The organism is Oikeobacillus pervagus (genome assembly GCF_030813365.1).
In the GTDB taxonomy this organism is placed as follows: Bacteria; Bacillota; Bacilli; order Bacillales; family DSM-23947; genus Oikeobacillus; species Oikeobacillus pervagus.
Genome location: NZ_JAUSUC010000005.1, coordinates 57,672 through 115,342, shown reverse-complemented (window position 1 = coordinate 115,342; position 57,671 = coordinate 57,672). Strand labels below are relative to the sequence as shown.

The following is a 57,671-nucleotide window of genomic DNA, read 5'->3' as shown; positions in this document are numbered from 1 at the left end:
CAAATGTTACATAGAAAAAAAACAGAAGTATATTGCAGAATACTTGTAGGAGATACTTTATTGAATATTACAATTCGATATGCCCTAAATTGCCTAACGATATTAGGAGTTATTTATCTTCTATCCATAGTAATAGATGTTTATTTTAGTTTCAACTTAATCAGCAATCTTTACTTAGTTTGTATTTTTATCATATATATATTAATTAGTGCAAGTTGGGTGCGGAAATATGAAAATTTTTAAGTTCTTTATTGCAAGAATATTTTTAAAAAGATGGATACTTAGTATAGGTATGATTCTATTACTTTTTGCGGCGAATTATCTAACTTTTACTGTCGTTCGTTCGATTTCGTCAACTTTTCAAGGGTATCAAGAAATGAAAAATATGGATCAAGAAGGTATTTACATTGCTAACTTAGATCCAGATAGTGAGACTAACTTTGATGAAATTACAGAGAGAGAGACACTAAAAGTATATGACTATTTAAATAGTAATTTTAATTATGCTTTATATACAGATGGATTTATTATATCTTTACCTAACGATGATGATATGGAAATATCATTGAATTATATTAATGAGGAGTTTTATAACTTAAATCAATTTGAACTTTCACAAGGGACAAAATTAGATTTTGATTCCCAATTCAATAAGGACGAAATACCTGTTTTGATAGGAAAAGGTTTAAGTAAAACATATCCTGTGGGATCAACAATAAAAATTACTGATCCTGTAGTTGAACAACCAATAACTCTAAAAGTTCAAGGTGTTTTAAAACAAAATGCCCATCATTCTAATTTTTATGCGCTCAATTCAAAGACCTACTATAATTTTTCGATTTTTTTGCCAGTGAATGAGACGTTTATTAAACATGCAAATATTGACCTTCATGTAAATGGTCTAATGGACATCATAATTCTTCAATCTACAAAAGAAAGAACAGCGGATTTAAGCGAGTATATAGAAAAGAATCTGGGTTTAAAATTTAATTTTTATAGTCAAAAAGAAAATAATGATTTTTTCAAAGATTATTATCTGAATTCATTAAAAATCATATCTATAATAACGTTGATTTTGCTTGTAATTATAACTTGTATTTCTATTTGGAATACATTGATTAGTATTCGTTTAATGTTGAAAGACTTCACAATTAATTTATTAGTTGGATTAAGCTATTCAAAGTTAAGAAAAATATTATATAGTTACTTTGGGATATTATCCTTTATTAACCTAATAGTGATTTTTTTCATCACTGCATATAATAGATACGGATTTTGGTTAAAAAAAGACACTTTCTTTGCTACTTATGGATTATTTGGTTTAATAGGAATAGATTGGTTTGCTTTATTGGTAGTCATCCTTTTTGATATTATTATTGAAATGATTATTGTCGAAAACATGGTAAGAAAAATCAAAAAAATCCCAATTTCCTTGGGGGTATTACAATGAAGAATATTATCAATCTAAATATTGAAGAAAAAGTGTTTAAAAAGTCACAGCTTTCAATCTTAAATAATTTTAAACTTGAGGTTAACGCTGGTGAAAAAATTGCTATTGTAGGAGAATCTGGAGTAGGAAAAAGTTCTTTACTCAATATTATTGGATTGCTAGATATACATTATAAGGGAAAGTATACTCTTTTTGGTTCGCTAATTGATAATTTATCTGAAAGAAAGTTAGCACAATGGCGAAATCAAAAGATTGGTTTTGTCCTCCAAGAGTCAGCATTAATCAATTCTTTGACAGTTGAAGATAATATCAAATTGCCTTTACTTTATGCAGGCTCGGAAAATAAAGAATCCATACTAGAGGACTTCGAAAGTGTGATTAATGCAATCGGGATTGAACATATTTTAAAAAAGAAGCCACTGGATTGTTCTGGTGGAGAAAGATCTAGAGCTGTTTTTGCTAGAGGAATAATTATGAAACCTCAAATTATTTTAGCTGATGAACCCACAGCAGCTTTGGATGGGGAGAACAAAGAAAGAATTGTAAATTTACTTTTTAAAATGAATAAAGAATTTAACACTACTATTATTACTGTAACTCATGATTTAGAAGTGGCTAAACGTCATGATAGAATAATTTATCTTGAAAGGGGGAAATAAAGTGGGATTTTTATTAATGATTCTTTCAATTTTACTAGGTATATTTTTTATTGTCTTTGGAATTTCTCATAGAGACAGTAACCGTTGGCATAAAATCTCTATTGTACTCGGAGTAGTATTAGTTCTTTTTGCTATTTATTTAGGATTTCCCAAATAAAGAAATAGGGTTTGTCCGATAGTTATATTTGAATCAACTTTTATCACAATATTTTCAAATTGCGTGATTGTCCTTGTTGAATAATATGAAGTAGAGGATGATAAAGAAGAAGGCAGAGGGTGTCCCAAAAGTCATGATGAAGAGATAGAGTATGAAATAGCTATGATAAAAAAACCTTACAATCATAGTAGAATGGGAAGAAGAAAGGCAAAAACAATTCCTGTTACAGAAATCATATTGATTGCAAGAAAATTATAAGTCTTTCATGAGAAGGGAAAATGGAAACTCCGGCCTGTATTTTAAAGTCCTAAACATGGCTTCAGAATAAGGGGTATCATTACTTACTCTCGGTCTTGAATAAGAATTTTTGATCCCCAACTTTTCAAGTAATACCTGAAAAGTTGCGGCTTTCATAGGACTCCCATTATCGGAATGCAATACAAGTGGCTTCCCTTGGATTTTTTCGCTAATGACCGTCTTCTTCATTAATTCCTCTGCATATTTTGCTTCTTCAGTTTCCCAAATCTCTCATCCGACTATTTTTCTACAAAAAATATTGATAATTAGATAAAGTCGGTAAAACATCCCCTTCACTGGCCCTCTTAGCCAGGTGATATCCCATGTCCAAACCTGGTTAGGAGCTGTGGCCAAATGGCTTTCTGGTAGTTTTCGTTCGGGCTTTTTACTTTTTCCACGGTGATTTTGCATTTTATGCTCACGAAGCACCCTATAAAAAGTGGATTCAGAAGTGATATGAACACTTTGATCTGCTAACTTCGAAACAATTTGGGACCATGTCGCTCGACCTCCCATGTTTACTAAAATATAACATTAAAGTTCTATGCGACATCTATCCTAACAGAGGGGGATATTAAGATTGTAGACATATCATAAGCAGTCTTGTTTATACAGATAAATCCAAAAATTATGTTTTAAAAAAGGAATGGAGCAACTCTTCAATTTAGGCAACTCGTTGAAAAGAATATCGCTGTACGGGCGATGGTTGAGCTTTTCAATACATCAGGGGTCCGAATCAGTGAATTCGCGGCTATTCAGCAAGCTGATATTGATTGGACGGAGCAGACGATTCATATTCCAAAAAATAAATGTAACGACTTTCCTGATTGAAGTGTGTTCCTTTCTTTTTTTCAGGCATAGTTCATGTTAATCGTGCATTTTTTGTGGTCTTTTTAATGTGAAGCTGAATCAAAAAGACGGAGATTCTGTCGATATATATATTTGAGAAATAGTATTAGCAGTTTTATTTCGTGCTATCAGTGGTATATTAAGGAAATTTTCCCTTTGCAATCTACTATTTACTAATTAGTAGTGTTATTTTTTTTATTATGGTAATTTTGACGACTATTGTTTAATAAATAACAGTTAAAAAATTTGATTTACTATTAGACTGATTCCAATATTGCAAAAGAACATATGCAAGCGTTAAAGAGTTTGGCCCTTGTGAAATACATAGAACATCTTTTTCTCCTATTAAGGAAATGGTGAACACATTTCATTTCTAACAAAAGGAATGGAGGATTGAGTATGCAGATTCAAAGCAAAGATCAGATCCAATTGCTTTTTGCAAAGGGAAAAACACAATATTTTCGTGAAGGTCAAATATTTTCAGGGAAAGTAGCTAAATTCCTTTCAAAGGGGATGGCTGAAATTTCAGTAGGGGGACAAAAAATGGTGGCGAAACTTGAAGCCCCGTTAACTACTAGGGGGACATATGTGTTTACGGTAACCTCCACTGTAGATGGTGTGCATTTGAGAGTGTTGACTTCTTCCATTCAAAACCAACAACCCGTGACTGAGCAAGCTGATGAATTATTGCAACAACTTTCCCTAGAAAATACAAAAGAAAGTAAAATTCTTACAATGAAATTATTGCAAGAAGGCTGGCCATCAACCAAAAGCATGTTGAATAGTGCGAGTGAATGGTTGACAAATGGAGACTTAAAAGAAGGGATCAAGGTGATCAAGTATATGGTCGAACAGTCTCTTCCTTTTACAAAAGAGATTTTTCTATCCTTACAATCGTTAGGGTCGACGAAAACATTTACAAATCTTTTTGAAAGTCTTGCTTCTTGTATACGCGATTTACCTAACAAAAGTGAAAGTATGAATTCGATTTTAAACATATATGACCAATGGAAACATTCGATTGAAAATCAACTTGCTAAATCTGTACTATTACAGCTAATGGAAATCCTGACAGACGAGAATTATACGGATAGAAGGAAAGAAGTAGTTGTACAATTATTAAAAGAATGGGGGACCCTCTCAAAAGGAATAACCGCCCAACAGGCACCTGCAATGATGCTTCAAAATTGGTTGGCAAAACCACTCCCACATGATGATCAATTTCATTCATTTCATCAAGTATTGAAACAATGGGGATTTGAACGATCTGAGTCTGAATATATAAAAAGGCTGGAAAATGAGCTTAGAGCGCTATTTAATGGGGGGCAAATCGGTGATAAGGAATCTATAGCGAAGATGTCCCAACAAGCTGTATATCGCCTCATAAATGCAAATCCAGTGGATATCAATAGGACATCTGCTGAAATTTTACAATTAATTCTTTCTGTAGAGGAAAATGTGAGGACAGGATCTCCTTCATTAGAACTTTTGGCGAGTATATTTAAGCAAAATGAAACAGATATTCATAGGCTGTTCTCAAATGAAATCAAAAAAATCGCGAATACACCTTTGAACCTTCAAACAGCTAGGCAAAAACTAATCCAACAATTATGGTTCAATGCTGAAAATAAGCTTCAAAATGAATGGAATGGTAGAAACGCACTGGCCTTAATGAAGACAAGTTTTCAACTAATGGGGATTGATTTGGAAGGACAATTATCGAATAAGGAATATTTCCAAGATTCCTTGAAATCTAATTTAATCAAACTTTTAATAGAACCCATTCCTGCTCAAGTAAGGGAGATCGCGGATACACTTGTCCACCGGATGAATGCACAACATATTTTATCAGGTGAAAACGGCCCACTTCAACATTTGATTATGCAAATCCCGATTTCATTATTTCAATGGAGCACAGATCTCACCATTCAATGGTCGGGTAAACAAATGGAAAATGGAGAGTTAGACCCAGATTATTGCCGAATCCTATTTTATTTAGATCTTCAGTTTTTGAAGGAGACGGTCATCGATATGCATGTGCAAAACAGAATGATCACCATCCAAATCTTTAATGAACAGGAAAAAATAAAACAGGTTGCACAACCATTTCTACCCAGCTTAAAAGAACGGCTACAAAAAATGGGATACCAACTATCAGATGTTACTTTTCATCAAAAAGAACGGCTCGATACACCAACTTTAATACAGTTAACGGAGGAAAAAAGCTACGTGGGGGTAGATATAAGAATATGAAATATCAGAATAAAAGAAAGCAAGCCGCAGCATTAAGTTATCATCCCGAATCCCCAAATCCCCCTGTTCTTGTGGCGAAAGGGAAAGGGAAGATTGCTGAGAACATTATTAATCAGGCAAAGGAACACCATATTCCTATCCAAGAAGACCCTAGTTTAGTTGAATTGCTAGGCCAATTAGAGATGAATAAAATGATCCCTGAAGAACTATACAATGCGGTGGCCGAGGTCTTTACATTTGTTTATCGTATTGACCAAAAATCAGGAGAATAGTTAAATTATCGTATTTTTCTGAATGTGGATAAAAAAGAAATTATGTGACATAAATCACAAAAAATGAACATAAGTAACGAAATATCGTTCAAAAACTAGACATATTTTAATACATCTAATACAATTAAATCGCAGTCTATTTTTCAAAAGATTGATAGGAGGATGAAAGATGAATATCCATGAATATCAAGGTAAAGAAATCCTCAGAAAATACGGGGTTTCCGTTCCTAATGGTAAGGTTGCTTTCACGGTTGATGAAGCGGTAGAAGCAGCGAAAGATCTTGGTACAAATGTTTGTGTTGTAAAGGCACAAATTCACGCAGGTGGCCGTGGGAAAGCAGGCGGTGTTAAAGTTGCTAAAAATATAGATGAAGTTCGTACATATGCGGAAGAAATCTTAGGAAAAACATTAGTAACACATCAGACTGGTCCTTCTGGTAAGGAAGTAAAGCGCTTACTCATCGAAGAGGGATGCGATATAAAAAAAGAGTACTATATTGGTTTAGTTTTAGATCGTGCAAGTTCTCGTATTGTATTAATGGCATCTGAAGAAGGCGGAACGGAAATTGAAGAAGTAGCGGAAAAAACACCTGAAAAAATCTTTAAAGAAGAGATCGATCCTCTTACTGGTTTAACTGCATTCCAAGCACGCAGAATTGCGTTTAATATTAATATTCCAAATGAGCTTGTTAATCAAGCTGTTAAATTTATGATAGGTCTTTACACAGTATTTGTGGAAAAAGACTGCTCCATTGCCGAGATCAATCCACTTGTTGTAACAGGTGATGGAAAGGTGATGGCATTAGATGCGAAATTGAATTTTGATTCTAACGCTCTTTATCGCCATAAGGATATTCTTGAATATCGTGATCTCGATGAAGAAGATCCAAAGGAAATTGAAGCTTCAAAGTATGACTTAAGTTATATATCTTTAGATGGAAATATCGGTTGTATGGTAAATGGTGCTGGGCTTGCGATGGCTACGATGGATATTATTAAACACTACGGTGGAGACCCAGCTAACTTCCTTGATGTTGGTGGCGGTGCAACGGCTGAAAAGGTAACAGAGGCATTTAAAATTATTCTTTCCGACCAAAATGTAAAAGGAATTTTTGTCAATATTTTTGGTGGAATTATGAAATGTGACATTATTGCTGAAGGAGTAGTAGAAGCAACGAAGCAAGTAGGACTTTCCATTCCTCTAGTTGTTCGTTTAGAAGGAACGAATGTGGAACTTGGGAAGAAGATTTTAAATGAATCCGGATTAAACATTATTGCGGCAGAATCCATGGCAGATGGAGCACAAAAAATCGTAGAACTAGTAGGCTAAGAAAGGTGGGGGACAATCATGAGCGTATTTGTTAATAAAGATACGAAAGTAATCGTACAAGGTATTACAGGTAAAACAGCTCTATTCCATACGAAACAAATGTTAGAGTACGGGACACAAATTGTCGGAGGAACATCACCTGGTAAAGGTGGAACCGAAGTTGAAGGTGTACCTGTCTTCAATTCAGTGCAAGAAGCAGTGAAAGCTACAGGAGCAAATGTTTCTGTCATTTATGTTCCGGCACCATTCGCAGCAGACGCTATTATGGAAGCGGTGGATGCTGAATTAGAATTAACGATTTGTATTACGGAACATATTCCAGTTCTTGATATGGTGAAAGTAAAACGCTATATGGAAGGAAAGAAAACTCGCTTGGTTGGACCGAATTGCCCAGGCGTTATTACATCTGATGAATGCAAAATCGGCATCATGCCGGGCTATATTCATACGAAAGGCCATGTAGGGGTCGTTTCCCGTTCAGGCACATTAACATATGAAGCCGTTCATCAACTGTCACAAGCTGGAATTGGTCAAACAACGGCAGTAGGAATCGGGGGAGACCCGGTTAATGGAACTAATTTCATCGATGTATTAAAGGCATTTAATGAAGATCCTGACACATATGCGGTCATCATGATTGGTGAAATCGGAGGGACGGCTGAGGAAGAAGCTGCTATATGGGTGAAGGAAAATATGACTAAGCCTGTTGTCGGATTTATTGGTGGACGTACAGCACCACCAGGAAAACGTATGGGTCATGCAGGTGCTATCATTTCTGGCGGGAAAGGTACGGCTGATGAAAAAATTCGCATCATGAATGAATGCGGAATCAAAGTCGCTGATACACCGTCTGTTATTGGTGAGACTTTAATCTCTGTTATTAAAGAAAAAGGCCTTTATGAGAAATGTAAAACCCATTAATTAAGTTGAAATAGTCCCTCCATATTTTTTGGGGGACTATTTCCTGTTTACGTTAAAAAATAGATTTAATAATTAGAATAGTAGAAAAATGAAGGAGTCTTTAAAAGGCGCTATCATGGCCTTATTAAATAAGAAGAAAGAGGGATGGGCATGGATTTAATTACAAAGAAAATCATTCATTTACAACATATAAAAGGGATGACGTGGAAGAGAATATATCTTTTACTAAAGCAAGATCCTTCCCTACAATCCTTATATCAATTACCTCCATCTAAACTTCAACATCTTCTAAAGATTTCCCCCACACTAGCTTCCAATCTATATCATCAGTTGCAATCGACGAATATCGACTTATTTCTAGAAGAATATTCAAAAAAACAAATTGATTTTATCCCCATATATGATGAGAATTATCCTGCATTATTAAAAACCATCCATCAACCTCCATGGGGGTTATACTGCATGGGAGACAAGAAATTATTGAAAAATAATAAGAATTTGGCTATTGTTGGTTCAAGAAGAGGAAATGAATATGGGAAAAAAGCGATCCACTTTATTGTGCAAAGATTAGTTCATCATCATTTCCAAATTGTAAGTGGACTAGCTAAAGGAATCGACACATTTGCCCATAATGCCACAATAATGAATAAAGGGAAAACGATCGCTGTCATTGGGGGAGGTTTTTACCATCTTTATCCGACGGAAAATCGCCAACTTGCAAAAAAAATTACAGAAGAACATGTATTAATATCGGAATACGCTCCCATTATGAAGCCTGAAAAATGGCATTTTCCAGCAAGAAATCGAATTATTAGTGGGCTTTCCGTTGGGACAATCCTCGTTCAGGCAGGAGAAAAAAGCGGCTCCCTTATTACGGCGAACCACGCTTTAGAACAAGGAAGAGATGTATTTGTTCTACCTGGATCTATATTTGATCCCCTTTCAAAAGGAGGTCACCAGCTAATCAATGAGGGGGCGACATTAGTGCCTTCCATTGATGATTTATTAGAGCAACTTTATTAAACGAAAGAGATTAGTTTGGTCATAAATCAAATAAAATGATGGAAAAATCAAAATTTCCTTCAAAATAGTTGCATTTCTATGCAATCTGTTATAAATTTTGCAACAGAATCTTTATTTTTCAAACCGAGTTTTACATTATTATATGGGTATAAAAAGAATTCCCACCATCCCAAAATCGGTGGAATTGTTATAGTACAGTAGAGACTTTATAAAAAATTTTTGGTGATGATTGACTAAAATGAAGGAATTGTGGAAATAGAAGATTGTAACCAAAGCATTGAACTTAGTTGACAAATAGAAAAAAGTCTAATAATGTTTGTACCATCTATTTATTTTCACCTCTAGGGGAGGTTTAGGCATGTCGGATTATCTTGTTATTGTGGAATCCCCGGCAAAAGCAAAAACAATTGAACGCTATTTGGGGAAAAAATATAAAGTAAAAGCATCAATGGGGCATATTCGTGATTTACCAAAAAGTCAAATGGGTGTGAACGTTGAAGAGAACTATGAACCTAAATATATTACGATCCGTGGAAAAGGCCCCGTTTTAAAAGAGCTGAAAACAGCCGCAAAAAAAGCAAAAAAAATATATTTAGCAGCTGACCCCGATCGCGAAGGGGAAGCGATTGCTTGGCATTTAGCTCATAGTTTAGGCCTTGATATACATTCAAATGTACGTGTTGTGTTCAATGAAATCACAAAGGATGCTATTAAAGAATCATTTAAACATCCGCGGGCAATCAACATGAATCTAGTGGATGCCCAACAGGCCCGAAGAATTCTAGACAGGTTAGTAGGATATAATATTAGCCCGTTATTATGGAAAAAAGTAAAAAAAGGCTTGAGTGCTGGAAGAGTTCAATCTGTAGCCCTCCGTTTAATTATCGATCGGGAAAAAGAAATCCAAAGTTTTCAACCGGAAGAATATTGGACTATAGAATCAACTTTTACGAAGAATGCCGAAACATTTCAAGCAAATTTTTATGGATCAAAGGGAAAAAAACAAGAATTAAAAACGGAAGAAGAGGTCAAAAAAGTATTATCACAGCTTCAAGGTCAAGAATTTGAAGTATCTTCTGTTACCAAAAGGGAAAGAAAGCGAAATCCAGCCCCTCCTTTTACAACTTCATCTTTACAGCAAGAAGCTGCGAGAAAATTGAATTTCCGCGCAAAAAAAACAATGATGCTTGCCCAACAGCTATACGAGGGGATAGAGCTTGGAAAAGAAGGGACCGTCGGTTTAATTACTTATATGAGAACCGATTCAACAAGAATTTCGGATGTGGCACTAAAGGAAGCAAGTGAATATGTTTCGACCACGTATGGCAAGGAATATATACGGGTGGAACAAATGAAAGAAAAGAAACAAACAAATGCGCAGGATGCACATGAAGCGATCCGTCCTACAAGTTCTTTAAGATCTCCTAATATGATGAAAGAGTTTTTATCAAAAGACCAACTTCGTCTATATAAACTAATTTGGGAGAGATTTATCGCGAGTCAAATGGCACCGGCGATCATGGATACGATGAGTGTCGATCTTCTCAACAATGAAATCGTTTTCCGTGCCAGTGGATCAACGATTAAATTTCCAGGATTTATGAAAGTGTATGTAGAAGGATCGGATGATGGAAAAGAAGAAAAGGAAAATATGTTGCCTGATTTACAAAAAGGTGATAAAGTTAGTTCGGAAAAAATTAATCCAAAGCAACATTTCACCCAGCCACCTCCAAGATATACGGAGGCTCGACTTGTAAAAACTTTAGAGGAACTTGGAATTGGGCGACCTTCTACATATGCTCCAACACTTGATACGATCCAAAAGAGGGGATATGTCAGCCTTGATAATAAACGATTTATTCCAACAGAACTCGGTGGGATTGTTCATGAACTGATGATGGAATTTTTCTCGAGTGTGATCAATGTGGAGTTTACAGCAAAAATGGAGAAAGATCTGGATGAGATCGAAGAAGGTAAAATCGAATGGATCCAAGTAATTGATGAATTTTATAAAGGGTTTGAGAAGCATTTAACGAAAGCTGAAAAAGAAATGCAAGAAGTAGAAATCAAGGATGAATACGCTGGTGTCGATTGCGAACATTGTGGACATCCAATGGTTTTCAAAATGGGACGCTATGGAAAGTTTATGGCATGCAGTAACTTTCCTGACTGTCGAAACACAAAACCAATCGTGAAGGAAATTGGTGTGAAATGTCCAAAATGTAACGAAGGAAATATCATCGAAAGAAAAAGCAAAAAACGAAGAATTTTTTATGGCTGCGATCGCTATCCTGAATGTGATTTTCTTTCTTGGGATAAGCCGATTGAAAGAAAATGTCCAAAATGTGAAAGTTTGCTAGTTGAGAAAAAGCTGAAAAAAGGTGTGCAAGTTCAATGTACCGAATGTGATTACAAAGAAGAAGCACAGAAGTAAGCGAAGGGTGGGCAAATCGGCTCACTCTTTCTATTTGTGTCTTTTTTTTCGTAAAGCGTTAAACTTTTTTTGTGTTACTGAGTGTTGTACAATGCAAAATGGATAGGATGAGGAATAAGAATTTTTTCACTTTTGTGTGAGTTTTATCACAAAGTCAGAATCTTTTTGCTACTATTATGGAGAGTAATGGTGTTTTACCATCAGAATCCCCAATTGAAAAGCTAACATCCTAACAAAAGGATTCGTGAGGAAACCGAAGGAATCTCTTTAACAGGATCAAAAATACTGATTGAAGTTTCACTTTATTAATGGAGGTTACGATATGTCCAAAGTGATTAATGTTGTGGGAGCAGGTCTTGCTGGAAGTGAGGCAGCCTTCCAAATTGCCGAAAGAGGATTGCAAGTCCACTTATATGAAATGCGCCCAATCAAGCAAACTCCTGCTCATCATACAGATAAATTCGCTGAACTAGTTTGCAGCAATTCTTTAAGAGCAAATAGTTTAACAAATGCAGTCGGTGTTTTAAAAGAAGAGATGAGACAATTGAATTCGGTTATTATCCGTTCAGCTGATGATTGTGCCGTACCTGCTGGAGGAGCTTTAGCAGTAGATCGTCATGAATTTGCTGCTCATGTGACGGATCGGGTAAAAAACCATCCCAACGTCACAGTATTTCATGAGGAAATCACGGAAATTCCTGAGGGGATTACGGTGATTGCTACTGGACCCCTAACAAGTGAAGCCTTATCAAAACAATTACAAGAGCTTACAGGGGAAGATTATTTATACTTCTATGATGCTGCGGCTCCTATTATTGAAAAAGACAGCATAAATATGGATATAGTCTATTTAAAATCCCGATATGATAAAGGGGAAGCGGCCTATTTGAATTGTCCAATGACAGAGGAAGAGTTTGAACGATTTTATGAAGCGTTAATATCAGCGGAGGTTGTGCCACTTAAAGAATTTGAAAAAGAAATCTTCTTTGAAGGGTGTATGCCTATTGAGGTCATGGCCAATCGCGGGAAAAAGACGATGTTATTCGGGCCAATGAAACCGGTAGGACTTGAGGATCCGCGGACAGGGAAAAGGCCATTTGCTGTAGTGCAGTTGAGGCAAGATGATGCAGCAGGTACATTGTACAATATCGTTGGGTTCCAAACTCATTTAAAATGGGGCGCACAAAAGGAAGTGATCCAACTCATTCCAGGATTAGAAAATGCGGAAATTGTTCGCTATGGTGTAATGCATAGAAACACATTTATCAATTCACCTAAAGTATTAAAAGCAACGTATCAATTTAAAGAACGGCCAACTTTATTTTTCGCTGGGCAGATGACAGGTGTAGAGGGTTACGTGGAATCTGCCGCAAGTGGATTAATAGCTGGAATCAATGCAACAAGAATTGCTCAAGGAAAAAATCCGGTGGAATTTCCTCGTGAAACGGCAATGGGAAGTATGGCGCAATACATTACGACAACCAATGCGAAAAATTTCCAACCAATGAATGCCAACTTCGGATTATTTCCGGATTTACCTGTGAGAATTAAAGCAAAAAAAGAGAGATATGAACAACACGCGAATCGAGCGTTACAAACAATTCGCAACTTTGTGAAAAGTTTGTAAAATCAATTGCAAGGGCTACCTGCTTTATGATACTATTTAGTAGCCCTTGTGAGGTGTTTTTTTATGTCTGAAAAAATAAACGATTTGCTACAAATATTTATTCGCTATTTACAAATCGAACGAAATTATTCTGAATTGACGATTCAAGAGTATCAATTCGATATTATGCAATTTGAAAAGTTCATGATTGAACAAAGTATCCAATCAATTGAAGACGTTGAGTATTTAGACGTTCGGTTATTTTTAACAACCTTGTATGAACAACAGTTGGCTCGCTCAACCATCTCTCGTAAAATATCTAGTTTACGTAGCTTTTTTCACTTTTTAGTACGTGAACAGCATGTTACCAGTAATCCATTTTCTTTCGCACACTTGCCGAAAGCCGAAAAAAGATTGCCTAGTTTCTTTTATGAAGAAGAAATGGAACAATTATTTGCTACTTGTGAAGGAAATGACCCATTATCGAAGAGAAATCGTGCACTCTTAGAATTACTGTATGCAACGGGAATTCGTGTAAGTGAATGTGCTACTATCGAAATAACAAATATTGATTTCGAGCTTTCAACTATATTAGTGAAGGGGAAAGGAAGAAAAGAAAGATATGTTCCCTTTGGAAGCTTTGCTCATGATGCGATCAAAAGGTATATAGATGAAGCAAGAAGTGTTTTAATGAAGTCATCTATGAAGCATTCTTATTTATTTGTGAATTACCGAGGAGGAGCTCTTACCCCGAGAGGTATTCGTCATATTTTAACAAAATTGATTGAGAAGGCCTCGCTAACTGGAAAGATTCATCCTCATATGTTGAGACATACATTTGCGACTCATCTTTTAAATAACGGGGCAGATTTACGTTCTGTCCAGGAGCTACTAGGTCATGAACATTTATCTTCAACTCAAATTTATACGCACGTGACGAAGGAGCATTTGAAGAAAACTTATCTTACACACCATCCGCGTGCTTAATATAGAAGGAGTGAGTAAGGATGCAACAATTTCATGCAACAACAATCTTTGCTGTACAACATAATGGAAAATGTGCTATGAGTGGGGATGGTCAAGTTACCTTTGGCAATGCAGTCGTGATGAAACACACAGCTAGAAAAGTTCGAAAGCTTTTTAACGGAAAAGTATTAGCAGGATTTGCAGGATCTGTGGCGGATGCCTTCACGCTTTTTGAAAATTTTGAGAGTAAGCTGCAAGAATATAACGGAAATCTTCAGCGGGCAGCGGTAGAGTTAGCGAAATTATGGCGCAGTGATAAGGTGTTAAGAAAATTGGAAGCGATGTTGATTGTAATGGACCAAAAAGATTTATTGTTAATATCCGGAACAGGTGAAGTCATTGAACCGGACGATGGTATTTTAGCAATTGGTTCTGGTGGCCATTACGCGCTTGCAGCAGGAAGAGCATTAAAAAATTATGCAGAAGGTCTTAGTGCAAAAGAAATTGCAAAAGCTGCTCTCGAAATAGCGGGGGAAATTTGTGTTTATACAAATGATCGTATTATTGTGGAAGAGCTTTAATAAAAGGAGTGAGCCGCATGAAAAACAATACAATTCAGTTAACACCGAGACAAATTGTTGAGCGATTGGATCAATATATAATAGGACAAAAAGACGCAAAAAAAGCTGTTGCCGTTGCTTTACGAAATCGCTTCCGTCGAAGTTTATTATCAGATAAGCTCCGTGATGAGGTGAATCCGAAAAATATTTTAATGATTGGTCCAACAGGTGTAGGGAAAACAGAGATTGCTCGTCGTATTGCGAAGCTTGTTGGTGCTCCATTTGTGAAAGTAGAAGCAACGAAGTTTACAGAAGTCGGTTATGTTGGGCGAGATGTTGAATCAATGGTTCGCGATCTGATGGAGACATCTGTAAGAATTGTAAAGGAAGAAAAGATGCACTCTGTACAAGAAAAAGCAGAGGAAGCGGCTACACGTCGCTTAGTTGACTTGCTTGTCCCATCTAAGAAGAAAAATAGTCATTACAAGAATCCATTTGAAATGTTGTTTGGAGGAAATGCTGAGACCATTTCAGAAAAAGAAAGTGATTCTTCTGAAGAGACGAATGTAAAAGAAAGAAAACAAATGATCGCGGAGAAACTGGCGCACGGAGAATTGGAAAATGAAATTGTCACAGTAGAAGTTGAGGAACAACCAGTCTCAATGTTTGATATGCTACAAGGATCGGGTATGGAACAGATGGGGATGAATATGCAAGACGCTTTAAGCAGCTTTATGCCAAAGAAAAAGAAAAAAAGAAAGCTTCCAGTAAAAGAAGCTAGAAAATTATTGACAAATGAAGAGGCACAAAAGCTCATTGATATGGATGAAGTAACTCAAGAAGCCGTTCAACGTGCCGAACAAACTGGAATTATTTTTATCGATGAAATTGATAAAATTGCAAGTAAAGGTAATTCCTCCTCTGCTGACGTATCAAGAGAGGGCGTCCAACGTGATATTCTTCCTGTTGTAGAAGGGTCCACCGTTGTGACGAAATACGGCCCTGTAAAAACAGATCATGTACTATTTATTGCTGCAGGTGCCTTTCATATGGCAAAGCCTTCTGATTTAATCCCAGAGTTGCAAGGGAGATTCCCGATTCGTGTAGAATTACAGAAGCTATCTGTCGATGATTTTGTTCGCATTTTAGTGGAACCAGACAATGCGTTACTTAAGCAATATAAGGCATTATTGGAAACAGAAGGTATAGAAATTGAATTTTCTGACGATGCTATACGTAAAATAGCTGAAATTGCTTATAATGTCAATCAAGATACAGACAATATCGGAGCACGCAGACTCCATACAATTTTGGAGAAATTATTAGAGGACTTATCATTTGAAGCTCCAGATATTAATTTGGAAACCGTTCAGATCACTCCTCAATATGTTGAGGAGAAATTAGGAGCGATTTCTCAAGATAAAGACTTAAGTCAATTTATTTTATAAAAATTGAATTGTGATTTTAGGAGGAAGAAAGATGGATTTATTATCTAGAACGAGAAAAATTAATTCAATGTTACAAAAAGCGGCAGGTAGACCTGTTAATTTTAAAGAAATGGCGGAAACTTTATCAGAGGTCATTGAGTCTAATATTTTTGTTGTCAGTCGACGAGGAAAATTATTAGGTTTTGCCATTAACCAACAAATCGAAAATGACCGAATGAAACATATGCTTCAGGAACGCCAATTTCCAGAAGAATATACAAAAAATTTGTTTAATATCAGTGAAACTTCCCCAAATTTAGATATTAATAGTGATTATACAGCATTCCCAATTGAAAATAAGGAATTATTCCAAAGTGGCTTAACAACGATTGTTCCGATTATTGGTGCTGGAGAGCGTTTAGGTACATTGATTTTAGCTCGTCTTCAAGAGAAATTTCATGATGACGATTTAATTCTTGCTGAATACGGTGCTACCGTTGTTGGAATGGAAATTTTACGTGAAAAAGCGGAGGAAATTGAAGAAGAAGCTCGTAGTAAGGCCGTTGTGCAAATGGCTATTAGCTCCTTATCATACAGTGAGCTTGAAGCTATTGAACATATCTTTGAAGAACTCGATGGGAAAGAAGGCTTACTTGTCGCTTCAAAAATTGCGGATCGCGTAGGGATTACACGTTCTGTGATTGTGAACGCATTAAGAAAGCTTGAAAGTGCAGGTGTAATTGAATCACGTTCGCTTGGAATGAAGGGAACTTATATTAAGGTACTAAATGATAAATTCCTTATGGAACTAGAAAAATTAAAATCTCACTAATTCATATAATTGATCAATTGTTGTCCGTCGATGATAATCGGCGGATTTTTTTGTGAGGAAAGAGATAGGACCTTCCTCTTAATACCGATCAGATGGATATAAGAAAATATTCCAAATAAGTTCACAATATTCTATGAAATGGTGTGGAAATGTGCATCATAAGCGATTAGAATGAAATTTATCACCATTTGATGAATTTTGTCCCAAAAGGGGAAAATTGTGATATATTTATTGTTGTAATTTTTTTCTAAATAGTACTAATGTTATGCTATTTGGGGATTTATAGGTATAATGTATCTGTGAAATATTGGGATGAATTGTGTATAATGGTTTAGGACATGTTCATTTATTCGGGATTATTCGACAGGAGGTGACGGAACATGAATTTATTCTCGGACACTATTTCATTACTTGAACGATCTTTAGATTATTCCTCGCTTAAGCAAAAAGTCATCTCAAATAATATAGCGAATGCAGATACCCCAAAATATAAGGCGAAGGATGTAAGTTTTAAAAAAATGTTTGCCGAATCAATAGCAAATCAAAAGCAAATGTCAGCCTTTCGGTCAAACAATCGTCACTTTGATTTCCAAATGAATACGAATCACCCAGCTGTTGTGACAACTCGTCATGTGAATGTAAATAATAATGGAAACAGTGTGGATGTTGACAAGGAAATGTCTGATTTAGCAACAAATCAAATCTATTATAATGCTGTGACTGAGGGAATAAATGGGAAGTTTCAAACACTGCAAACCGTCATTAAAGGAGGAAAATAATCATGTCCATTTTTCATAGTATGAATGTAACGGCCTCGGCTTTAACGGCGCAAAGACTAAGAATGGACGTTATTTCTTCCAATATGGCAAATGTCGATACGACAAGAGCTAAGTTGGTCGATGGTGAATGGCAGCCGTATCGTCGGAAATCGGTTGTATTGTCACCAAAAGAAGGTAGTTTTCAGTCCTACTTAAACCAGGCAATGAATTCAAAAGATTTACATTCTGTGGGGCAAGGATTACAAGTGAAACGAATCGTTGAAGATGATCTTACCCCTTTCAAACAAGTATATGACCCTGAACACCCCGATGCGAATGCAGAAGGGTATGTTCAACTGCCCAATGTTGACCCTTTAAGGGAAATGGTCGATTTAATGTCAGCAACTCGTTCCTATGAAGCGAATGTGACCGTCTTCAACGCTTCTAAAGGAATGATGATGAAAGCACTTGAAATCGGAAAATAAAGGAGTGAATCCAAATGACTATTCAATCATTGAATACAGTAGCATCACCTTTTTTTAAAACCGTCAGTTCAATGAATGGAATGAAGCCCTCTCCAAATGAGTCAGGACAAAAGTTTGCGAGTATGCTGAAAGACTCAATTGAGAAGCTTAATGAATCTCAAACGCAATCAGATCAAATGACTGAGAAATTGGCAAGGGGAGAAAAAGTGGATTTACACCAAGTGATGATTACTGCTCAAAAAGCAAGTATCTCCTTACAGTTGGCGGTTGAAATCCGCAATAAAGCTGTAGAAGCATACCAAGAAATGATGAGAATGCAAGTGTAATAGACGGTTATTTAGTCAGAAGTAAGAACATAACCGGGGGATTATGATGAAGGAAAACTCGAAGCAATGGATGAATAAACAAATAGAATTTTGGAAGAGTCGATCCAAGAAACAAAAGATAATGGCGGGGGGAGTACTTCTTCTTCTCATCATCGCGATATCTATTACTGCTTACTTTGCCACTAGAACTGAAATGGTGCCACTATACAGTGATTTAGCTCCTTCAGAAATTGGCACAGTGAAAGAAAGCTTGGATACTAGAAAAATAACGTATGAAATTGTTGATGGTGGAACGACGATCATGGTTCCGAAAGAATCTGTTGATAACCTAAAGGTCGATCTAGCGGCGGAAGGTCTCCCGAAATCTGGAAATATAGATTACAGCTTTTTTAGCCAAAACGCTGGGTTCGGGATGACAGATAATGAATTTAACGTTTTAAAATTAGATGCCATGCAGACAGAATTAGCCGAATTAATAAAAGGAATTGATGGCGTAAAAGATGCCAAAGTGATGATCAATCTCCCTGAGAAAGGGATTTTCGTTAAGGAAGATGGTGAAAAGGCTTCAGCCTCTGTTGTCCTAAACACAGAAAACGGTTATCAATTTGATGAAAGACAAATTAAATCGCTTTATCACTTAGTTTCAAAAAGCGTTCCCAATTTACCTACAGATAATATCGTCATAATGAATCAAAACTTTGAGTATTTTGACATAAAAAATAATAATTCTTCTATCTCAGGCAATATGATGGCCCAACAGATGGATGTGAAGAAACAAATTGAACGAGACTTGCAGAGACAAGTGCAAACGATGCTCGGAACGTTAATGGGCCAAGATAAAGTGGTCGTATCTGTCACAGCGGATGTCGACTTCACACAGGAAAATCGAGAGGAAAATCTTGTGACACCTGTTGATGAAGAGGATATGGAAGGAATTGCAATAAGTGCACAAAGAATTACGGAAACCTACACAGGGAATGGCGCAGCAGCTGGGGGAATTCCTCAAGCTGAAGACCCAGCGGATTCTTTAGGTGGTACATATGTTGAAGGGGCAAATGGAAATGGCGACTATGAGCGTGTAGAAGAAACGATTAATAATGAAGTGAACCGAATAAAGAAAAATATTAAAGAGAGTCCTTATAAAATACGGGATCTCGGGATTCAAGTCATGGTAGAACCACCCAATTCGAAAGATACCGATTCATTGCCACAACAAAGGATAGATGACATTACAAATGTGCTGTCGACCATTGTAAGAACCTCGATTGATAAAAGCTATCAAGAAGAATTAACAGATCAAGATTTAGAAGATAAAATCGCTGTTTCTGTACAACCATTTGCAGGAAAAGTGAAGTTTGATGAGCAATCGAAACCACTAATTCCATGGTGGGTATATGTAATTGGTGGAATTTTACTACTGATTATCGGTATTCTAGTCTTCCTTATGATTCGTTCACGCCATAATGAAGTGGAAGAAGATGATTTGTCAATCACAGAGCAAGAGGAGAAAACCGTTGAAGATCTAGAAATTGCAGAAATCGATACAGAAGAATCCATACGTAAAAAACAACTTGAAAAGATGGCAAAAGAGAAGCCAGAAGAATTCGCAAAATTATTAAGAACTTGGCTAACTGATGAGTAGGAGGAATTTGAATTGGCGGGAAGGGACAAAAAGCTAACAGGTAAACAAAAGGCTGCCATTCTGCTCATCTCACTTGGACCGGATGTGGCATCATCTGTTTACAAACATCTATCAGAAGAAGAAATTGAAAAATTAACATTAGAAATTTCTGGTGTAAAAAAAGTAGATTCAGCTGAAAAAGATCATATTTTAGAAGAATTTCATCATATCGCTCTCGCTCAAGACTATATATCTCAAGGTGGAATAGGATATGCGAAAACGGTCCTTGAAAAAGCTCTAGGAAAAGACCAAGCGCAAGCGATTATTAATCGGCTCACATCGTCTTTGCAAGTTCGTCCATTTGACTTTGCAAGACGTGCTGAGCCAAGCCAAATATTAAATTTTATCCAAAATGAGCATCCGCAAACGATTGCCTTGATTCTTTCTTATTTAGAACCACAGCAAGCCGGACAAATTTTATCGGAATTACCTCAAGAGGTTCAAGCCGATATCGCCAAACGGATTGCGTTGATGGACAGTACCTCACCAGAAATCATTAGCGAAGTAGAAGCTATATTGGAAAGAAAATTAAGTGCAACTGTTACACAAGATTATACGCAAACGGGTGGAATTGAAGCGGTGGTAGAAGTATTAAATGGTGTCGATCGTTCGACAGAGAAGACAATTTTGGATGCACTTGAAATCGAAGACCCAGAACTATCTGAAGAGATTAAGAAGCGGATGTTTGTCTTCGAAGATATTGTTACACTTGATAATCGTTCTATCCAACGGGTAATCCGTGATTGTGAAAATGAAGATCTTTTACTTTCACTTAAAGTGTCTAGCGATGAAGTGAAAGAAATCGTATTTCGAAATATGTCAACTCGTATGGTGGATACATTTAAAGAAGAAATGGAATTTATGGGACCTGTTAGGCTTCGGGATGTGGAAGAAGCCCAGTCGCGAATTGTTAGTGTCATTCGCCGCTTAGAAGAAGCAGGGGAAATCATCATCGCTCGCGGCGGAGGAGATGATATCATTGTCTAGAATTATTAAATCTCGCTTTGCGAAGGAACGGGAGGAAACGTCAAAAATCATTGAAATCAAAATGATTCGGCCTCCCCAAATAGCGGAAGAAGAAGGGCAAGTAGATGAATCTAATTATTTAATCGAAAAAGAACAGCTTTTTTTGGAGGCAAATGAGCAAGCCAAAGAAATTAAGAGGAAGGCAATAGAATCCGCTGAACAAACTCGGCAACAAATAGAGGAAGAAAAACAACAATGGAACGAAGAAAAGCAACAGTTAATTGAAGAAGCATTTGAACAGGGTTTAACAAAAGGCAATGAAGAAGGAAGAAGACGGGGATATGAAGAGTGGATTTCTCAAATAGAAATCGCTAAACAAGTCATTGACGAATCGAAAATGGAATTTGAGAAAAATGTCCAGGGATCTGAAAAAGTCATATTAGATTTATCCATGAAAATAGCCGAAAAAATCATCGGAATTGCGTTGGAAAATCAGGAGGGATCATTCATATCTCTAGTCAAACAAGGGCTAAAAGCTTGCCGGGATGAACATGAAGTGCAAATCCATATACATCCGAATCAATATTCATTACTTGTTTCCCAAAGAGAAGAACTCGAAGCCATTTTCCCTGTCAATGCCCAACTTTACTTATATCCGAATGAAGATTTGCCCGAAGATGGTTGTTATATTGAAACGAAACAGGGCCATTTAGACATCAGTGTGGATAGTCAATTGCAACAAATCCGGAATAAATTGTTTGAATTAATCGAAGGAGATTTCAAATGATGAAGGCTGTTGATTTGATAGAATTGATTGAAAAGGTGGATTCATTTCAACATTACGGAAGAGTGAAACGGGTAGTCGGTCTTATGATTGAATCTCAAGGCCCAGAATGTTCCATTGGGGATATTTGTTATATTTATACAAATGGAAAGGACAAACATCAAAGAATTACCGCAGAAGTGATTGGATTTAGAGATGAGATGGTCATCCTTATGCCGTTTTCAAATATAAACGAAATTTCACCTGGAAGCTTAGTGGAATCCATTCGTAAACCATTAGAGGTGAAAGTAGGTTCTGCTCTTATCGGGAAAGTGCTCGATTCCATGGGGAAACCGATGGATGGGTCGGTATTACCGAAAGGATTAGCATCCGTCGGGACAGACCAATCCCCTCCGAACCCACTGACAAGACCCCCAATTGATGAAGGATTAGAGGTAGGGGTACGGGCCATCGATAGTTTATTAACAGTCGGAAAAGGTCAGCGTGTCGGGATTTTTGCAGGTAGTGGCGTTGGAAAAAGTACTTTACTAGGAATGGTCGCCCGAAATACACAAGCTGATTTAAATGTGATCGCCTTGATTGGAGAGCGTGGCCGAGAAGTAAGAGAATTCATTGAGCGGGATTTAGGTCCTGAAGGGTTAGCGAAGTCGATAGTAGTTGCTGCAACATCTGACCAACCGGCTTTAATGAGAATTAAGGGAGCCTTTACAGCAACATCCATTGCTGAATACTTTCGTGATAAAGGGTTAAATGTCATGCTTATGATGGATTCCGTTACTCGTGTAGCGATGGCACAAAGAGAAATTGGCTTAGCCGTCGGTGAGCCTCCAGCGACAAAAGGATATACGCCATCTGTTTTCGCCATTTTGCCGAAATTATTAGAACGGACAGGAACAAATGATAAAGGGACAATTACCGCTTTTTACACGGTGTTAGTGGATGGCGATGATCTAAATGAACCGATTGCCGATACAGTCCGCGGGATATTAGATGGACATATTGTGCTTGACCGGGAACTTGCGAATAAAGGGCAATATCCAGCTATTAATGTGTTAAAAAGTGTAAGTCGCTTAATGAATCATTTATCATCAGATGAACATCTTGAAGCAGCTTTACAAATTCGCAATTTATTAAGCACCTATTTAAACGCCGAAGATTTAATCAATATTGGTGCATATAAAAAAGGTTCATCATCTGAAATCGACCAAGCAATCGCCTATTATCCACAAATCATCTCGCTTTTGAAACAGAGAACCGATGAGAAAGTAACGAAGGAAGAGAGTATAAACTCTTTAATTCAATTAGCAAGCAAAGGGGAATGGTCATCGTGAACTACCATTTTAAGTTTGATAAAATTCTCCATTTGAAAGAAAGAGAGAAAGATGAAGTGCTGGCAACTTATAATGAATCTTTGAAACAATTTGAAGAAGTGGCAGAAAAGTTATATTTTTTACTAAAAAAGAAAGAAGATTTATTACAGTATCAAGAAAACCAATTAGTTTCAGGGTTTTCTATCATTGAAATTCAGCATCATCAACAGTTTATTAGTAATTTAGAGAAAACCATTGATTATCATCAACAACTTGTCATCAATGCTCGCAATAAAATGAATTGGTTTAGTCAGTTATTACAAGAAAAAAATATCGAAGTGAAAAAATACGAAAAGATCAAAGAAAAAGACATGAAAAGATTTAAAGCATTCCTACTTCAAAACGAAAATAAACAAATGGACGAGATTTCGACCATTCAATTTATGAACCGTGGAAATTAGGTGAGTTCTATGGCAAAAAAAAAGAAAAATGAATTAGCAGATAAACTAGAAAAGAAGGATTCTAGTAAACTTCAATGGTTTTTATTTGTCATCATCATTCCACTATTATTTGCGATGACGATCGGGTTGATCGTCATGACGATTGCAGGTGTGAATGTGTTTGAAAAAGCAAAAGATATCAGCGGGAAGATCCCGGGTATTTCTAAGTTGACAGATGCACCAACAAATCAAAAAAGTGATGAAGAATTAGAAAAGAAAGTCGTCTCCCTTCAAGCTGAAATTAAAGACCGAGAAGCCAAAATCGAACAATTGCAAAAGAAGCTAGACTCATCAGAACAAGAAGTGGAAACATTGAAAGTCGAGAAAGATCGATTAGAAATTGAGATGAAAAATCTCATGAACGAAAAGAGTCAAAAGACTGCGAATAACGAAGGCAAACAATTAACGAAAACATATGAATCCATGTCACCGAAAAACATTGCCAATATCTTACCAAATTTATCCGATCAAGATGCCGTTCAATTATTAAATGGATTAAGTACAGATCAGCAAGGAAAAGTATTGGAAAAATTACCACCAGAAACAGCCGCAAAATATACGAAATTATTGTCAAATATCACATCATAAAGGAAAGAAAGATGTCTTGATGAAGAGAGGTGGATATGAATGGACGTTGGGGTGTTTTTTAAGGGAAGGACAGAACAAGCGAATCCTTTGACGAGAAAAGCAGATGGACTGTTCACGGCAAAGGAGAATTTTGCACACACATTAGGAGCTGTTTTAAATCAAACGAATTCAATGACGGAAAATTCTTCTAATGTTAATGCTCAAGAGGAAAAAATACAAAATTTATTACAAATAATAAACACTGATCACATTGATCAAATAACCCATTCTGGTATTGAAAACACAATGGATGGTGGGCTTCCGAATTTAGAGGAAATAGCTAAATTGCTAGGGAGCCGATTGGAAGATGTAAAAAAATCGATTACTTCTTTACTGGAGAAATTATCCTCACATTTTTCAGATAAGAATATAAAGCAAAAGGATTTAGCGGAAATAGATTTATCAGATCTATTCCAAGTAGTTCAACTGATTGCCATCACACCCCAGCAAGAATTCGCTAATCTTTCATTGCATTCAGTAGAGGATGTTTTAAAAGTCGCGAAAGTATATGAATTAATGGGGAAACTTACGGATTTGCATTTCCAGGATGCGCAAAAGATCGCCGCGATAAAAGAGTCGCTATTATCCATTTCTAAAGTACTTGCGGATATGTTGAGAAATCAAAAAATGGGGACTGGACAAAAAATATTTTCTACTATTCAAAGTCTGAACAGAATAACAAGCAACCAAGTAACTCAAATAGTAGAAACAGCTTTCTCAAATTATGGAATGCAAGGGGAGAAGTCGGATGTATCCTTAAATGGAACGAAAGAGCCTCCCATTGCTGTAACTCCATTGTTTCAAACGATGAGTAGAACAGAACAGTTCACGTTATTCGTAAGCAGCCAACCAAGGCCGATGAATTTTGAACAATTTGTCGAGAAGTTTTCCCATTTATTAGCGAAATCGCAGCTGACAAATTTTCCGAACGGAAATAAATTATTGATTAAACTTTATCCGGAACATCTAGGATCTCTTCGCATTGAATTATTACAAAAAGACGGGATGTTGACGGCAAGAATCTTAGCGTCATCTCAGACTGTAAAAAACTTACTAGATTCCCAGTTACATAGTTTAAAAACAGCGTTCACAAGTCAGAACATTCAAGTGGACAAACTGGAAGTCAACTTTAATGGGACAGACCCGCAAAAATTTGACCGTGAGCCTAGTCAGCAACAATCCAATCGTGAAAATCAACGAAATGAAGAAGAACAGAATGATCGACAAGAAGAATCAAACAAGACCAATTTTAAAGAAATGCTATTGAATGTAGAAGTGTAGGTGATGAGATGTCTAGTAAAATCGATCCTAGTTTATATTTAGCAAATTCACCAACAAATCAACGGAAACCTGGCGGAGATATTTTAGGAAAAGATGATTTTTTAAAGCTTTTAATGGCGCAATTACAAAATCAAGATCCGATGAACCCAATGCAAGATAAAGATTTCATTGCGCAAATGGCAACATTCTCCTCATTGGAGCAAATGACGAATCTAGCCACTTCCTTTGATAAGTTTGTTCAACTTGAACAGCAAAGCCAACTGGTCACATATAATTCCTTCGTCGGAAAAGAGGTCACTTGGCATAAACTTGAAACGAGTGAAGATTCCAATGAGGAACCAAAAGTCATCGAAGGAAAAGGCATCGTGAAAAGTGTGAAGTTTAAAGAAAACACGGTTCAATTTATTTTAGAGGATGGCACCGTTTTACAGCCAGCAAATATTTCTCAAGTCAATCATCAACCATCTGGGAATGCCTTAGTAGATGCTAGCCATTTAATTGGACAAAAAGTCAGTTGGATGAAAGAGGAGAAGGAAATCTCTGATATCGTTCAATCCGTTTCTATGAAAGATGGCGTGATTTGGCTCCTGATGAAAACGGGAGAAAAGATAAATGCCGATCATTTGATTAAAATAGAAAAAAGTGAATAATAACAATCACTTCATGAAACATGATGTGGGATTTTATTTTGTGAATAGAAACAAAGGTAGCCGATCTGTTTGACTAATCAAAATTTAGGCAATGAGAAAGGGGAAAAAGTATATGCTACGTTCGATGTACTCTGGAATTAGTGGGGTCAAAAACTTTCAAACAAAATTAGATGTTATCGGTAATAATATTGCCAATGTGAATACATACGGTTTCAAAAAAGGTCGTGTCACCTTTAAAGATCTCATGAGTCAAACCGTTTCAGGTGCAAGTCGCCCAGGCTTAAATGTCGGAGGGCAAAACCCGAAACAAGTCGGACTAGGGGCAACCATTGCGACGATTGATTTAATCGATACACAAGGAAGTCTCCAAACAACCGGCCGAGTGCTCGATGTCGGAATAAACGGCGATGGCTATTTCACCGTAGCCCAAGGGAATAACCTTTTATATACAAGAGCAGGAAACTTTTATTTAGATAGCAATGGTTCATTGGTGACGGGGGACGGGATGAAGGTACAAGGATATAACGTGAGAGACGATGGAACAATTGATCGTAATACGATTAAAGATATTGTGCTCGATACGAATACCGTCATGCCACCGAATGAAACTACATTTGTGAATTTTGGTGGGAATTTGAACGCAGAGGCTCCAAACTATAATAATACTGATTCAAATACTGCTGATGGAAGAGTTACAATTGATTTCAAAGTAAAAGATCAACTTGGAAGAGATATTAATTTGCAAGTAGAATTTAAAAAAACTAATGAAAATAAATGGAGCTATAAGTTGAAAACATCAGATCCGAAAAACACAATAGAAGGGCAAACAAACACAGAATTATCCTTTGAAAAAGGTGTTTTAAATGATACACCCCTTGAGTCAATAACCATAAAAACAACTGATGGCTTGGAAGTTCCTATTAAACTAGACTTCTCCAACATCACTCAATTTGCCAGTGCCTCCACTGCCAATGTCGATAAAATGGATGGCAATGCGGAAGGCTACTTAGAAAGCTTCAATATCGGGGCTTCTGGGGAAATTAATGGGGTATATTCGAACGGACAGGTGGCAACGCAAGGGCAATTAGTTGTAGCAACGTTTGCCAATAATGGCGGATTAATGAAGGCTGGAAATAACTATTTCCAAGCGTCTAATAACTCTGGAATTCCGAATTATGGGGTTGCCAATGAAGGTCGTGGGGCTTTGCAATCAGGTGCTCTTGAAATGTCCAATGTGGACTTATCGGAAGAATTTACCGAAATGATCGTTGCGCAGCGTGGTTTCCAAGCGAACACGAGAATTATTACGACATCAGATGAAATTTTGCAAGAGCTTGTGAACTTAAAACGTTAATAGACTGAAACTACTTCTTTATAAAGGAAAGCTACTATTTTGAATAGGCAAGGAGGGACAGTGATATTCCCATCATGGTTAGTCTAATGTAAAAAAACTTACCCATGATGGGGAGCACTGACATACAGTGATTCCAGTGACAAGGTTAAACGGGAAATCGTTTTTACTAAATGCGATCTACATAGAAATGATAGAGTCTTTTCCAGATACGACGATTACACTGACGAATGGTCGTAAATTTGTGGTGAAGGAGTCGGAAGGAGAGGTCAAACAGCTCATCCTTGATTTCTATAAGCAAGTTCATCTTCTAGGGGGACAAATGTTGGAGGGATGCGAAGATGGAGAATGAAAAACAAAAAAATAAAATTTTATCGGTGATGCTAATCTTATTAACTGTCATTACACTCGTAGGGGCAGTCGTCATCATTATGATTCTTAAATCATCGAATACGGGAATAGCAAAAGAACCAAAAATCGATGAAGTTTTAGAGGCTTCTGTTGATGTTCCAGAACTTACAACAAACTTAGCAACGAATGATTATATTCGTATTTCGTTTAAAATCGAAACGGAAAGCAAGGAAGCAAAAAAAGAGTTAGAAAAACGCGATTTTCAAACAAAAAATATTATTATAAAAGAACTATCTGAGTTAAAATCCGATGATTTAAAGGGGAAGGAAGGGAAAGACCGGTTATGTGACCAACTAAAAATGAAGTTAAATGAAGTGATGCAAGAAGGGAAAGTTATTAATGTATACATCACCTCCTATATTATACAATAAGGAAAAATAGAATAGAGAACTGGAGGTGACAGGATGTCTGGTGATATTTTATCGCAAAGTGAAATTGATGCCCTACTTTCAGCGTTGTCAACGGGTGAAATGGATGCCGATGAATTAAAAAAAGAAGAAGAGACAAAGAAAATTAAAGTATATGATTTCAAAAGGGCTTTGAGATTTTCAAAAGATCAAATTCGTAGTTTAACAAGGTTGCATGAAAATTTTGCTAGATTATTAACGACTTATTTTTCAGCACAGCTCAGAACGTACGTGCAAATATCCGTTGCATCTGTCGATCAAATTCCGTATGAAGAATTTATCCGTTCGATTCCAAATATGACGATATTAAATGTGTTTGAGGTTCCGCCTTTAGTTGGTCGTATTCTAATGGAAGTGAATCCGAATGTTGCTTATGCGATGATGGATCGCATGTTAGGTGGACAAGGGACAAGTATGAATAAGGTGGAGAATTTAACAGAAATTGAAACGAAGATCATGAGCAATATGTTTGAGCGTGCCATTGAATATTACCCAGAGGCATGGGCGAATATAGCAGAAATTAGCCCACTTTTAACTGATTTCGAAGTGAATCCACAATTTTTGCAAATGGTCTCTCCAAATGAAACGGTTGTCGTCATTTCTTTAAATACGACGGTAGGAGAAGCGACAGGAATGATCAATATTTGTATTCCTCATGTTGTACTTGAACCGATCATTCCAAAATTATCTGTTCATTATTGGATGCAAACATCCGAGAAAAAGGAAAGAAAAGCGGGGGAATTGGAAAGTTTAGAAACCCGCATAAAAAAAGCGAATATTCCAGTCGTTGTTGAGCTGGGTGGCTCCACTATAACAATTGAAGATTTCTTATTGTTAAGTGCTGGAGATGTGATTGAATTGAAGCAAAGCATCACAGATCCTTTGCAAGTAAAAATAGGAGAAATTCCGAAATTTATAGCACAACCAGGAAAGTTGAACAATAAATTAGCTATACAAATTTTAGACTCATTGAAGGGGGGAGACAACGATGATGAGTGATGATATGCTTTCACAAGATGAAATTGATGCTCTTTTACGAGGGGGATCTAATGAAAGTGAAAAGGATCAAGAGGATGAGTTGATTCCGGAAATGAATGTTGAAGATTACTTAGATTCGTTTGAACAAGATGCCCTAGGGGAAATTGGCAATATTTCTTTTGGAAGTTCCGCTACAGCGCTTTCCAGTTTGTTAAATCAGAAAGTAGAAATTACCACCCCTGCTGTTTCGATTATTGAGAGAAAAAATATCCAAAAGGAGTTTCCTCATCCATATGTGGCCATTCAAGTTCAATATACAGATGGATTCACGGGTGCGAATTTATTAGTCATTGAACAGACGGATGCAGCTATTATCGCTGATCTAATGCTTGGGGGCAATGGAGAAAATCCTAATCCTGAGTTAGGTGAAATTCAATTGAGTGCTGTTCAAGAAGCTATGAATCAAATGATGGGTTCAGCAGCAACTTCAATGTCTACGATTTTTCATAAACGTGTAGATATTTCACCGCCTACGATCGAATTAATGGATTTAGTTCAAGGGGAGGGTGGCGATCCCATTACAGAGCTAGATTTGATCGTCAAAATTTCCTTTAAACTTCAAATTGGGAAGTTGATTGATTCTAATATAATGCAATTATTGCCATTGCCGTTCGCAAAAGGGTTAGTAATGGAGCTTATGAATCCCCCTCAACAAGAGGAAGTCACATTGACTCATCAAGAAACTAGCCCAATTCCGAGCACTCAAGCAGTAGTTGGAAATGAGGAAATGGCACATTCACAAATTGAAGCGAATGAACAGGCGAATGTTGGACAGCAAATGCCTAACCAAACTGCTCCAGTGTATAATCATGCGCCACAGCAGATGGGATCCAGCATGCAACCAACCACACCACATCATTTTGGTGGAAATGCTACACAAACACAGATACAGCAACCTGTACATGTGCAACCGGCATCGTTTGCGAATTTTGAGCAGCCATCCATTCACCAAATGGAAGCAAGAAATTTTAATATGTTATTAGATATCCCGCTTCAAGTAACAGTAGAGCTTGGTAGAACAAAACGGTCTGTTGAAGAAATTTTAGAATTAACATCTGGTTCCATCATTGAGCTGGATAAACTCGCAGGTGAACCAGTCGACATATTAGTTAATAGCCGACTGATTGCAAAAGGAGAAGTAGTCGTCATTGATGAAAATTTTGGAGTACGTATTACCGACATTATGAGTCAGAGAGATCGAATTCATAATTTAAATAATGAATAGCATTTGATAAGGGGGAATTATACATGGGAAAAAGAATTTTAATTGTCGATGATGCTGCATTTATGAGAATGATGGTTAAGGATATTTTATCGAAGAATGGGTATGAAGTAGTCGGAGAAGCAGCTGATGGAGCGCAAGCGGTAGAAAAATATAAGGAATTAACCCCAGATTTAGTGACAATGGATATTACAATGCCCGAAAAAGACGGAATTTCTGCCTTAAAAGATATTAAAGCCCATGACCCAAATGCAAAAGTCATTATGTGTTCAGCGATGGGACAGCAAGCCATGGTGATTGATGCAATTCAAGCAGGAGCAAAAGATTTTATCGTTAAACCATTCCAGGCGGACCGTGTGATTGAGGCGATTTCAAAAGCGCTTGGATCATAATAAGAAGGTGTCATTATTGAAAAATCGACTCATTACAAGTTTATTCGCCTTCACCCTTAGCTTTTGTCTTGCTTTGTTCTGGGGGAATGGAATTCAAACTTTTGCTGAATCATTTGATCAACAAAATGTAAAGGATTGCTACGAACACCCTGATAAGTGCAAAAAAAATATAGACAATACAAAGGCGAATCCAATCGATTCAACCGAAACATCTAACGGTGTTAATGCATGGAACTTTATGAAAATGATCGGTGCTTTATTATTTGTCATTGCTTTAATCTATTTTTTATTAAAATTCATTAACCAGAGGAGCCGTACATATCAGCAGACGAAAATGATTCAGCATTTGGGTGGTTCTCCTTTAGGGGGGAATCGTTCCGTACAAATTGTAAAAGTTGGGAATCGAATATTCGTTTTAGGAATCGGCGAAAATGTGGAGCTCTTGAAAGAGATTGACGAACCGAATGAGTATAATCAACTGATTCATATGTATAACGACAATATGGATCAAATGTTGCAGACGAAAGATTTGTTCACAACACTTGTACAAAAAGTAAAAGGACACCAAAAGGATCAAAAACGGTCAGGTCATCAATCGAAGCCGTTTCGTGCAATTTTTACCAACCAATTGGAAGATTTGAAGAAAGAACGTAGGAATACGCTAGAAAAGTTCGAGGATAAGGGGAAAAAGTTAGATGAATGAGTTTATGCAATTTTTTAATAACAGCTCACCTGAAAATGTCGCAACATCTGTTAAACTTTTACTTTTATTAACCGTCCTTTCTTTAGCGCCAAGCATATTAATTTTAATGACTTGTTTTACTAGGATCATTATTGTTCTATCATTTGTCCGGACATCACTCGCTACACAGCAAATGCCTCCTAACCAAGTGTTAGTTGGGCTAAGTTTGTTTTTAACTTTTTTCGTTATGGCACCAACTTTTCAACAAGTAAATGACCAAGCATTAACACCATTGTTCAATAATGATATTCAGCTTGAAGAGGCCTATACTCGAGCGAGTGTGCCCTTTAAAGATTTTATGAGTGAACATACTAGGCAGAAAGATCTTGAATTGTTTTTAAGTTATACAGAAGCGGAAAGACCAAAGACGATTGAGGATATCCCTTTAACAGTTATGGTTCCTGCTTTTGCATTAAGCGAGATCAAAACAGCGTTTCAAATCGGCTTTATGATCTTCATTCCTTTTCTAGTGATCGATATGGTCGTTGCAAGTGTCCTCATGTCGATGGGGATGATGATGCTTCCACCTGTGATGATTTCATTGCCTTTTAAAATATTATTATTTGTTTTAGTGGATGGTTGGTATTTAGTTATTCAGTCATTGTTACAAAGTTTTAAGTAGGTGGACTTCATGAGTACAGAAATGGTGATTTCATTAGCCGAAAGAGGCGTATACACGATTTTAATCATTAGTGGGCCATTATTATTATTAGCATTAGTCGTGGGTTTGATCGTAAGTATTTTTCAGGCAACAACACAAATTCAAGAGCAAACACTCGCATTTATTCCCAAAATAGTGGCTGTATTAGTAGGCGTGATTTTTTTCGGAGGGTGGATGCTTAGCAAACTAGTATCTTATGCATCTGAGATTTTTACGAATTTGACAAGGTTTGTCGGATGACATGGAAATATTCATTCCGAAATTATCGATTTTTTTATTAATTTTTGTGCGAGTTTCTTGCTTTTTTGTGACGATGCCGTTATTTTCCTATCGAACGATTCCGAGCATGCATCGTATTGCTTTTGCCCTTGTCTTATCTTGGATGATGTATTATTCGCTCGATGTGACACCTTTTGAAATAAATGCCGAGTATTATTTACTTGTATTAAAGGAAGCTCTTGTTGGTCTTTTGATCGGTTTTATTGCCTATATGATCTTAGCGGCCGTCCAAATAGCCGGGGGATTTATTGATTTTCAAATGGGGTTTGCGATTGCCAATGTCATCGACCCACAGACAGGTGCCCAAAGTCCATTATTAGGTCAGTATTTGTATATGTTTTCCTTATTATTGTTACTCGCAGTTGATGGGCATCATATCATTTTAGACGGAATTTTTTATAGTTATCAAATGATTCCAATGAAGGAGGCATTTATCCCATTTGGAAATGAAAATCTCGCGGAATATATAGTCAAAGCTTTTAATTCCATGTTTATTATCGCTTTCCAAATGGCAATCCCTGTTGTTGCCACATTATTTTTAGTAGATGTTGCCTTAGGAATTGTGGCGAGAACGGTGCCACAATTAAATATTTTTGTAGTCGGTTTTCCGATTAAAATCGCGGTTTCATTTATCGTGTTACTCATTGTAATGGGAGTCATCTTAGCTGTTGTTCAACAATTATTTGGAATGATGTTTATCGTGATGCGCGATGTGATGAAACTGATCGGGGGGACATAAGTTGAACTATTTATCCCTTAACCTTCAGTTTTTCGCTGGTGAAAAAACAGAAAAAGCCACACCAAAGAAAAAACAAGATTCTAGGAAAAAAGGACAAGTGGCCAAAAGCCAAGATGTGAATACAGCGATTGGGTTACTTTTTGTGTTTGGCTTTTTGCTTATTGCTTCAACCTTCATGGGAACAGGTGTTTTTAAAGTGTTTGAGCACACGTTTCAACATTATATGCTTATGCCCCTTACGGAAAATAATTTAAAGATGATTTCATTCGAAATGATGAAGGAATTAGCGATGATTTCAGGGCCGATTATGCTTGTTGCCCTCATTGCAGGGATTGTGGCCAATTATATGCAAGTAGGTTTTTTGTTTACGGGTGAACCTTTGAAACCAAAATTAGACAAAATCGATCCAATTAAAGGGTTTAAACGAATTTTCTCCTTACGGGCGATTGTGGAATTATTAAAATCTATTTTAAAAATATCCTTTGTTGGCGCGGTCACCTTCATCATTCTTTGGCTGAATATTGACCAAGTGCTTGGCCTTTCCTTTCAATCTTTAAAAGACACTTTAACAACGGTTGGGTCTTTAACAGTTCAAATGGGTTTAGCGGCTTCTTTTGCGTTATTATTTTTATCTCTATTAGACTATCTTTACCAAAGATATGATTTTGAGAAAAATCTTCGGATGTCAAAGCAAGATATTAAAGATGAGTATAAAAATACAGAAGGGGATCCGCTCATTAAATCACGGATCAAACAAAGGCAAAGGGAAATGGCGATGAAAAGGATGATGCAGGAAGTTCCCGAAGCAGATGTCGTCATTACGAACCCGACCCATTATGCGATTGCACTGAAGTATGATGAAGAGAAGATGGATGCTCCCTTTGTTGTTGCAAAGGGTGTCGATTATTTAGCGCAAAAAATCAAATATATTGCAAATGAAAATGATGTCATGATGGTTGAAAATCGACCGTTAGCACGGGCATTATACGACCAAGCTGAAATCGGTGAGGTTATTCCAGAAGAGTTTTTTAAAGCGGTGGCGGAAATTTTAGCTTACGTTTACCGAATCAAAAATAAATTGTAATATCCATGAAAAAGTTAGGAGAGTCCATTATGAAAGCAAGAGATATATCTGTTCTATTAAGTGTTATTTTAATAGTGGCGATGCTCGTGATACCATTTCCGCCGGGGCTATTAAGTTTACTCATCATTTGTAATATTTCTCTTGCTTTGCTTGTTTTATTAATTTCTATGAATATGAGAGAGCCCTTGCAATTCTCGGTCTTTCCTTCTTTATTATTACTCTTAACTTTGTTCCGTCTTGGTTTAAATGTGTCGACAACGCGTTCCATTTTGAGTAAGGGGGAGGCAGGCGGCGTTGTCGAGACGTTTGGAACATTCGTAGTGGGCGGAAATGTTGTGGTAGGACTTGTTGTATTCTTAATTTTAGTGATTATCCAATTTGTTGTCATTACAAAAGGTTCTGAGAGGGTTTCCGAAGTTGCGGCACGTTTCACGTTGGATGCGATGCCGGGGAAACAAATGAGTATTGATGCGGATTTAAACGCTGGGATGATTTCTGAACAAGAAGCAAGAGAACGAAGAGAAAAGGTTAGTCGAGAGAGTGATTTTTACGGAGCGATGGATGGTGCCACGAAATTTGTCAAAGGGGATGCCATTGCTGGTATTATAATCGTCTTGATCAACTTAATTTTCGGAATGATTATCGGAGTGGCTCAGCAAGATTTAGGATTTGCAGAGGCAGCTACTAGATATTCTCTATTAACTGTCGGGGATGGAATTGTCAGCCAAATTCCGGCATTACTCATTTCTACAGCCACCGGTATTGTCGTCACAAGAGCGGCTTCAAATGGGAATCTCGGGGAAGATATTATGTCACAGCTACTAGCGTATCCGATGATGTTATATGTAGCTGGCGGGACTATCTTTCTCCTCGGCCTAACTACTCCTATTAACGACATTTTGACGATTCCGGTTGCATTAGCGTTAATCACCGGAGGGTATATGCTCGGGAAAACACCAAAACATGCAGAGGAAGAGTTGCTTGAGCTAGAAGAAGAGGTAGAAACGGAAGAAATGAAAAGTCCTGAGAGTGTTGTCAACTTATTGAATATCGATCCGATTGAATTTGAATTTGGTTATGGGTTGATTCCATTAGCGGATGCGAACCAAGGCGGGGATTTATTAGACCGTATTGTCATGATTCGCCGTCAATTAGCAATTGAACTTGGCCTTGTCATTCCAGTGGTACGAATTCGCGATAATATTCAACTTCAACCAAATGAATATCGTATCAAAATTAAAGGGAGTGAGATGGCTAAGGGTGAGCTTTTTCTTGATCATTATTTAGCGATGAGTCCGGGGGGAGACGATGATTCAATTGAAGGAATAGATACGATTGAACCTTCATTCGGACTACCTGCGAAATGGATTACCGAGAATGAGAAAGAACAGGCTGAAATTTTAGGTTACACAGTGGTAGACCCACCTAGTGTTGTCTCCACTCATATCACAGAGATCATTAAAGCAAATGCTCATGATTTATTAGGAAGACAGGAAACACAACAATTAATTGATCATCTAAAAGAAACATACCCGATTTTAATTGAAGAAGTTACCCCAAATCCACTATCAGTAGGGGAAGTACAAAAAGTATTAGCGAAATTATTAAAAGAAAATGTTTCCATTCGTAATTTACCGATCATTTTTGAAACATTGGCTGATTATGCCAAAATGACATCCGATACAGATTTGCTCACTGAATATGTTAGACAAGCTCTTTCAAGACAAATCACGAATCAATTCGCTGAAAATGGTGAAACATTAAAAGTTATTACACTATCAAGGCAAATCGAAAAAACGATAGCAGATGGGGTTCAACAGACAGAACATGGGAACTATTTATCCATTGATCCAACTGAATCTCAAAAAATATTAGAGGCGATTGCAGAACAAGCAGAACAATTGTCTTATATGCAACAAACTCCGATTCTATTATGCTCGCCTGCCATTCGGATGTATGTACGACAATTGTCAGAAAGGTATTTTCCGCAGCTTCCGATTCTATCTTACAATGAATTGGAAGCGAATATCGAAGTACAAAGTGTAGGGGTGGTGAACATGAATTGAAAGTAAAGAAATATATGGCCCCCTCTATGCCAGAGGCAATGAAGCGAATTCGTGCAGAACTTGGTGAACAAGCAGTTATTTTGAACTCAAGGATGGTTTATTCAGGCGGTTTTTTAGGTTTATTTAAAAAGAAAAACATAGAAGTCATTGCAGCGATGGATCCTGAAGTGAATCATCTTCGCCCTCAGCTGAAAGACAAACCAAAAATTATCTCGAAAGACTCAGTACAACCAAGAATGCAACCGATTGACGAAGAAAAGGATAAGGAAACACTGGCTATTACGAAAGAAATGAAAGAGCTGAGAACCCTTATTCATCAATTATCAGATAGGCAATCACTGCGGATTGAAGCATATCCAGATGACATCCAGAGAATTCTCATCCAGCTTTCGGATCAAGGAGTCGAAAACATTTATCTCCATCAAATAGGTGAACATTTATTAACGAAATGGAAAGAATCGAAAGAGGAAATTGAGTTTTTAACGATTAGAGAATGGACTTTGAATTTTTTGAAAAACAAAATAGCTCCCATTCAAGGAACACTTCCTCCTTTTACGAAAAAATTCGTTAATGTAGTGGGTCCCACAGGTGTAGGGAAAACAACAACATTAGCTAAATGTGCCTCTTTGGCGGTGCTTGAACAAAGGAAAAAAATTGCCTTTATTACGACAGACACGTATAGAATTGCTGCCATCGAGCAGTTAAAAACATATGGAAACCTATTAAATGTTCCTGTAGAAGTCGTGTACAAACTTTCAGATTTTCAAAAAGCAGTGGAAAAGTTTAACGACTTTGACCATATCTTTATTGACACTGCCGGAAGAAACTACCGTGACCCTGTGTATGTAGAAGAGTTAAAAAAAGTGATCGATTTTGATGAGGATATGGATACGTACTTAGTGCTTAGTTTAACGGCTAAACAGCAAGATTTAGAGGAGATCATTGAAATATTTGAGAAAGCACCAATCACCCAATTTATTTTTACAAAAATGGATGAGACACGTAGTTGTGGAGCTTTATTTAATTTAATGATGAAATATGGAAAAGGAGTTGCTTTTATCACGAATGGTCAAAATGTACCAGATGATCTGATTGAAGCGGATGCTGAGATCATGACCAAACTTTTACTTGAGGTTGAGAAAAAATGAAGGATCAAGCAGAATCTTTGCGTTTAAAAATAATGAAAGCGCAAGGTAAACAAGCAACAACCGTTGCCGTTGTAAGTGGAAAAGGCGGAGTAGGAAAATCTAATTTTTCAATGAACTTTGCGATTTCTTTAGCGAAGAACGGGAAGAAAGTTCTCCTTTTTGATTTAGATATTGGAATGGGGAATATTCATATTTTATCTGGGCAAGTCGTGGATCGCTCCATTGCGGATTTTTTTGCGGGGGAGTATGAACTAGAAGAAATTATACTACAAGGACCTAATGAAATATCGTATGTATTCGGTGGTTCTGGATTAGCCCAAATCGTAGAATGGTCCCAAACGACTTTTGAACGATGGCTCGATGCTCTTGAATCGCTCCAGTATGAGTATGATTATTTTTTGTTTGATATGGGAGCAGGGGCTACTAGTGAAAGCTTGGAACTACTGATGTCCGTCGATGAGATGATCGTCCTTACGACTCCAGAACCAACGGCGATTACGGATGCTTATTCTATGATGAAGTATATTCAGCTAATGGTTAAGGATAAATCGTTTTATCTCGTTTGTAATCGAGCGGAGACAAAGCGGGAAGGAGTAGGAACTTTAGAACGATTGTCAATCACAATGAGGAAATTTTTACAAAAAGAAGTCAACATACTAGGAGTCCTTCCAGAGGATCCTGTTGTAAAAAAAGCGGTGATTGCGCAAACTCCTTTTCTGATTCATTACCCTAAATCCTCTATTTCGAGGTCCCTTGAACTCGTTGTTCAAAAATATCTTTCAAATGATGAAAGAACGATTGATTCCACTTTGAAAAGGAACTTTATTCATAGGTTACGACATTTTTTCTTTGAAAGGTAGTGGATTATGGCGAAAAAGAAAGTGTTAGTTGTCGATGATTCTGCTTTTATGAGGAAATTAATTTCGGACTTTTTATCTAGTCACCCCAAGCTTGAGGTCATTGGGATTGCTCGTAATGGGAAAGATGCACTAAGAAAAATAAAACAATTAAAACCAGATGTTCTCACAATGGATGTAGAAATGCCAGAAATGAACGGTTTAGAGGCTTTAAAGTTGATTATGGAAAACAATCCGCTCCCGGTCGTGATGCTTTCAAGCACGACAAAAGAAGGGACCGAAAATACCATCGAGGCGATGGAGAATGGTGCCATCGATTTTATTGCCAAACCTTCAGGAAACATCTCATTAGATTTACATAAGGTTAAAGATGAGCTTATACAAAAAGTTCTGTCAGCAAGCCATGTACAAGTTTCCAAATTGAAACAACCATCTTCCTATGAAAATGATCTCGTCATAGATGGAAAATTAACCATGAATGAGAAACATTCCTCTGCATATCGGAGTGATAGATGGAGAACGACCTCAAAGAAAATAATTGTGATCGGTACTTCAACTGGGGGTCCACGTGCATTGCAGGAAGTCCTAACGAGACTACCTGCAGATATCCATGCACCGATTTTAATCGTTCAACATATGCCACCAAAATTTACAAAATCATTAGCTACTCGTTTGAATCGCCTTTGTAAGATCAAGGTGAAGGAGGCAGAAGACGGGGAGATATTACAACTCGGAACCGCTTATATTGCTCCAGGGGATTATCATTTAAAAGTCAAGGAAATAGGTGGGACTGTCGCTGTTCATTTGGACAAAACTCCTCCAAGAAATGGGCATCGTCCAGCTGTTGATGTGTTGTTTGAATCGGTTAGTCCATTACATTTTGATAAAATTGCTGTCGTTATGACAGGGATGGGGTCGGACGGGGCTAATGGTCTTGTGAAATTGAAAAGAGAAGGAAATGTTCGGGCGATTGCGGAGTCTAAAGATACAAGTGTTGTCTTTGGAATGCCAAAATCGGCCATAGCAACCCATTTAATCGATGATGTTAGACCTGTTAATCAAATTGCCAAGGCGATCTTAAAGTATTTGCCATAGAAAGAGGTGGACGATTCATGGAATTGAATCAATATTTAGATGTATTTATTGATGAAAGTAAGGAGCATTTACAATCAGTTAACGAACATCTTCTAGAACTAGAAAAAAATCCAGAAAATCTTGACATCGTAAATGAAATTTTTCGTTCGGCCCATACATTAAAAGGAATGTCCGCAACGATGGGATATGAAGATTTAGCCAACCTAACACATAAAATGGAGAATGTGCTTGACGGAATCCGCAATCATAAAATTCAAGTGACGGTTGAACTATTAGATGTTGTGTTTGCATCAGTAGATGATTTAGAAGCGATGGTGTTGGATATTGCAGCTGGAGGAGATGGAAAGCGTAATGTAACGGAAATCGTGCAAAAGCTTCAAAAAATCGAAAAAGGGGAAAGTTTAGAAAGTGATCCCTCTCAAGAAGTAGCAGCTGCTGTTGCAGAAGAATCTGTATCAACGAATCAACAATATGATGAATTTGAATTGACGGTCATTCAACAATCAACAGAACAAGGGTTCTCTTGCTATGAAATGACGGTGCGATTAAGATCAGATTGTTTGTTAAAGGCTGCTCGTGTCTATATGATTTTTGAAGTCTTGGAAAAATGCGGAGAAGTGATTAAATCCACTCCATCAGTCGAACAGCTAGAAGATGAACAATTTGATGACAGTTTCATGGTCACCATTGTAACCAAAGAGCCTAAAGAAGATATTGAGAAGAAAGTCATGAAAGTATCTGAAGTGGAATCCGTTGTGGGGACGGAAATATCAGCTGAATTCTTGCGGAAAAAGTCCGTTGAGAAAGAGGAAAAAATCGCAAAAGACCAGGATCACGTACAAAAAAACAATGCTACTACAAGTCAAACGTCCCAGAATAAGAAGAAACAGACGACATCTTCTACAGCGAAAAAATCAAGCAAAAAACAACAAGTGGTTTCTAATAAAACGATTCGTGTCAATATCGAAAGACTGGATATATTAATGAATTTATTTGAAGAGCTTGTCATTGACCGCGGTCGTCTAGAACAAATCTCTACTGATTTAAACCATCCTGAATTGAATGAAACTGTAGAAAGGATGTCAAGAATCTCTGGAGATCTTCAAAATATTATTTTAAATATGAGAATGGTTCCAGTAGAGACGGTATTTAACCGTTTTCCGCGCATGGTTCGCAAGTTAGCTCGTGACTTGAATAAACAAATCAATTTGGAAATTGTTGGGGCAGAAACTGAATTGGATCGAACTGTTATTGATGAGATTGGAGATCCATTAGTTCATTTAATCCGAAATGCACTCGATCATGGGATTGAAACCCCAGAGGTTCGAAAAGCAAATGGAAAGCCTGAAGAAGGGACGGTTGTTTTAAAGGCTTACCATAGTGGGAATCACGTTTTCATAGAAATTGAGGATGATGGAGCAGGAATTAACCGGGAAAAAGTATTACATAAAGCCCTTTCAAAAGGTGTAGTATCTGAAGAAGTGGCTGAAACTTTGACAGATAAACAAGTATATGAATTAATATTAGCTTCCGGTTTTTCTACTGCTGAGAAAGTGTCTGATGTTTCGGGTCGTGGAGTGGGCCTTGATGTTGTGAAAACGACGATTGAATCGCTGGGTGGATCGATTACCATTGATTCAGTTGAGGGAACAGGTTCAATTTTCTCGATTCAGCTGCCACTTACGTTGTCGATCATTTCGGTCATGTTAGTAGAAGTAGAAAAAGAAAAATATGCGATCCCCCTCTCATCCATTATTGAAACAGCTATTGTGAAAAAAGAAGATATACTGAATGCCCATAATCAGAAAGTGATCGATTTCCGAGGGAAAGTTGTGCCTCTTGTCTTTTTAGAAGAGGTGTTTGAAGTGCCGAATGAAAACGAAGAGGATGATTTCTACTCCATCGTAGTTGTTCGCAAGGGGGATAAAATGGCGGGCCTTGTTGTCGACTCCTTTATTGGGCAACAAGAAGTGGTATTAAAATCCCTTGGAGACTATTTAACCAATGTTTTTGCCATTTCCGGTGCAACAATCTTGGGGGATGGCCAAGTCGCTTTAATAGTAGATTGTAATTCTTTAATTAAATAAGTTTTAGTGAAAGGAGTGAAGGAAATGACAACTACACAATCTACAACCACTTTAAAGGTGATTGCTTTTCAATTGATGGAAAAAGAGTATGCCCTTCCTGTCCGACAAGTACGATCAATTGAGAAATTGATGCATATTACACGTGTACCAGGAACGTCGCCATTTGTGAAAGGAGTGATTAATTTACGAGGGGTTGTCACTCCGATCATTGATTTAAGAAAGAGATTTCAGCTTCCGAATGAAACATATGATGATACGACAAGAATCATCATCGCTGCGATCGATGACTTGGAAGTAGGACTTGTGGTGGACGGTGCCAATGATGTATTAGATATCCCGTCTGAAGCTATTGAACCACAGCCAGAAGTAGTGGGGGCTGTGGAGGCAGACTATATAACAGGGGTAGCAAAACTAGAAAAAAGACTTCTCATTCTATTAAGTTTAGAAAAAGTATTGAATTGACGGGGCTGTAAAGAATATGAGTTTTTATAAAAATATAAAGACAATCCATCTAGATATTTTAAAGGAAATTGGAAATATTGGAGCGGGCCATGCCGCTACTGCACTTTCCAGTCTATTAAATAGAAAAATCGATATGAAAGTCCCTGATGTTCGTGTTGCAAGCTTTGATGAGATGATCGATTTAGCTGGGGGAGCGGAATATGTTGCCGTAAGTGTGTTTTTGCGAATTGATGGGGATGCCAAAGGCAGTATGTTTTTTGTCTTACCTTTGGAGCAAGCTACTTATTTTGTTCAAAAGATTACCGGAGATGACGCATTTTCTTTCACAACCCCACCCTGTTCTGAATTAGGCCTGTCCGCCATGCAAGAAGTAGGAAATATTTTATCCGGTTCCTATTTAAGTGCCCTAAGTGATTTTACGGGATTGAATCTATATCCATCTGTTCCAGAACTGTCCGTTGATATGGTTGGGGCAATGATAAGCTTTGGGTTAATTGAGATTTCTCAGCTTAGTGATTTTGTGATTGTTATCGATACAGCATTAAAAGAAATGGATGTAAGTGCCAATGAAGCGATTAAAGGGCATTTTTTCCTTCTTCCAGATCCTGAAGCGTTCCAAATTATCTTTCGTTCACTTGGGGTTCCGCTAAATGAATAGTTCACAAACGGTAGTGAAAGTAGGAATCGCCGACTTAAATATTGTACGATCCCCGAATACGATTCGAACATCTGGGCTTGGTTCATGTGTGGGAGTAGTCATCTATGATGAAAGAATTCGTTTAGCGGGACTCGCTCATGTCATGTTGCCTGATTCAAATTTAGCCAAGGGTAAGGAAATTAATAAAGCGAAATTCGCCGATACAGCCATTCCTGAACTTGTGGAACGGATGAAGAGGGAAGGGGCTGGAGCTTTTCGGTTAAAAGCTAAAATGGCAGGTGGTGCTCAAATGTTTCATTTTAATTCACAAAACGATTTAATGCGAATAGGACCTCGAAATGTCGACGCAGTAAAACAACAATTAAAAGCCTTTAATATTCAACTTCTTTCGGAAGATGTAGGTGGAAACCGGGGAAGAACGATTGAGTTCGATCCTCAAACGACGATGTTAGAAATCCGTACGGTGAACAAAGGGGTGCATTCCATTTAATGATTGGAAATCTTTTTTGGAATATCTGGCTTTTCGTTGGGGGCTTTACGTTCTATTTTTTACTGGCATTTCAAGACGGGAGACCTGCCCCTGTACTGATTGGATCATTCCTTACAGGTGGATTCTTTTTCATTCTAGCCTTTTTAATAAGATGGCTTTGTAAGCTAATTTGGATAACAGATGATCAAACTTCGGAAGACTCCGAGATTGATCATCCAGATTCAATTCAATCAGGTGATGATCAAATAACTCAAATACGAAAAAAAGACGTTGAAGAGAATTTGATAAATGGAGAAAAAGATCAAAGTGAAGACATAGCGAAGGCGATCCAATCGATGATGAAGGAATCATAAAGAAGCGAAATGATTTTTATTCGTTCAAAAAGAACTTTATCGGGGCGTATTTGTTAAGCAGTGTGGTTGTTACAAGATGATTTTTCTTAATGTATAAATCATTTGTTTAATATTAAAAAATTTTCAATTGCGATTTCTCATGCTATCTATTCATAGGGGGAGAATTATGTCACAAATTCAAGTAATGGAAGAACGGAAATTATGGGATCTTTGGTTACACTCTCAAGATACTTATGCTGGTGATCTATTAGTCAAAAAATACACTCCACTTGTCTCCTTTCATGTCCAACGAATTGCAGTGGGCCTCCCTAAAAATGTGAATAAAGAGGAAATCAAAAGTTTGGGTTTCATGGGCCTTGTGGACGCTTTAAGAAAATTCGATCCTTCAAGAGACTTGAAGTTTGATACATATGCATCCTTTAGAATTCGCGGGGCTATTTTAGACGGGCTTAGGAAAGAGGATTGGTTGCCAAGAGGAACGAGGGAAAAGACAAAGAAAATTGAAGCAAAGATTGAGGAATTAGAACAGGAGTATTTACGGCATGTCACACCAGAAGAAGTTGCCAAACAGTTAAATATAACGGTTGAGGATGTTCAACAAACATTAAATGAACATTTTTTTGGCAATATTTTATCGATAGATGAGCATGTTCATGATCAAGACGATCCGGATGGGAAATCCTTTGCCATTCGTGATGAGATGATGAGAACACCTGAAGAATATATCATTAAAGAAGAACAAATAAAGGAATTATCGGAACAAATCGAAAAGCTGACAGAGAAGGAGCAAATCGTCTTAAGTCTTTTCTACAAAGAAGAATTAACCTTGACCGAAATTGGGGAGGTTTTAACATTATCAACCTCACGTATTTCGCAAATTCATTCGAAGGCATTGCAAAAATTGAAAAAGCAACTTTCCCTTGTGAACAACAAATAAAGGTGTGTTGAAAAATGAGCTTGAAATCGGTCGAAATGCAAATCGCTCTTCCAAGAACACATGAAGCCGGGAAAATATCGAATCAACAACAGCAACAGGGCCAATTGCTTCAGGAACATGCTGCAGAGAATACGGAAAAACAATTGGAACGAAAACGAAAGATGGTTCATCAAAGTGAACAAAAAGAAGAGTTACATCTTAAAGAACGCCAGTCAAAGGAACATTCACCAGTCGAGCGTCAGCACCAAAATCAAAAAAATAAGAAAAAACGGCAAAAAGAAAGCAAACACCCTTACAAAGGAAAGCAAATTGATATTAGCGGATGAGGAGATAACATGATTACTTTTTTCATCATCACTTCTTTTATTTTGAATGCAATTGCCTTTCTAGCTATTATTTTGTTATTTATGAGGCAAAATCGCTTGGTTGAATTAAGAAAGGATCAAGAGATGATGATCCGTGACATGGAAGAGGCGATGTCATCGTATATGCTAGAATTAAAAGAAGAAAACGAACAATTTATTAAAAGACTCAATCAGATTCATCATAAGGAAGCATCCGTTCAAGATGAAGAAAGATCTCAAGAACATGACAAAAAAGAGAAGGGTCTACCTAATTTGAACCCAAAACAAGCAGAGGACAAAACACAGTCGATTTCGGTTGGCAATTTACAGAGAATGAGAGCAGTGAAAGGGTATCAACAAACACTTCAACAAGATTCTAAACTTGTGGAAACAGAGGAAGAAAAGATTCCTGAAACTCCTATTAAGGAGAAATCATTTCTTGAAGAAGTCCTTTTTTTGCAAAAACAAGGTTTATCGATTGCGGAAATTGCTAAGAAATTAGATAAGGGGCAAACAGAAATTGAGCTTTTGCTTAAATTTCAAACAAATCGTCAATAATCCTTGATTGGAAAAAATGATTATGGTATATTTACAAATGGTGTTAATACACACGCTTTTGGATTTAAGCGGAAGGTGCTATTTTTTCTAATAGTTTCTGCTTAAAAATGAAGAGAGCGGAGGAAACTAAAAACCATTTAGGAGGAAAAATTTATGTCAGTTATTTCAATGAAACAATTGCTTGAAGCAGGTGTACACTTCGGACACCAAACACGCCGTTGGAACCCAAAAATGAAAAAATACATTTTCCAGGAGCGTAACGGAATTTACATTATCGACCTTCAAAAAACAGTGAAAAAAGTTGAAGAAGCTTTCAACTTCGTAAAAGATCTAGCTGCTGATGGTGGTAAAGTTCTTTTCGTTGGTACAAAAAAACAAGCACAAGAATCTGTGAAAGATGAAGCAGAACGTTCTGGCCAATACTTTGTGAACCAACGCTGGTTAGGCGGAACATTAACAAACTTCCAAACGATCCAAAAACGCGTTCAACGTTTAAAAAATATTGAAAAAATGGAAGAGGATGGAACATTTGATGTTCTTCCAAAAAAAGAAGTAGTTATGCTTAGAAAAGAACATGAAAAACTTGTGAAATTCTTAGGCGGTATTAAAGATATGAAAGAGCTTCCTGATGCTCTATTTATCGTAGACCCTCGCAAAGAAAGAATTGCTGTAGCAGAAGCACGTAAATTAAATATTCCAATCGTTGGAATTGTTGATACAAACTGTGACCCTGATGAAATTGATTACGTAATTCCTGCAAATGATGACGCAATTCGTGCGGTTAAACTTTTAACTTCTAAAATGGCTGATGCGATTTTAGAAGCGAAACAAGGTGAAGAAACAGCTGCAGTTGCTGCTGAGTAAGTAAGGTAGGAAAAGGTGATAAGAGGGAAACACCCTTATCACCTTTTTTTGAAGAAGGAACATAATCTAACTTTGTTTAGATGTACATATAAAAGGAGGAAAAATAGTTATGGCGATTACTGCTCAAATGGTTAAAGAATTGCGCGGAAAAACAGGCGCTGGAATGATGGACTGTAAAAAAGCGTTAACAGAAACAAATGGAGACATGGAAAAAGCGATTGATTTCCTTCGTGAAAAAGGAATTGCGAAAGCGGCCAAAAAAGCAGACCGTATCGCAGCTGAAGGTACAACATTTATTTTGAGCGAAGGCAATGATGCTGTAATTCTAGAAGTGAACTCAGAAACGGACTTCGTTGCAAAAAACGAAGGATTCCAAGATCTTGTTAAAGGATTAGCAGCACATCTTCTCAAAAACAAGCCTGCAACAGTAGAAGCAGCTCTTGAGCAAAAAATGGAAAATGGCAAAACTGTAAGTGAAAACATTAATGAAGCCATTGCAAAGATTGGAGAGAAATTAACCCTTCGCCGCTTTGAAGTGAAAACAAAAGGCGACAACGATGCATTTGGTGAGTACCTACACATGGGAGGACGCATTGGCGTACTAACTGTTCTTGAAGGTACTACAGATGCAGAGGCAGCGAAAGATGTTGCGATGCATGCTGCAGCTCTTAACCCTAAATATATTTCCCGTGACCAAGTTTCTAAAGAAGAAACAGATCATGAGCGTGAAGTATTAACACAACAAGCATTAAACGAAGGCAAACCAGAAAAAATTGTTGCTAAAATGGTTGAAGGTCGCCTAGGAAAATTCTTCGAAGAAATCTGCTTGCTTGATCAAACCTTTGTTAAAAACTCAGATCAAAAAGTTCGTCAATTCGTAGAATCAAAAGGTGCAAAAGTAACTGAACTTGTTCGTTATGAAGTTGGAGAAGGAATTGAAAAACGTCAAGATAACTTCGCTGAAGAAGTAATGAACCAAGTGAAAAAATAATTGTAAGCTTTTAACGGATAAAATGCTTTACTGAACACTTAATAGAAGTCCCTTGCCATATTATTTGGTAAGGGATTTCATATAAAAGTTGTTAAACTCATGAATCCCTAACAACAAAAGTAGATATCTTCTTCGGATTTCATATACGGAAGGAAATTTTCAGAAAGACCAGGTTAGCATTCCTGAATGAAAAAAATCAGACAACATTAAATAAATTAGTTACGAACATTTTACATACGGAGGTTCACATGAGCATTCCAAAATATAAACGAGTTGTATTAAAATTAAGCGGTGAAGCCCTAGCAGGTAACGAAGGCTTCGGAATTAATCCTAGTGTCATTAAATCAATTGCAGAACAAGTGAAAGAAATTTCAGAGTTAAATGTGGAAGTAGCAGTCGTCGTTGGCGGTGGAAATATATGGCGTGGCAAAATCGGCAGTGAAATGGGGATGGACCGTGCTACAGCCGATTATATGGGGATGCTTGCGACTGTGATGAATTCCCTTGCGTTACAAGATAGTCTAGAGCAACTTGGAATTGGCACACGTGTACAAACATCTATAGAAATGCGCCAAGTCGCGGAACCATATATTAGAAGACGTGCTATTCGTCATTTAGAGAAAAAACGCGTTGTGATCTTTGCCGCTGGTACAGGAAATCCATATTTCTCAACCGATACTACAGCAGCATTAAGAGCAGCTGAAATCGAAGCCGAAGTCATTTTAATGGCGAAAAATAATGTAGATGGTGTATACTCAGCAGATCCGAAAGTGAATAAAGATGCTGTGAAGTATACTGAATTAACCTATTTAGATGTAATTAAAGAGGGTCTAGCTGTAATGGATTCTACTGCTTCATCTTTATGTATGGACAATAATATTCCACTTATTGTATTCTCTATTATGGAAAATGGAAATATTAAAAAAGCCGTGATGGGCGAACCGATCGGAACAATTGTGAGGGGGAAAGAATAATGCCAAAACAAGTACTTGCAGCTGCTAAAGACAAAATGAATAAAGCGATTCAAGCATTTTCACGGGAGTTAGCTTCGATCCGAGCTGGTCGTGCTAATGCATCATTACTTGATAGAATTTCTGTTGAGTATTACGGTGCTCCAACGCCGATTAACCAGCTTGCGGCGATTTCTGTTCCTGAAGCACGATTACTTGTCATCCAACCATATGATAAGACCGTTGTAGGGGATGTAGAAAAAGCCATATTAAAATCTGATTTAGGATTAACTCCTAATAGTGATGGGACAGTTATTCGTTTATCCATTCCACCATTAACAGAAGAGCGTCGGAAGGAACTGGCAAAGCTTGTGAAAAAAGAAGCGGAATCAGCCAAAATCGCTGTTCGAAATATCCGTCGTGACGCAAATGATGATTTGAAAAAACTCGAAAAAAGCGGGGATATTACAGAAGATGCTCTTCATGGACTTGTAGAAGACGTTCAAAAGTTAACAGATGAATTCATCGACAAAGTAGATGAACTGGCGAAAGAAAAAGAAAAAGAGATTATGGAGATCTAATGAGAGTCTACTTCCATACATTTTCATAATAAAAGAAACCCTCTAACGATTTCAGAGGGTTTTTAATATTTTACATAGTTTATAACTCAAATACATAAATATTTTATGAAGAACATGTAAGAAATCGGTCATTAAAGAAGAAAAACCGGTATTTTTTTGGTAAAATAAATAAAATACAAAGATGGCAAGGATATAAAGTGGAGGATTTTTTATGATCAATAAGAAGAATTTTTGGAAATCAAAAGAAAGTGACACACTTGATGAGCGAATCAAGAAAGTCAAAAAATATCCAGTTCCAAATCATATTGCCATTATCATGGATGGGAATGGTCGTTGGGCCAAAAAGCGTGCCTTGCCAAGAATAGCAGGTCACTCTGAAGGGATGAAAACGGTTCGGAAAATGACGAAGCTTGCGAATGAATTAGGGGTTCAAGCATTGACATTGTATGCCTTTTCTACTGAAAATTGGAAGCGTCCGAAAAATGAGGTAGATTTTTTAATGAAATTACCTGAAGAATTTTTAGGTACTTTTTTACCCGAACTGATTGGAGAAAATGTGAGAGTAGAAATGATAGGGGATCATGAAAATCTTCCGTCACACACTCTTCATGCTGTAAAGAAGGCGATGAAGGATACAGAGGAGAATGACGGATTAATCTTAAATTTTGCTTTAAACTATGGAAGTAGAACAGAAATTTTATCCGCTGTGAAAAATATGGCCGCAGATATAAAAAATGGTATAATAGACGAGACTTCGATAAATGAAGAAATGTTTTCTCAATATTTAATGACCAAAAATTTAAGAGATCCTGATTTGCTTATACGTACAAGTGGAGAAATTCGGCTTAGTAATTTCATGTTATGGCAGCTTGCCTATACCGAATTTTGGTTTACAGATGTGCTTTGGCCTGATTTTAGCGAAGGGCATCTTCTGGAGGCGATTGAGGCCTATCAAAAGCGTTCTCGAAGATTCGGTGGTCTATAAAAGTGAGGAGTAGTCAATAATGAAGCAAAGAATCATCACAGCTGTCATTGCAGCAGCTGCCTTTTTACCCATTGTTTTTTATGGGGATTGGCCATTTATGATTTTAGTTTATTTAATGGCGACAGTTGGCCTATATGAAGCAATAAAAATGCGCCATCAATCTTTTTCTATAATTGCTGGGATTTTATCACTCCTGTTGCTGTGGATTCTTTTAATTCCTGAGAAATATGTTGAGGAGTTAGGATATACATCTCCGCAGCCATTCGTGTTAATGGTTATGTTATTATTTTTGTCTTATATGGTCATGACGAAAAATCGATTTACATTTGATGATGTCTCTTATTATATGTTAGTGGCCCTGTATATCGGTTTTGGCTTTCATTATTTAATTGAGACGAGGGAAGCTGGCATACAGTACGTCTTTTTTGCTTTATTTATTACTTGGGGAACAGATTCTGGGGCCTATTTTATCGGTCGATCATTTGGTAAGAGAAAACTTTGGCCAGAGATTAGTCCAAAGAAAACCATTGAGGGTTTTTTCGGCGGAATCTTTACTGCTCTCGTCATCGCTGCCATTTTCGCCTTCATCGCCGATTTAGATGTTTCAATGATAAAACTTCTTTTGGCCACCGTCGTTTTATCTGCCTTTGGTCAAATGGGGGATTTAGTTGAATCAGCATTAAAACGTCACTACAATGTAAAGGATTCCGGAAATATTTTACCTGGACATGGTGGGATATTAGACAGAACAGATAGTTGGTTGTTTGTGTTTCCTTTATTACACATCCTTCAAATTATTTGAACAGGCAGAATGTTTTTAGGAGATGAAAATATTGAAAAAAATTGGTTTATTAGGGGCGACAGGATCGATTGGTTTGCAAACTTTAAATGTCATTAAGCAACATCCTGATCAATTTGATCTAGTCGCTTTTTCTGCAGGGAAAAACATTAAAAAAACTCAGGAAATTATTTATGAATTTAAGCCGAAAGTTGTATCAGTTGCCAAAAATGATGATGCATTGATCCTGAAACGGGAATTTCCAAACGTGCAGATTCTTTCAGGTGAGGAAGGCTTAGTAGAAGTCAGTGTTTATAAAGAAACAGATATTTTAGTCAATGCCGTTATTGGCAGTGTTGGCTTATCTCCTACACTGCAAGCGATTGAGGCGAAGAAGACAATTGCACTTGCCAATAAAGAAACATTAGTTACTGCTGGCCACTTGGTGATGCAGGCAGCAAACGAAAACAATGTCAAACTATTGCCGGTTGATAGTGAGCACTCTGCTATTTTTCAATGCTTGCAAGGAGAGAAGGAGAAAAACATTGAACGCCTTATCTTAACGGCCTCTGGTGGAAGTTTTCGTGATCGGACAAGAGAAGACTTGCAGTCCGTGACAGTGAAAGACGCCTTAAATCACCCAAATTGGTCAATGGGTGCTAAAATAACAATAGATTCTGCTACAATGATGAATAAAGGGTTAGAAGTGATTGAAGCCCATTGGTTGTTTGACATGCCTTATGACAAAATTGATGTGATTCTCCATCGGGAAAGTATTATTCATTCCATGGTGGAATATCATGACCGTTCAATTATTGCCCAATTAGGTACACCTGATATGAGAGTTCCGATTCAGTATGCCTTAACATATCCTGACAGATCGGTTCTTCCAGCAGCAAAAAGATTGAATTTGACCGAGATCGGAATGCTGCATTTTGAATCAATGGATTTGGACCGTTTCCGCTGCTTGCGTTTTGCTTATGAGGCTGGGAAAGCAGGGGGTACTTTACCAACTGTCTTAAATGCAGCTAACGAAGCCGCTGTAGCTGCATTTCTAGAAGGGGAAATTTCTTTTTTACAAATAGAAGACTGTATTGAAAAGGCAATCAAACGACACCATGTTCAAGCAAATCCAGACTTGCAAACGATTCAAGAAGTAGACTTAGAAACAAGGCAATATGTACGTTCCCTTATATAAGGACGTAAAGAAGGCTTACTAAAGCAGTTTTCTTGGGAAAGACACCCATTGACTTGTTTTTACAAGGGTCGAAAAATGATTTGGTCTTAGAAAAGACTCACTTTTAAAAAAGGTGGTTATACATTTGAGTACAGTTATAGCCTTTATCATCATATTTGGAGCACTTGTTTTTTTTCACGAACTAGGGCATTTTATTTTCGCCAAAAGAGCGGGAATTCTTGTTCGTGAATTTGCAATTGGATTTGGTCCAAAAGTATTCGCTCATAAAAAAGGCGAGACCATGTACACGATTCGTTTGCTTCCATTGGGGGGCTATGTCCGAATGGCTGGGGAAGACCCAGAAATGGTTGAATTAAAACCAGGACATCGGATCGGTGTGGTCTTAAATAAACAAGAAGAAATTATAAAGATTATTTTAAATCAAAAAGATCGCTATCGTGATTATCGTATGATCGAAGTGGAATCTGCTGATTTAGAACATAAATTATTCATTCGTGGATATGAAGATGGCGAAGAGGAAGAAATGGTTTCCTTCCCAATCCATCGGGAAGCCGTCATTATAGAAGATGGGGTCGAAACGCAAATTTCACCTTGGGATCGTCAATTCGCTTCCAAAACTTTAGGACAGCGTGCGATCACAATTTTTGCCGGACCTTTCTTCAATTTTATATTAGCTTTCTTTGTCTTTATGGTCATTGCTGCTTTTCAAGGTGTTCCGACAGATGATCCTGTCTTAGGAAAGGTATCAGAAGATGGAGCAGCTATCAAAGCTGGATTAAAAGAAGGCGATACGGTAATTAGTATCAATGGTGAAGAGATTTCCACTTGGAGTGATATTGTAACCGTCACCCAAAAAAATCCAAAGCAGGAATTATTATTTACCGTTGAACGGGGTGAAAAGACATTAGAAGTTCCTGTTATTCCTGAATTGAAAGAGATTGAAGGACAGAAAATTGGCCTCATTGGTGTCTATAACCCGGTGGAAAAATCACCGCTTAATATTGTTTCATATGGAGCGAAAGAAACATACATGTGGACAATGAAAATTTTCGAAGTACTAGGTCAAATAGTAACAGGAAAATTCTCGATTGATATGTTATCAGGGCCTGTCGGGATCTATCATTCAACGGAAATGGTAGCGAAATCTGGCATCTTTTATTTGATGAAGTGGGCTGGAGTGCTAAGTATTAACTTAGGAATAATGAACTTGCTTCCAATCCCTGCTTTAGATGGTGGTCGACTAATGTTTTTTGCCGTTGAAGCAGTAAGAGGGAAACCCATTGATCGCCAAAAAGAGGGACTTGTCCATTTTGTCGGATTCGCTTTGCTCATGGTCCTAATGATTGTTGTCACATGGAATGATATTCAAAGATTCTTTTTACAGTAAAGTCTTATAAAATGATCCAGGAAGACATTTTTCTTGGAATAGAAATGCTGGGTAGGCAAATAAATTGTTGTCAAAAATAGAGGTGCTAGAGGATGAAACAAAGTCAGACACTTATTCCAACGATGCGTGAAGTGCCAGCTGATGCTGACATTAAGAGCCATCAATTATTATTGCGTGCAGGTTTTATTCGTCAATCTGCAAGTGGTGTATACAATTTCTTACCACTCGGAAAAAGAGTACTGAATAAAGTGGAGGAAATCGTTCGTGAAGAGATGGAAGCAGCAGGTGCTGTTGAAATTTTAATGCCTACTCTTCAACAAGCAGAACTATGGCAGGAATCAGGTCGTTGGTATACTTATGGACCTGAATTAATGAGATTTCATGACCGACATAACCGAGAATTTGCGCTTGGACCGACTCATGAAGAGGTTATTACGAGCATTGTCCGGGATGAAATTAAATCATACAAGCGCTTGCCTTTAACGCTATATCAAATTCAAACAAAATTCCGCGATGAAAAGAGACCAAGATTTGGGCTCCTTCGTGGCCGTGAATTTATTATGAAAGATGCATATTCTTTCCATACGTCACCAGATAGTTTAGATGAAGTGTATCAAAAGTTATTCCAAGCGTATTCTAATATTTTTCGTCGCTGTGGGTTAAATTTTCGGGCCGTCATTGCTGACTCCGGGGCAATGGGAGGAAAGGATACACATGAATTTATGGTACTGTCTGAAGTCGGAGAAGATACGATTGCCTATTCCGATACTTCGGATTATGCCGCAAATATTGAAATGGCTCCTGTGATCACTCAATATGAAAAGAGTGATGAGGAGGTTTTACCAAAGGAGAAAGTGGAAACACCTCATGTGAAAACAATCGAAGAGGTATGTTCGTTCCTAAAGACAACTCCGGAAAAATGTATCAAATCTCTTCTCTTTAAGTTGGACGAAGAGGATGTATTAGTCCTTGTCCGCGGTGATCATGAGGTAAACGATATAAAACTGAAAAATGCTTTTAATGCTAAAAATGTAGAACTAGCAAGCCCAGAAGACACTGAAAAAGTTCTTGGTTGTTCAATCGGTTCTTTAGGTCCCGTTCAATGTAAAGAGAACATTAAAATCATTGCCGACCATGCGATAAAGGCGATGGTAAATAGTGTTTGTGGTGCAAATGAAGAAGGATATCATTTTATCCATGTGAATGTGGAGAAAGATTTTAAAGTAGATGAGTTTATAGATATTCGCACGATTTTGGAAGGGGATCCGTCTCCAGATGGAAAAGGAACCATTCGATTTGCCAAAGGGATCGAAGTAGGGCATGTATTTAAACTTGGGACAAGATATAGTGAGGCAATGGGGGCAACCTACCTAGATGAAAACGGAAAAGCACAACCGATGATCATGGGATGCTATGGAATCGGAGTATCACGTACTGTTGCAGCGATTGCAGAGCAATTTAATGATGACCGTGGCTTAATTTGGCCTAAGCAAATTTCTCCATATGACCTTCATCTAATCCCAGTGAATATGAAAGATGAAACCCAAAGAACCGTTGCAGAAGAATTATATGAAGCCCTAACGGAAAGTCGTTTCCAAGTATTAATGGATGATCGCAAGGAACGTGCTGGAGTTAAATTTGCTGATTCTGATTTAATTGGTTTACCAATTCGTGTAACTGTAGGGAAAAAAGCATCAGAAGGAATCGTGGAAGTGAAAATTCGAAATTCTGGTGAAGTACTTGAAGTAAATCGTAATGATCTTGTTGCAACTTTACATTCTATTTATCAAAAATTATAATGGAAGTCCTTATGAAGTGAATATTTTATATACGTATATCAATGATTGAAAGGTGCCATTTTGGTGCCTTTTATCATGTCTAAAATTTATTTTTATTAGAAACAATTGCATTTGAATTCTTTTGTTATTTTTTTTACCATAGATAGAAAGTGTTAATATGAATTGGGAGAGATAGAAAATGCAAGAAAATCCCGAAAATAAAAGAGGAAGATTTCGTCTTTTGTTGCAGCAATTGAAGTTAACGGATGATGATTTATTGGTCAAACATTTTGAATATGCAAGTATTGAAAAACTTACTGTAACAAGAGAAACAAAAAGATGGCATTTTCAATTTCAATTTGAAAAAATCCTTCCGTTTCAAGTGTTTTCTAAGTTTTCTACACATCTGCAACATAGTTTTCATTCGATTGCAAACGTATCATTTTCCGCATCCGTCCTGAATCCTCATATTCAAGAAGAGGATGTTCAAGCCTATTGGAATTATTGTATTCAAGAGATCGACGGTATTTCCCCCCCGCTATTAGCGATCTTAAATCAGCAGCCAATGGTAAAAGGTAATAAGGTGATTATTCGTGTAGGAAATGATTTAGAAGCAACAACGATTAAACGAAAGTATAATGACTTAATTTGCCATACATTCCAAAAGTATGGTTTTCCTAATCTTTTATTAGATACGGAAATTACAGAAACAAGGAAACAAGAAGAGTACCAACAATTCCTTGATGAAAAAAGGAAAGAAGATCAGGAAAGAGCAAAACAAGCTGTTATTGAAATGAAAAAACGAGAGTCAGAGCAAGGTTCTGCATCTGACATTGATGATGGGCCACTTATGATTGGCTACAAAATAAAAGACGATGCGGAATTCAAAGAATTAATTGATATTGTGGATGAAGAACGAAGACTCGCTATTGAAGGATATGTTTTTGATGCAGAAACACGTGAACTACGTAGTGGCCGTACATTATTAACCTTTAAATTAACAGATTATACAAGTTCAATCCTTGTAAAAATGTTCTCTCGTGATAAGGAAGATGCCGTTCTTTTAAACCGTATGAAAAAAGGAATGTGGGTAAGAGCCCGTGGAACGATTCAAAATGATACATTTGTTCGAGATTTAGTGATGATTGCGAATGATATTAACGAAATCAAACCGGTACTGCGGAAAGATACAGCACCCGAAGATAAAAAACGAGTCGAATTGCATTTGCATTCACCGATGAGTCAAATGGATGCCGTTACATCTATTAGCGATCTTGTCGCTCAAGCGAAAAAGTGGGGTCATTCCGCTATTGCGATTACGGATCATGCTGTAGCACAATCTTTCCCAGAAGCATTCAATGCCAGCAAAAAACACGGGATTAAAATGCTGTATGGTCTTGAGGCTTATTTAGTCGATGATGGTGTTCCAATTACTTATAATGATGCCCACCGATTATTAAAAGAGGATACATTTGTTGTCTTTGACGTGGAAACAACGGGATTATCGGCTGTTTACGATTCCATTATCGAGCTTGCAGCTGTAAAAATTCATGACGGTGAGATCATTGATCGATTTGAAGCCTTCGCTAATCCCCATCATCGACTTTCCGCAACAACCATTGAATTAACAGGGATTACAGACGATATGGTGGAAAATGCGCCCGATATTGAAGAGGTGCTTCGAAAATATGAAAAGTGGGTAGGCGATTCCGTCCTAGTAGCTCATAATGCCACATTTGATATGGGGTTCTTAAATACAGGATATAAAAAAGCAGGAATTGACAAAGCAAAGAATCCTGTCATTGATACATTAGAATTGGCAAGATTTTTATATCCCCATATGAAAAATCATCGCCTTAACACATTGGCTAAGAAATTTGATGTGGAATTAACCCAACATCACCGGGCGATTTATGATGCGGAAGCAACGGGATATTTATTAATTAAAATGCTAAAAGATGCACATGAATTAGAGATTTTTTACCATGATGAATTCAATCATCATATGGGTGAGGGCGATGCGTATAAAAGAGCAAGACCTTATCATTGCACATTGATTGCCCAAAACCAAACAGGTTTAAAAAACTTGTTTAAATTAGTTTCACTTGCCCATCTTCAATATTATTATCGTGTTCCACGCATTCCTAGATCCAAAATTCAACAATATCGCGAAGGAATTCTCGTCGGTTCAAGTTGTGACAAAGGAGAAATTTTTGAGGGAATGATGCAAAAAGGGGTGGAAGAGGTTGAACCGAAGGCAAGCTTTTATGATTATTTTGAAGTTCATCCGAAACCGGTATATGCGCCCTTGATCGAAATGGAACTCGTAAGAAACGAAAAGGCATTAGAGAATATTATTCTTAATATCGTTCAA

General features: G+C 37.2%; 58 protein-coding genes (1 of these 58 only partly in view). All 58 read left to right on the top strand.

The window, feature by feature from the left end:
- Positions 1–229: 229 nt before the first annotated feature.
- Positions 230–1,450 (top strand): ABC transporter permease, encoded by a 1,221-nt coding sequence (locus J2S13_RS03495; RefSeq protein WP_307256308.1) that lies wholly within the window; start codon positions 230–232, stop codon positions 1,448–1,450.
- The gene (locus J2S13_RS03490; RefSeq protein ID WP_307256307.1) at positions 1,447–2,109 is read left to right on the top strand and encodes an ABC transporter ATP-binding protein; all 663 of its coding nucleotides are present in this window, start codon (positions 1,447–1,449) and stop codon (positions 2,107–2,109) included. Before J2S13_RS03495 ends, J2S13_RS03490 begins: the two co-directional genes overlap by 4 nt.
- Position 2,110: 1 nt before the next feature.
- Positions 2,111–2,266: a hypothetical protein gene (locus tag J2S13_RS03485; RefSeq protein ID WP_307256306.1), complete on the top strand. Its 156-nt coding sequence runs from the start codon at positions 2,111–2,113 to the stop codon at positions 2,264–2,266.
- A gap of 1,545 nt (positions 2,267–3,811) precedes the next feature.
- The gene (locus J2S13_RS03480) at positions 3,812–5,665 is read left to right on the top strand and encodes a TP0910 N-terminal domain-containing protein (RefSeq protein WP_307256304.1); all 1,854 of its coding nucleotides are present in this window, start codon (positions 3,812–3,814) and stop codon (positions 5,663–5,665) included.
- On the top strand, positions 5,662–5,937 hold the full coding sequence (locus J2S13_RS03475; RefSeq protein WP_307256303.1) for an EscU/YscU/HrcU family type III secretion system export apparatus switch protein: 276 nt from the start codon (positions 5,662–5,664) through the stop codon (positions 5,935–5,937). The genes J2S13_RS03480 and J2S13_RS03475 overlap by 4 nt, the downstream gene beginning before the upstream one ends.
- A gap of 169 nt (positions 5,938–6,106) precedes the next feature.
- Positions 6,107–7,267 (top strand): ADP-forming succinate--CoA ligase subunit beta, encoded by a 1,161-nt coding sequence (gene sucC / locus J2S13_RS03470; RefSeq protein WP_307256302.1) that lies wholly within the window; start codon positions 6,107–6,109, stop codon positions 7,265–7,267.
- An 18-nt stretch (positions 7,268–7,285) separates the two neighbouring features.
- Positions 7,286–8,188: a succinate--CoA ligase subunit alpha gene (gene sucD / locus J2S13_RS03465; RefSeq protein WP_307256301.1), complete on the top strand. Its 903-nt coding sequence runs from the start codon at positions 7,286–7,288 to the stop codon at positions 8,186–8,188.
- Between the two features lie 150 nt (positions 8,189–8,338).
- Entirely contained in the window at positions 8,339–9,211 is an 873-nt protein-coding gene (gene dprA, locus J2S13_RS03460; RefSeq protein WP_307256300.1) for a DNA-processing protein DprA, read from the top strand.
- Positions 9,212–9,569: 358 nt separating this feature from the next.
- Positions 9,570–11,645 (top strand): type I DNA topoisomerase, encoded by a 2,076-nt coding sequence (gene topA / locus J2S13_RS03455; protein ID WP_307256299.1) that lies wholly within the window; start codon positions 9,570–9,572, stop codon positions 11,643–11,645.
- Positions 11,646–11,967: 322 nt separating this feature from the next.
- A complete protein-coding gene (gene trmFO, locus J2S13_RS03450) occupies positions 11,968–13,272 on the top strand; it encodes an FADH(2)-oxidizing methylenetetrahydrofolate--tRNA-(uracil(54)-C(5))-methyltransferase TrmFO (protein ID WP_307256298.1) in 1,305 nt (434 codons plus the stop codon).
- A 63-nt stretch (positions 13,273–13,335) separates the two neighbouring features.
- On the top strand, positions 13,336–14,238 hold the full coding sequence (gene xerC / locus J2S13_RS03445) for a tyrosine recombinase XerC (protein ID WP_307256297.1): 903 nt from the start codon (positions 13,336–13,338) through the stop codon (positions 14,236–14,238).
- 20 nt (positions 14,239–14,258) lie between these two features.
- Entirely contained in the window at positions 14,259–14,798 is a 540-nt protein-coding gene (gene hslV / locus J2S13_RS03440; protein ID WP_307256296.1) for an ATP-dependent protease subunit HslV, read from the top strand.
- A 17-nt stretch (positions 14,799–14,815) separates the two neighbouring features.
- Complete coding sequence (hslU, locus tag J2S13_RS03435; RefSeq protein WP_307256295.1) at positions 14,816–16,225, top strand: ATP-dependent protease ATPase subunit HslU; 1,410 nt, start codon at positions 14,816–14,818, stop codon at positions 16,223–16,225.
- A 31-nt stretch (positions 16,226–16,256) separates the two neighbouring features.
- Positions 16,257–17,036: a GTP-sensing pleiotropic transcriptional regulator CodY gene (gene codY, locus J2S13_RS03430; protein WP_307256294.1), complete on the top strand. Its 780-nt coding sequence runs from the start codon at positions 16,257–16,259 to the stop codon at positions 17,034–17,036.
- Positions 17,037–17,416: 380 nt separating this feature from the next.
- Positions 17,417–17,815 (top strand): flagellar basal body rod protein FlgB, encoded by a 399-nt coding sequence (gene flgB / locus J2S13_RS03425; protein ID WP_307256293.1) that lies wholly within the window; start codon positions 17,417–17,419, stop codon positions 17,813–17,815.
- A gap of 2 nt (positions 17,816–17,817) precedes the next feature.
- Positions 17,818–18,279, top strand: a complete 462-nt coding sequence (gene flgC / locus J2S13_RS03420; RefSeq protein ID WP_307256292.1) for a flagellar basal body rod protein FlgC — start codon at positions 17,818–17,820, stop codon at positions 18,277–18,279.
- A 71-nt stretch (positions 18,280–18,350) separates the two neighbouring features.
- On the top strand, positions 18,351–18,605 hold the full coding sequence (gene fliE, locus J2S13_RS03415) for a flagellar hook-basal body complex protein FliE (protein ID WP_503128651.1): 255 nt from the start codon (positions 18,351–18,353) through the stop codon (positions 18,603–18,605).
- Between the two features lie 46 nt (positions 18,606–18,651).
- Positions 18,652–20,247 (top strand): flagellar basal-body MS-ring/collar protein FliF, encoded by a 1,596-nt coding sequence (gene fliF, locus J2S13_RS03410; RefSeq protein WP_307256290.1) that lies wholly within the window; start codon positions 18,652–18,654, stop codon positions 20,245–20,247.
- Positions 20,248–20,259: 12 nt separating this feature from the next.
- Positions 20,260–21,273, top strand: coding sequence for a flagellar motor switch protein FliG (fliG, locus tag J2S13_RS03405; RefSeq protein ID WP_307256289.1), 1,014 nt, complete (start codon positions 20,260–20,262; stop codon positions 21,271–21,273).
- Positions 21,266–22,039, top strand: coding sequence for a flagellar assembly protein FliH (gene fliH, locus J2S13_RS03400; RefSeq protein ID WP_307256288.1), 774 nt, complete (start codon positions 21,266–21,268; stop codon positions 22,037–22,039). The genes fliG and fliH overlap by 8 nt, the downstream gene beginning before the upstream one ends.
- The gene (gene fliI / locus J2S13_RS03395) at positions 22,039–23,367 is read left to right on the top strand and encodes a flagellar protein export ATPase FliI (protein WP_307256316.1); all 1,329 of its coding nucleotides are present in this window, start codon (positions 22,039–22,041) and stop codon (positions 23,365–23,367) included. The genes fliH and fliI overlap by 1 nt, the downstream gene beginning before the upstream one ends.
- Positions 23,364–23,807 (top strand): flagellar export protein FliJ, encoded by a 444-nt coding sequence (gene fliJ / locus J2S13_RS03390; RefSeq protein WP_307256287.1) that lies wholly within the window; start codon positions 23,364–23,366, stop codon positions 23,805–23,807. The genes fliI and fliJ overlap by 4 nt, the downstream gene beginning before the upstream one ends.
- 9 nt (positions 23,808–23,816) lie before the next feature.
- Positions 23,817–24,434 (top strand): MotE family protein, encoded by a 618-nt coding sequence (locus tag J2S13_RS03385; RefSeq protein ID WP_307256286.1) that lies wholly within the window; start codon positions 23,817–23,819, stop codon positions 24,432–24,434.
- Positions 24,435–24,473: 39 nt separating this feature from the next.
- Positions 24,474–25,754, top strand: a complete 1,281-nt coding sequence (locus tag J2S13_RS03380; protein WP_307256285.1) for a flagellar hook-length control protein FliK — start codon at positions 24,474–24,476, stop codon at positions 25,752–25,754.
- An 8-nt stretch (positions 25,755–25,762) separates the two neighbouring features.
- On the top strand, positions 25,763–26,404 hold the full coding sequence (gene flgD / locus J2S13_RS03375) for a flagellar hook assembly protein FlgD (RefSeq protein ID WP_307256284.1): 642 nt from the start codon (positions 25,763–25,765) through the stop codon (positions 26,402–26,404).
- A 112-nt stretch (positions 26,405–26,516) separates the two neighbouring features.
- Complete coding sequence (locus J2S13_RS03370; protein WP_307256283.1) at positions 26,517–27,758, top strand: flagellar hook protein FlgE; 1,242 nt, start codon at positions 26,517–26,519, stop codon at positions 27,756–27,758.
- 127 nt (positions 27,759–27,885) lie between these two features.
- On the top strand, positions 27,886–28,107 hold the full coding sequence (locus tag J2S13_RS03365) for a flagellar FlbD family protein (protein WP_307256282.1): 222 nt from the start codon (positions 27,886–27,888) through the stop codon (positions 28,105–28,107).
- Positions 28,097–28,537, top strand: a complete 441-nt coding sequence (gene fliL, locus J2S13_RS03360; RefSeq protein WP_307256281.1) for a flagellar basal body-associated protein FliL — start codon at positions 28,097–28,099, stop codon at positions 28,535–28,537. Before J2S13_RS03365 ends, fliL begins: the two co-directional genes overlap by 11 nt.
- A 33-nt stretch (positions 28,538–28,570) precedes the next feature.
- Positions 28,571–29,572: a flagellar motor switch protein FliM gene (gene fliM, locus J2S13_RS03355; protein ID WP_307256280.1), complete on the top strand. Its 1,002-nt coding sequence runs from the start codon at positions 28,571–28,573 to the stop codon at positions 29,570–29,572.
- Positions 29,562–30,836 carry a flagellar motor switch phosphatase FliY gene (fliY, locus tag J2S13_RS03350; RefSeq protein ID WP_307256279.1) on the top strand — a complete coding sequence of 425 codons (1,275 nt, stop codon included), beginning with the start codon at positions 29,562–29,564 and terminating at the stop codon, positions 30,834–30,836. The genes fliM and fliY overlap by 11 nt, the downstream gene beginning before the upstream one ends.
- Before the next feature lie 23 nt (positions 30,837–30,859).
- Positions 30,860–31,225 carry a response regulator gene (locus J2S13_RS03345; RefSeq protein WP_307256278.1) on the top strand — a complete coding sequence of 122 codons (366 nt, stop codon included), beginning with the start codon at positions 30,860–30,862 and terminating at the stop codon, positions 31,223–31,225.
- 16 nt (positions 31,226–31,241) lie between these two features.
- Complete coding sequence (locus J2S13_RS03340; RefSeq protein ID WP_307256277.1) at positions 31,242–31,928, top strand: flagellar biosynthetic protein FliO; 687 nt, start codon at positions 31,242–31,244, stop codon at positions 31,926–31,928.
- On the top strand, positions 31,921–32,589 hold the full coding sequence (gene fliP, locus J2S13_RS03335; protein ID WP_307256276.1) for a flagellar type III secretion system pore protein FliP: 669 nt from the start codon (positions 31,921–31,923) through the stop codon (positions 32,587–32,589). Before J2S13_RS03340 ends, fliP begins: the two co-directional genes overlap by 8 nt.
- 9 nt (positions 32,590–32,598) lie before the next feature.
- Entirely contained in the window at positions 32,599–32,868 is a 270-nt protein-coding gene (gene fliQ / locus J2S13_RS03330; protein ID WP_307256275.1) for a flagellar biosynthesis protein FliQ, read from the top strand.
- A 1-nt stretch (position 32,869) separates the two neighbouring features.
- A complete protein-coding gene (fliR, locus tag J2S13_RS03325; RefSeq protein ID WP_307256274.1) occupies positions 32,870–33,646 on the top strand; it encodes a flagellar biosynthetic protein FliR in 777 nt (258 codons plus the stop codon).
- Position 33,647: 1 nt separating this feature from the next.
- Complete coding sequence (gene flhB / locus J2S13_RS03320) at positions 33,648–34,730, top strand: flagellar biosynthesis protein FlhB (RefSeq protein ID WP_307256273.1); 1,083 nt, start codon at positions 33,648–33,650, stop codon at positions 34,728–34,730.
- A 29-nt stretch (positions 34,731–34,759) separates the two neighbouring features.
- The gene (gene flhA, locus J2S13_RS03315; protein ID WP_307256272.1) at positions 34,760–36,796 is read left to right on the top strand and encodes a flagellar biosynthesis protein FlhA; all 2,037 of its coding nucleotides are present in this window, start codon (positions 34,760–34,762) and stop codon (positions 36,794–36,796) included.
- A complete protein-coding gene (flhF, locus tag J2S13_RS03310; RefSeq protein WP_307256271.1) occupies positions 36,793–37,944 on the top strand; it encodes a flagellar biosynthesis GTPase FlhF in 1,152 nt (383 codons plus the stop codon). Before flhA ends, flhF begins: the two co-directional genes overlap by 4 nt.
- The gene (locus J2S13_RS03305) at positions 37,941–38,804 is read left to right on the top strand and encodes a MinD/ParA family protein (protein WP_307256270.1); all 864 of its coding nucleotides are present in this window, start codon (positions 37,941–37,943) and stop codon (positions 38,802–38,804) included. Before flhF ends, J2S13_RS03305 begins: the two co-directional genes overlap by 4 nt.
- A 6-nt stretch (positions 38,805–38,810) precedes the next feature.
- On the top strand, positions 38,811–39,896 hold the full coding sequence (locus J2S13_RS03300; protein WP_307256269.1) for a protein-glutamate methylesterase/protein-glutamine glutaminase: 1,086 nt from the start codon (positions 38,811–38,813) through the stop codon (positions 39,894–39,896).
- Positions 39,897–39,913: 17 nt separating this feature from the next.
- Positions 39,914–41,983 carry a chemotaxis protein CheA gene (locus J2S13_RS03295; RefSeq protein ID WP_307256268.1) on the top strand — a complete coding sequence of 690 codons (2,070 nt, stop codon included), beginning with the start codon at positions 39,914–39,916 and terminating at the stop codon, positions 41,981–41,983.
- Positions 41,984–42,007: 24 nt separating this feature from the next.
- On the top strand, positions 42,008–42,445 hold the full coding sequence (locus J2S13_RS03290; RefSeq protein ID WP_307256267.1) for a chemotaxis protein CheW: 438 nt from the start codon (positions 42,008–42,010) through the stop codon (positions 42,443–42,445).
- Between the two features lie 16 nt (positions 42,446–42,461).
- Positions 42,462–43,103 (top strand): chemotaxis protein CheC, encoded by a 642-nt coding sequence (locus J2S13_RS03285; protein WP_307256266.1) that lies wholly within the window; start codon positions 42,462–42,464, stop codon positions 43,101–43,103.
- The gene (locus tag J2S13_RS03280; protein WP_307256265.1) at positions 43,096–43,593 is read left to right on the top strand and encodes a chemotaxis protein CheD; all 498 of its coding nucleotides are present in this window, start codon (positions 43,096–43,098) and stop codon (positions 43,591–43,593) included. Before J2S13_RS03285 ends, J2S13_RS03280 begins: the two co-directional genes overlap by 8 nt.
- On the top strand, positions 43,593–43,946 hold the full coding sequence (locus J2S13_RS03275; RefSeq protein ID WP_307256264.1) for a hypothetical protein: 354 nt from the start codon (positions 43,593–43,595) through the stop codon (positions 43,944–43,946). The genes J2S13_RS03280 and J2S13_RS03275 overlap by 1 nt, the downstream gene beginning before the upstream one ends.
- Before the next feature lie 166 nt (positions 43,947–44,112).
- Positions 44,113–44,883 carry a FliA/WhiG family RNA polymerase sigma factor gene (locus J2S13_RS03270; RefSeq protein ID WP_307256263.1) on the top strand — a complete coding sequence of 257 codons (771 nt, stop codon included), beginning with the start codon at positions 44,113–44,115 and terminating at the stop codon, positions 44,881–44,883.
- Between the two features lie 14 nt (positions 44,884–44,897).
- Positions 44,898–45,209: a hypothetical protein gene (locus J2S13_RS03265; RefSeq protein ID WP_307256262.1), complete on the top strand. Its 312-nt coding sequence runs from the start codon at positions 44,898–44,900 to the stop codon at positions 45,207–45,209.
- Positions 45,210–45,218: 9 nt separating this feature from the next.
- The gene (locus tag J2S13_RS03260) at positions 45,219–45,785 is read left to right on the top strand and encodes a hypothetical protein (protein WP_307256261.1); all 567 of its coding nucleotides are present in this window, start codon (positions 45,219–45,221) and stop codon (positions 45,783–45,785) included.
- Positions 45,786–45,938: 153 nt separating this feature from the next.
- Complete coding sequence (gene rpsB / locus J2S13_RS03255) at positions 45,939–46,649, top strand: 30S ribosomal protein S2 (RefSeq protein ID WP_307256260.1); 711 nt, start codon at positions 45,939–45,941, stop codon at positions 46,647–46,649.
- A 109-nt stretch (positions 46,650–46,758) separates the two neighbouring features.
- A complete protein-coding gene (gene tsf, locus J2S13_RS03250) occupies positions 46,759–47,640 on the top strand; it encodes a translation elongation factor Ts (protein WP_307256259.1) in 882 nt (293 codons plus the stop codon).
- Between the two features lie 248 nt (positions 47,641–47,888).
- The gene (pyrH, locus tag J2S13_RS03245; RefSeq protein ID WP_307256258.1) at positions 47,889–48,614 is read left to right on the top strand and encodes a UMP kinase; all 726 of its coding nucleotides are present in this window, start codon (positions 47,889–47,891) and stop codon (positions 48,612–48,614) included.
- A complete protein-coding gene (frr, locus tag J2S13_RS03240) occupies positions 48,614–49,171 on the top strand; it encodes a ribosome recycling factor (RefSeq protein ID WP_307256257.1) in 558 nt (185 codons plus the stop codon). Before pyrH ends, frr begins: the two co-directional genes overlap by 1 nt.
- Before the next feature lie 211 nt (positions 49,172–49,382).
- Positions 49,383–50,156, top strand: coding sequence for an undecaprenyl pyrophosphate synthase (gene uppS / locus J2S13_RS03235; protein ID WP_307256256.1), 774 nt, complete (start codon positions 49,383–49,385; stop codon positions 50,154–50,156).
- A gap of 19 nt (positions 50,157–50,175) precedes the next feature.
- Positions 50,176–50,958, top strand: a complete 783-nt coding sequence (locus J2S13_RS03230) for a phosphatidate cytidylyltransferase (RefSeq protein ID WP_307256255.1) — start codon at positions 50,176–50,178, stop codon at positions 50,956–50,958.
- Between the two features lie 31 nt (positions 50,959–50,989).
- Entirely contained in the window at positions 50,990–52,132 is a 1,143-nt protein-coding gene (dxr, locus tag J2S13_RS03225) for a 1-deoxy-D-xylulose-5-phosphate reductoisomerase (protein ID WP_307256253.1), read from the top strand.
- Between the two features lie 124 nt (positions 52,133–52,256).
- On the top strand, positions 52,257–53,519 hold the full coding sequence (rseP, locus tag J2S13_RS03220) for an RIP metalloprotease RseP (RefSeq protein ID WP_307256252.1): 1,263 nt from the start codon (positions 52,257–52,259) through the stop codon (positions 53,517–53,519).
- Positions 53,520–53,611: 92 nt separating this feature from the next.
- Positions 53,612–55,318, top strand: a complete 1,707-nt coding sequence (locus J2S13_RS03215) for a proline--tRNA ligase (RefSeq protein WP_307256251.1) — start codon at positions 53,612–53,614, stop codon at positions 55,316–55,318.
- A gap of 178 nt (positions 55,319–55,496) precedes the next feature.
- A protein-coding gene (locus J2S13_RS03210) for a PolC-type DNA polymerase III (RefSeq protein WP_307256250.1) crosses the window boundary here: on the top strand, positions 55,497–57,671 show its 5' portion. 2,148 nt of this gene lie beyond the right edge of the window; the window shows 2,175 of its 4,323 coding nt (coding positions 1–2,175); its start codon is at positions 55,497–55,499; its stop codon lies beyond the right edge, outside the window.

Bases quoted from the DNA above. Each gene is read 5' to 3' on its own strand.
- J2S13_RS03495 (WP_307256308.1), top strand. From the start codon at position 230: ATGAAAATTTTTAAGTTCTTTATTGCAAGAATATTTTTAAAAAGATGG.
- J2S13_RS03490 (WP_307256307.1), top strand. From the start codon at position 1,447: ATGAAGAATATTATCAATCTAAATATTGAAGAAAAAGTGTTTAAAAAG.
- J2S13_RS03480 (WP_307256304.1), top strand. From the start codon at position 3,812: ATGCAGATTCAAAGCAAAGATCAGATCCAATTGCTTTTTGCAAAGGGA.
- J2S13_RS03475 (WP_307256303.1), top strand. From the start codon at position 5,662: ATGAAATATCAGAATAAAAGAAAGCAAGCCGCAGCATTAAGTTATCAT.
- sucC (WP_307256302.1), top strand. From the start codon at position 6,107: ATGAATATCCATGAATATCAAGGTAAAGAAATCCTCAGAAAATACGGG.
- sucD (WP_307256301.1), top strand. From the start codon at position 7,286: ATGAGCGTATTTGTTAATAAAGATACGAAAGTAATCGTACAAGGTATT.
- dprA (WP_307256300.1), top strand. From the start codon at position 8,339: ATGGATTTAATTACAAAGAAAATCATTCATTTACAACATATAAAAGGG.
- topA (WP_307256299.1), top strand. From the start codon at position 9,570: ATGTCGGATTATCTTGTTATTGTGGAATCCCCGGCAAAAGCAAAAACA.
- trmFO (WP_307256298.1), top strand. From the start codon at position 11,968: ATGTCCAAAGTGATTAATGTTGTGGGAGCAGGTCTTGCTGGAAGTGAG.
- xerC (WP_307256297.1), top strand. From the start codon at position 13,336: ATGTCTGAAAAAATAAACGATTTGCTACAAATATTTATTCGCTATTTA.
- hslV (WP_307256296.1), top strand. From the start codon at position 14,259: ATGCAACAATTTCATGCAACAACAATCTTTGCTGTACAACATAATGGA.
- hslU (WP_307256295.1), top strand. From the start codon at position 14,816: ATGAAAAACAATACAATTCAGTTAACACCGAGACAAATTGTTGAGCGA.
- codY (WP_307256294.1), top strand. From the start codon at position 16,257: ATGGATTTATTATCTAGAACGAGAAAAATTAATTCAATGTTACAAAAA.
- flgB (WP_307256293.1), top strand. From the start codon at position 17,417: ATGAATTTATTCTCGGACACTATTTCATTACTTGAACGATCTTTAGAT.
- flgC (WP_307256292.1), top strand. From the start codon at position 17,818: ATGTCCATTTTTCATAGTATGAATGTAACGGCCTCGGCTTTAACGGCG.
- fliE (WP_503128651.1), top strand. From the start codon at position 18,351: ATGAATGGAATGAAGCCCTCTCCAAATGAGTCAGGACAAAAGTTTGCG.
- fliF (WP_307256290.1), top strand. From the start codon at position 18,652: ATGAAGGAAAACTCGAAGCAATGGATGAATAAACAAATAGAATTTTGG.
- fliI (WP_307256316.1), top strand. From the start codon at position 22,039: ATGAAGGCTGTTGATTTGATAGAATTGATTGAAAAGGTGGATTCATTT.
- J2S13_RS03385 (WP_307256286.1), top strand. From the start codon at position 23,817: ATGGCAAAAAAAAAGAAAAATGAATTAGCAGATAAACTAGAAAAGAAG.
- J2S13_RS03380 (WP_307256285.1), top strand. From the start codon at position 24,474: ATGGACGTTGGGGTGTTTTTTAAGGGAAGGACAGAACAAGCGAATCCT.
- flgD (WP_307256284.1), top strand. From the start codon at position 25,763: ATGTCTAGTAAAATCGATCCTAGTTTATATTTAGCAAATTCACCAACA.
- J2S13_RS03370 (WP_307256283.1), top strand. From the start codon at position 26,517: ATGCTACGTTCGATGTACTCTGGAATTAGTGGGGTCAAAAACTTTCAA.
- fliL (WP_307256281.1), top strand. From the start codon at position 28,097: ATGGAGAATGAAAAACAAAAAAATAAAATTTTATCGGTGATGCTAATC.
- fliM (WP_307256280.1), top strand. From the start codon at position 28,571: ATGTCTGGTGATATTTTATCGCAAAGTGAAATTGATGCCCTACTTTCA.
- fliY (WP_307256279.1), top strand. From the start codon at position 29,562: ATGATGAGTGATGATATGCTTTCACAAGATGAAATTGATGCTCTTTTA.
- J2S13_RS03345 (WP_307256278.1), top strand. From the start codon at position 30,860: ATGGGAAAAAGAATTTTAATTGTCGATGATGCTGCATTTATGAGAATG.
- fliP (WP_307256276.1), top strand. From the start codon at position 31,921: ATGAATGAGTTTATGCAATTTTTTAATAACAGCTCACCTGAAAATGTC.
- fliQ (WP_307256275.1), top strand. From the start codon at position 32,599: ATGAGTACAGAAATGGTGATTTCATTAGCCGAAAGAGGCGTATACACG.
- fliR (WP_307256274.1), top strand. From the start codon at position 32,870: ATGGAAATATTCATTCCGAAATTATCGATTTTTTTATTAATTTTTGTG.
- flhA (WP_307256272.1), top strand. From the start codon at position 34,760: ATGAAAGCAAGAGATATATCTGTTCTATTAAGTGTTATTTTAATAGTG.
- J2S13_RS03305 (WP_307256270.1), top strand. From the start codon at position 37,941: ATGAAGGATCAAGCAGAATCTTTGCGTTTAAAAATAATGAAAGCGCAA.
- J2S13_RS03300 (WP_307256269.1), top strand. From the start codon at position 38,811: ATGGCGAAAAAGAAAGTGTTAGTTGTCGATGATTCTGCTTTTATGAGG.
- J2S13_RS03295 (WP_307256268.1), top strand. From the start codon at position 39,914: ATGGAATTGAATCAATATTTAGATGTATTTATTGATGAAAGTAAGGAG.
- J2S13_RS03290 (WP_307256267.1), top strand. From the start codon at position 42,008: ATGACAACTACACAATCTACAACCACTTTAAAGGTGATTGCTTTTCAA.
- J2S13_RS03285 (WP_307256266.1), top strand. From the start codon at position 42,462: ATGAGTTTTTATAAAAATATAAAGACAATCCATCTAGATATTTTAAAG.
- J2S13_RS03280 (WP_307256265.1), top strand. From the start codon at position 43,096: ATGAATAGTTCACAAACGGTAGTGAAAGTAGGAATCGCCGACTTAAAT.
- J2S13_RS03275 (WP_307256264.1), top strand. From the start codon at position 43,593: ATGATTGGAAATCTTTTTTGGAATATCTGGCTTTTCGTTGGGGGCTTT.
- J2S13_RS03270 (WP_307256263.1), top strand. From the start codon at position 44,113: ATGTCACAAATTCAAGTAATGGAAGAACGGAAATTATGGGATCTTTGG.
- J2S13_RS03265 (WP_307256262.1), top strand. From the start codon at position 44,898: ATGAGCTTGAAATCGGTCGAAATGCAAATCGCTCTTCCAAGAACACAT.
- J2S13_RS03260 (WP_307256261.1), top strand. From the start codon at position 45,219: ATGATTACTTTTTTCATCATCACTTCTTTTATTTTGAATGCAATTGCC.
- rpsB (WP_307256260.1), top strand. From the start codon at position 45,939: ATGTCAGTTATTTCAATGAAACAATTGCTTGAAGCAGGTGTACACTTC.
- tsf (WP_307256259.1), top strand. From the start codon at position 46,759: ATGGCGATTACTGCTCAAATGGTTAAAGAATTGCGCGGAAAAACAGGC.
- pyrH (WP_307256258.1), top strand. From the start codon at position 47,889: ATGAGCATTCCAAAATATAAACGAGTTGTATTAAAATTAAGCGGTGAA.
- frr (WP_307256257.1), top strand. From the start codon at position 48,614: ATGCCAAAACAAGTACTTGCAGCTGCTAAAGACAAAATGAATAAAGCG.
- uppS (WP_307256256.1), top strand. From the start codon at position 49,383: ATGATCAATAAGAAGAATTTTTGGAAATCAAAAGAAAGTGACACACTT.
- J2S13_RS03230 (WP_307256255.1), top strand. From the start codon at position 50,176: ATGAAGCAAAGAATCATCACAGCTGTCATTGCAGCAGCTGCCTTTTTA.
- J2S13_RS03215 (WP_307256251.1), top strand. From the start codon at position 53,612: ATGAAACAAAGTCAGACACTTATTCCAACGATGCGTGAAGTGCCAGCT.